Source organism: Pseudomonas sp. Mn2068 (assembly GCF_049319725.1).
Lineage (GTDB): Bacteria > Pseudomonadota > Gammaproteobacteria > Pseudomonadales > Pseudomonadaceae > Aquipseudomonas > Aquipseudomonas gingeri.
In genome coordinates this window covers 1-55,103 of the sequence record NZ_JBMOUG010000017.1, presented here as the reverse complement: position 1 = coordinate 55,103, position 55,103 = coordinate 1, and the positions used below count along the sequence as shown (strand labels likewise).

59 protein-coding genes and 1 tRNA gene (1 of these 60 running past the window's edge) are annotated in these 55,103 nt (G+C 62.3%); 37 read left to right on the top strand and 23 right to left on the bottom strand.

Features of this window, described 5'->3' with window-relative positions; all coding sequences use genetic code 11:
• Together rlmD and cysM are read right to left on the bottom strand one after the other, a co-directional pair.
• Positions 1-450 carry the 5' end (the start) of a 23S rRNA (uracil(1939)-C(5))-methyltransferase RlmD gene (gene rlmD / locus ACL9RJ_RS28240; protein WP_177118248.1) on the bottom strand. Its footprint begins 903 nt before the window's first position, so the window shows 450 of its 1,353 coding nt (coding positions 1-450); its start codon is at positions 448-450; the stop codon falls past the left edge of the window.
• A complete protein-coding gene (cysM, locus tag ACL9RJ_RS28235; RefSeq protein ID WP_017127748.1) occupies positions 450-1,352 on the bottom strand; it encodes a cysteine synthase CysM in 903 nt (300 codons plus the stop codon). The genes rlmD and cysM overlap by 1 nt, the downstream gene beginning before the upstream one ends.
• 233 nt (positions 1,353-1,585) lie before the next feature.
• Here cysM and ACL9RJ_RS28230 point away from each other — a divergent pair, with 233 nt between their 5' ends.
• The 4 genes from ACL9RJ_RS28230 (at position 1,586) to ACL9RJ_RS28215 (ending at position 6,333) form a co-directional block, all read left to right on the top strand.
• Complete coding sequence (locus ACL9RJ_RS28230) at positions 1,586-4,339, top strand: response regulator (RefSeq protein ID WP_017127747.1); 2,754 nt, start codon at positions 1,586-1,588, stop codon at positions 4,337-4,339.
• A 69-nt stretch (positions 4,340-4,408) separates the two neighbouring features.
• Entirely contained in the window at positions 4,409-5,398 is a 990-nt protein-coding gene (locus ACL9RJ_RS28225) for a 2-hydroxyacid dehydrogenase (RefSeq protein WP_017127746.1), read from the top strand.
• A 96-nt stretch (positions 5,399-5,494) separates the two neighbouring features.
• Complete coding sequence (locus tag ACL9RJ_RS28220; protein ID WP_017127745.1) at positions 5,495-5,929, top strand: hypothetical protein; 435 nt, start codon at positions 5,495-5,497, stop codon at positions 5,927-5,929.
• The gene (locus ACL9RJ_RS28215) at positions 5,929-6,333 is read left to right on the top strand and encodes an META domain-containing protein (protein WP_017127744.1); all 405 of its coding nucleotides are present in this window, start codon (positions 5,929-5,931) and stop codon (positions 6,331-6,333) included. The genes ACL9RJ_RS28220 and ACL9RJ_RS28215 overlap by 1 nt, the downstream gene beginning before the upstream one ends.
• A 62-nt stretch (positions 6,334-6,395) precedes the next feature.
• Here the strand turns inward: ACL9RJ_RS28215 and ACL9RJ_RS28210 are convergent, their stop codons facing one another.
• On the bottom strand, positions 6,396-7,277 hold the full coding sequence (locus tag ACL9RJ_RS28210) for a LysR family transcriptional regulator (protein ID WP_017127743.1): 882 nt from the start codon (positions 7,275-7,277) through the stop codon (positions 6,396-6,398).
• Positions 7,278-7,430: 153 nt separating this feature from the next.
• Between ACL9RJ_RS28210 and lldD the strand changes: the two genes are divergently transcribed.
• Together lldD and ACL9RJ_RS28200 are read left to right on the top strand one after the other, a co-directional pair.
• Positions 7,431-8,576 carry an FMN-dependent L-lactate dehydrogenase LldD gene (gene lldD / locus ACL9RJ_RS28205; RefSeq protein WP_017127742.1) on the top strand — a complete coding sequence of 382 codons (1,146 nt, stop codon included), beginning with the start codon at positions 7,431-7,433 and terminating at the stop codon, positions 8,574-8,576.
• 7 nt (positions 8,577-8,583) lie between these two features.
• On the top strand, positions 8,584-9,672 hold the full coding sequence (locus tag ACL9RJ_RS28200; protein ID WP_177118251.1) for an FUSC family protein: 1,089 nt from the start codon (positions 8,584-8,586) through the stop codon (positions 9,670-9,672).
• An 8-nt stretch (positions 9,673-9,680) separates the two neighbouring features.
• Here the strand turns inward: ACL9RJ_RS28200 and ACL9RJ_RS28195 are convergent, their stop codons facing one another.
• Positions 9,681-10,142, bottom strand: a complete 462-nt coding sequence (locus ACL9RJ_RS28195) for a TlpA family protein disulfide reductase (RefSeq protein ID WP_042936244.1) — start codon at positions 10,140-10,142, stop codon at positions 9,681-9,683.
• A 115-nt stretch (positions 10,143-10,257) separates the two neighbouring features.
• Between ACL9RJ_RS28195 and arsC the strand changes: the two genes are divergently transcribed.
• From arsC to ACL9RJ_RS28180, 3 genes are read left to right on the top strand one after another with little or no spacing between them, the layout of a single operon-like run.
• A complete protein-coding gene (gene arsC, locus ACL9RJ_RS28190) occupies positions 10,258-10,611 on the top strand; it encodes an arsenate reductase (glutaredoxin) (RefSeq protein WP_177109046.1) in 354 nt (117 codons plus the stop codon).
• The gene (wrbA, locus tag ACL9RJ_RS28185; protein ID WP_017127738.1) at positions 10,608-11,213 is read left to right on the top strand and encodes an NAD(P)H:quinone oxidoreductase; all 606 of its coding nucleotides are present in this window, start codon (positions 10,608-10,610) and stop codon (positions 11,211-11,213) included. Before arsC ends, wrbA begins: the two co-directional genes overlap by 4 nt.
• Positions 11,206-11,631 carry a DUF2069 domain-containing protein gene (locus tag ACL9RJ_RS28180; protein ID WP_177118252.1) on the top strand — a complete coding sequence of 142 codons (426 nt, stop codon included), beginning with the start codon at positions 11,206-11,208 and terminating at the stop codon, positions 11,629-11,631. The genes wrbA and ACL9RJ_RS28180 overlap by 8 nt, the downstream gene beginning before the upstream one ends.
• A gap of 191 nt (positions 11,632-11,822) precedes the next feature.
• On the opposite strand, the gene ACL9RJ_RS28175 is transcribed toward ACL9RJ_RS28180, so the two are convergent.
• Together ACL9RJ_RS28175 and ACL9RJ_RS28170 are read right to left on the bottom strand one after the other, a co-directional pair.
• Entirely contained in the window at positions 11,823-12,437 is a 615-nt protein-coding gene (locus ACL9RJ_RS28175; RefSeq protein WP_177109048.1) for an NAD(P)-dependent oxidoreductase, read from the bottom strand.
• 48 nt (positions 12,438-12,485) lie between these two features.
• Complete coding sequence (locus ACL9RJ_RS28170) at positions 12,486-13,382, bottom strand: MBL fold metallo-hydrolase (RefSeq protein ID WP_017127735.1); 897 nt, start codon at positions 13,380-13,382, stop codon at positions 12,486-12,488.
• Between the two features lie 113 nt (positions 13,383-13,495).
• On the opposite strand from ACL9RJ_RS28170, the gene ACL9RJ_RS28165 reads away from it, so the two are divergent.
• Positions 13,496-14,401 carry a LysR family transcriptional regulator gene (locus ACL9RJ_RS28165; RefSeq protein WP_103032632.1) on the top strand — a complete coding sequence of 302 codons (906 nt, stop codon included), beginning with the start codon at positions 13,496-13,498 and terminating at the stop codon, positions 14,399-14,401.
• Positions 14,402-14,536: 135 nt separating this feature from the next.
• Positions 14,537-14,713: a hypothetical protein gene (locus ACL9RJ_RS28160; protein ID WP_167331649.1), complete on the top strand. Its 177-nt coding sequence runs from the start codon at positions 14,537-14,539 to the stop codon at positions 14,711-14,713.
• On the opposite strand, the gene ACL9RJ_RS28155 is transcribed toward ACL9RJ_RS28160, so the two are convergent.
• Entirely contained in the window at positions 14,705-15,586 is an 882-nt protein-coding gene (locus ACL9RJ_RS28155) for a helix-turn-helix domain-containing protein (RefSeq protein WP_017127733.1), read from the bottom strand. The two genes, ACL9RJ_RS28160 and ACL9RJ_RS28155, sit on opposite strands and share 9 nt — an antisense overlap.
• Positions 15,587-15,760: 174 nt before the next feature.
• On the opposite strand from ACL9RJ_RS28155, the gene pobA reads away from it, so the two are divergent.
• Both pobA and ACL9RJ_RS28145 read left to right on the top strand, forming a co-directional pair.
• Positions 15,761-16,945: a 4-hydroxybenzoate 3-monooxygenase gene (gene pobA, locus ACL9RJ_RS28150; RefSeq protein WP_177085362.1), complete on the top strand. Its 1,185-nt coding sequence runs from the start codon at positions 15,761-15,763 to the stop codon at positions 16,943-16,945.
• Positions 16,946-17,148: 203 nt separating this feature from the next.
• Positions 17,149-18,666, top strand: a complete 1,518-nt coding sequence (locus ACL9RJ_RS28145; protein ID WP_017127731.1) for an MDR family MFS transporter — start codon at positions 17,149-17,151, stop codon at positions 18,664-18,666.
• A gap of 48 nt (positions 18,667-18,714) precedes the next feature.
• Here ACL9RJ_RS28145 and ACL9RJ_RS28140 read toward each other — a convergent pair whose 3' ends face one another.
• On the bottom strand, positions 18,715-19,563 hold the full coding sequence (locus tag ACL9RJ_RS28140; protein WP_042936064.1) for a cache domain-containing protein: 849 nt from the start codon (positions 19,561-19,563) through the stop codon (positions 18,715-18,717).
• Positions 19,564-19,728: 165 nt separating this feature from the next.
• Between ACL9RJ_RS28140 and ACL9RJ_RS28135 the strand changes: the two genes are divergently transcribed.
• The 6 genes from ACL9RJ_RS28135 to ACL9RJ_RS28110 all read left to right on the top strand — a co-directional run bounded on the left by ACL9RJ_RS28135 (position 19,729) and on the right by ACL9RJ_RS28110 (position 24,089).
• On the top strand, positions 19,729-21,219 hold the full coding sequence (locus tag ACL9RJ_RS28135; RefSeq protein ID WP_017127729.1) for a sensor domain-containing diguanylate cyclase: 1,491 nt from the start codon (positions 19,729-19,731) through the stop codon (positions 21,217-21,219).
• Positions 21,212-21,430: a cysteine-rich CWC family protein gene (locus ACL9RJ_RS28130; protein ID WP_017127728.1), complete on the top strand. Its 219-nt coding sequence runs from the start codon at positions 21,212-21,214 to the stop codon at positions 21,428-21,430. The genes ACL9RJ_RS28135 and ACL9RJ_RS28130 overlap by 8 nt, the downstream gene beginning before the upstream one ends.
• 38 nt (positions 21,431-21,468) lie before the next feature.
• Positions 21,469-22,161, top strand: coding sequence for a pseudouridine synthase (locus tag ACL9RJ_RS28125; protein WP_017127727.1), 693 nt, complete (start codon positions 21,469-21,471; stop codon positions 22,159-22,161).
• A 311-nt stretch (positions 22,162-22,472) separates the two neighbouring features.
• Positions 22,473-23,360, top strand: a complete 888-nt coding sequence (locus ACL9RJ_RS28120; RefSeq protein WP_422765872.1) for an alpha/beta fold hydrolase — start codon at positions 22,473-22,475, stop codon at positions 23,358-23,360.
• Positions 23,361-23,527: 167 nt separating this feature from the next.
• Positions 23,528-23,601: transfer RNA gene (locus tag ACL9RJ_RS28115), tRNA-Gly, on the top strand.
• 155 nt (positions 23,602-23,756) lie between these two features.
• Positions 23,757-24,089, top strand: coding sequence for a type II toxin-antitoxin system HicB family antitoxin (locus tag ACL9RJ_RS28110; protein WP_177085371.1), 333 nt, complete (start codon positions 23,757-23,759; stop codon positions 24,087-24,089).
• Between the two features lie 101 nt (positions 24,090-24,190).
• Here ACL9RJ_RS28110 and ACL9RJ_RS28105 read toward each other — a convergent pair whose 3' ends face one another.
• The gene (locus tag ACL9RJ_RS28105) at positions 24,191-25,702 is read right to left on the bottom strand and encodes a hypothetical protein (RefSeq protein ID WP_422765871.1); all 1,512 of its coding nucleotides are present in this window, start codon (positions 25,700-25,702) and stop codon (positions 24,191-24,193) included.
• A gap of 226 nt (positions 25,703-25,928) precedes the next feature.
• On the opposite strand from ACL9RJ_RS28105, the gene ACL9RJ_RS28100 reads away from it, so the two are divergent.
• Complete coding sequence (locus ACL9RJ_RS28100) at positions 25,929-26,753, top strand: 2OG-Fe(II) oxygenase (protein ID WP_177118257.1); 825 nt, start codon at positions 25,929-25,931, stop codon at positions 26,751-26,753.
• A gap of 125 nt (positions 26,754-26,878) precedes the next feature.
• Here ACL9RJ_RS28100 and ACL9RJ_RS28095 read toward each other — a convergent pair whose 3' ends face one another.
• Positions 26,879-27,964 (bottom strand): type I restriction endonuclease, encoded by a 1,086-nt coding sequence (locus ACL9RJ_RS28095; RefSeq protein WP_017127723.1) that lies wholly within the window; start codon positions 27,962-27,964, stop codon positions 26,879-26,881.
• Between the two features lie 509 nt (positions 27,965-28,473).
• Here ACL9RJ_RS28095 and ACL9RJ_RS28090 point away from each other — a divergent pair.
• Positions 28,474-28,821 (top strand): DUF6124 family protein, encoded by a 348-nt coding sequence (locus ACL9RJ_RS28090; RefSeq protein WP_422765870.1) that lies wholly within the window; start codon positions 28,474-28,476, stop codon positions 28,819-28,821.
• Between the two features lie 87 nt (positions 28,822-28,908).
• Here ACL9RJ_RS28090 and ACL9RJ_RS28085 read toward each other — a convergent pair whose 3' ends face one another.
• The 10 genes from ACL9RJ_RS28085 to ACL9RJ_RS28040 all read right to left on the bottom strand — a co-directional run bounded on the left by ACL9RJ_RS28085 (position 28,909) and on the right by ACL9RJ_RS28040 (position 36,341).
• Complete coding sequence (locus tag ACL9RJ_RS28085; protein WP_103032631.1) at positions 28,909-29,406, bottom strand: hypothetical protein; 498 nt, start codon at positions 29,404-29,406, stop codon at positions 28,909-28,911.
• 111 nt (positions 29,407-29,517) lie between these two features.
• Positions 29,518-29,667, bottom strand: a complete 150-nt coding sequence (locus tag ACL9RJ_RS28080; protein ID WP_158683253.1) for a hypothetical protein — start codon at positions 29,665-29,667, stop codon at positions 29,518-29,520.
• A complete protein-coding gene (locus ACL9RJ_RS28075; RefSeq protein ID WP_017127720.1) occupies positions 29,660-29,914 on the bottom strand; it encodes a helix-turn-helix transcriptional regulator in 255 nt (84 codons plus the stop codon). Before ACL9RJ_RS28075 ends, ACL9RJ_RS28080 begins: the two co-directional genes overlap by 8 nt.
• A gap of 147 nt (positions 29,915-30,061) precedes the next feature.
• Positions 30,062-31,339: a GGDEF domain-containing protein gene (locus ACL9RJ_RS28070; protein ID WP_017127719.1), complete on the bottom strand. Its 1,278-nt coding sequence runs from the start codon at positions 31,337-31,339 to the stop codon at positions 30,062-30,064.
• Positions 31,340-31,419: 80 nt separating this feature from the next.
• Positions 31,420-32,058, bottom strand: coding sequence for a LysE family translocator (locus tag ACL9RJ_RS28065; RefSeq protein WP_042936061.1), 639 nt, complete (start codon positions 32,056-32,058; stop codon positions 31,420-31,422).
• Positions 32,059-32,158: 100 nt separating this feature from the next.
• Positions 32,159-33,316 carry a phospholipase D-like domain-containing protein gene (locus ACL9RJ_RS28060; protein ID WP_177085377.1) on the bottom strand — a complete coding sequence of 386 codons (1,158 nt, stop codon included), beginning with the start codon at positions 33,314-33,316 and terminating at the stop codon, positions 32,159-32,161.
• A gap of 1 nt (position 33,317) precedes the next feature.
• Positions 33,318-33,896 (bottom strand): YceI family protein, encoded by a 579-nt coding sequence (locus ACL9RJ_RS28055; protein WP_017127717.1) that lies wholly within the window; start codon positions 33,894-33,896, stop codon positions 33,318-33,320.
• Between the two features lie 64 nt (positions 33,897-33,960).
• Complete coding sequence (locus ACL9RJ_RS28050; RefSeq protein WP_422765869.1) at positions 33,961-34,290, bottom strand: amidase; 330 nt, start codon at positions 34,288-34,290, stop codon at positions 33,961-33,963.
• Complete coding sequence (locus ACL9RJ_RS28045) at positions 34,287-35,387, bottom strand: serine hydrolase domain-containing protein (protein WP_017127715.1); 1,101 nt, start codon at positions 35,385-35,387, stop codon at positions 34,287-34,289. The genes ACL9RJ_RS28050 and ACL9RJ_RS28045 overlap by 4 nt, the downstream gene beginning before the upstream one ends.
• Before the next feature lie 75 nt (positions 35,388-35,462).
• Positions 35,463-36,341 (bottom strand): acyl-CoA dehydrogenase family protein, encoded by an 879-nt coding sequence (locus ACL9RJ_RS28040; protein WP_017127714.1) that lies wholly within the window; start codon positions 36,339-36,341, stop codon positions 35,463-35,465.
• Between the two features lie 130 nt (positions 36,342-36,471).
• Between ACL9RJ_RS28040 and olsB the strand changes: the two genes are divergently transcribed.
• Positions 36,472-37,227 (top strand): L-ornithine N(alpha)-acyltransferase, encoded by a 756-nt coding sequence (gene olsB, locus ACL9RJ_RS28035; protein WP_017127713.1) that lies wholly within the window; start codon positions 36,472-36,474, stop codon positions 37,225-37,227.
• Positions 37,227-38,027, top strand: coding sequence for a lysophospholipid acyltransferase family protein (locus ACL9RJ_RS28030; RefSeq protein ID WP_422765868.1), 801 nt, complete (start codon positions 37,227-37,229; stop codon positions 38,025-38,027). Before olsB ends, ACL9RJ_RS28030 begins: the two co-directional genes overlap by 1 nt.
• A gap of 98 nt (positions 38,028-38,125) precedes the next feature.
• Here ACL9RJ_RS28030 and ACL9RJ_RS28025 read toward each other — a convergent pair whose 3' ends face one another.
• Positions 38,126-38,707, bottom strand: a complete 582-nt coding sequence (locus tag ACL9RJ_RS28025) for an ACP phosphodiesterase (protein WP_103032629.1) — start codon at positions 38,705-38,707, stop codon at positions 38,126-38,128.
• Positions 38,708-38,862: 155 nt separating this feature from the next.
• On the opposite strand from ACL9RJ_RS28025, the gene ACL9RJ_RS28020 reads away from it, so the two are divergent.
• From ACL9RJ_RS28020 to ACL9RJ_RS27975, 10 genes are all read left to right on the top strand, one after another.
• Positions 38,863-39,165: an ArsR/SmtB family transcription factor gene (locus tag ACL9RJ_RS28020; protein WP_017127709.1), complete on the top strand. Its 303-nt coding sequence runs from the start codon at positions 38,863-38,865 to the stop codon at positions 39,163-39,165.
• Positions 39,166-39,179: 14 nt separating this feature from the next.
• Positions 39,180-40,346 (top strand): MFS transporter, encoded by a 1,167-nt coding sequence (locus ACL9RJ_RS28015; protein ID WP_017127708.1) that lies wholly within the window; start codon positions 39,180-39,182, stop codon positions 40,344-40,346.
• A gap of 21 nt (positions 40,347-40,367) precedes the next feature.
• Positions 40,368-41,417 carry an alkene reductase gene (locus tag ACL9RJ_RS28010; RefSeq protein WP_177085385.1) on the top strand — a complete coding sequence of 350 codons (1,050 nt, stop codon included), beginning with the start codon at positions 40,368-40,370 and terminating at the stop codon, positions 41,415-41,417.
• 245 nt (positions 41,418-41,662) lie between these two features.
• A complete protein-coding gene (locus ACL9RJ_RS28005) occupies positions 41,663-42,112 on the top strand; it encodes a hypothetical protein (protein ID WP_017127706.1) in 450 nt (149 codons plus the stop codon).
• A gap of 180 nt (positions 42,113-42,292) precedes the next feature.
• The gene (locus ACL9RJ_RS28000; RefSeq protein WP_017127705.1) at positions 42,293-43,498 is read left to right on the top strand and encodes an ABC transporter permease; all 1,206 of its coding nucleotides are present in this window, start codon (positions 42,293-42,295) and stop codon (positions 43,496-43,498) included.
• A gap of 143 nt (positions 43,499-43,641) precedes the next feature.
• Positions 43,642-44,082, top strand: a complete 441-nt coding sequence (locus ACL9RJ_RS27995) for a hypothetical protein (RefSeq protein WP_177118262.1) — start codon at positions 43,642-43,644, stop codon at positions 44,080-44,082.
• Between the two features lie 62 nt (positions 44,083-44,144).
• Positions 44,145-45,011 (top strand): hypothetical protein, encoded by an 867-nt coding sequence (locus tag ACL9RJ_RS27990; protein ID WP_422765867.1) that lies wholly within the window; start codon positions 44,145-44,147, stop codon positions 45,009-45,011.
• On the top strand, positions 44,956-45,438 hold the full coding sequence (locus ACL9RJ_RS27985; protein ID WP_177116410.1) for a hypothetical protein: 483 nt from the start codon (positions 44,956-44,958) through the stop codon (positions 45,436-45,438). Before ACL9RJ_RS27990 ends, ACL9RJ_RS27985 begins: the two co-directional genes overlap by 56 nt.
• On the top strand, positions 45,435-45,875 hold the full coding sequence (locus ACL9RJ_RS27980; RefSeq protein ID WP_103032626.1) for a hypothetical protein: 441 nt from the start codon (positions 45,435-45,437) through the stop codon (positions 45,873-45,875). Before ACL9RJ_RS27985 ends, ACL9RJ_RS27980 begins: the two co-directional genes overlap by 4 nt.
• A 62-nt stretch (positions 45,876-45,937) precedes the next feature.
• A complete protein-coding gene (locus ACL9RJ_RS27975) occupies positions 45,938-46,804 on the top strand; it encodes a hypothetical protein (protein WP_422765866.1) in 867 nt (288 codons plus the stop codon).
• A 14-nt stretch (positions 46,805-46,818) separates the two neighbouring features.
• Here ACL9RJ_RS27975 and ACL9RJ_RS27970 read toward each other — a convergent pair whose 3' ends face one another.
• Together ACL9RJ_RS27970 and emhR are read right to left on the bottom strand one after the other, a co-directional pair.
• Positions 46,819-47,706 carry a DMT family transporter gene (locus tag ACL9RJ_RS27970; protein ID WP_017127702.1) on the bottom strand — a complete coding sequence of 296 codons (888 nt, stop codon included), beginning with the start codon at positions 47,704-47,706 and terminating at the stop codon, positions 46,819-46,821.
• Positions 47,707-47,863: 157 nt separating this feature from the next.
• A complete protein-coding gene (gene emhR / locus ACL9RJ_RS27965; protein WP_017127701.1) occupies positions 47,864-48,496 on the bottom strand; it encodes an efflux system transcriptional repressor EmhR in 633 nt (210 codons plus the stop codon).
• A 254-nt stretch (positions 48,497-48,750) separates the two neighbouring features.
• Here emhR and ACL9RJ_RS27960 point away from each other — a divergent pair, with 254 nt between their 5' ends.
• From ACL9RJ_RS27960 to ACL9RJ_RS27945, 4 genes are all read left to right on the top strand, one after another.
• The gene (locus ACL9RJ_RS27960) at positions 48,751-49,911 is read left to right on the top strand and encodes an efflux RND transporter periplasmic adaptor subunit (RefSeq protein ID WP_017127700.1); all 1,161 of its coding nucleotides are present in this window, start codon (positions 48,751-48,753) and stop codon (positions 49,909-49,911) included.
• A gap of 3 nt (positions 49,912-49,914) precedes the next feature.
• Positions 49,915-53,067 carry an efflux RND transporter permease subunit gene (locus ACL9RJ_RS27955; RefSeq protein WP_017127699.1) on the top strand — a complete coding sequence of 1,051 codons (3,153 nt, stop codon included), beginning with the start codon at positions 49,915-49,917 and terminating at the stop codon, positions 53,065-53,067.
• Entirely contained in the window at positions 53,064-54,515 is a 1,452-nt protein-coding gene (gene adeC / locus ACL9RJ_RS27950; RefSeq protein WP_103032624.1) for an AdeC/AdeK/OprM family multidrug efflux complex outer membrane factor, read from the top strand. The genes ACL9RJ_RS27955 and adeC overlap by 4 nt, the downstream gene beginning before the upstream one ends.
• A 292-nt stretch (positions 54,516-54,807) precedes the next feature.
• A partial coding sequence (locus ACL9RJ_RS27945) for an OprD family outer membrane porin (RefSeq protein ID WP_422765865.1) occupies positions 54,808-55,103 on the top strand: 296 nt, incomplete at its 3' end.

The window sequence follows — 55,103 nt, the reverse complement described above, 5'->3', positions numbered from 1 at the left end:
CACCCGCGCCCGGCGGCGATAGCCGAACTCCGGACCGGTCAGGGGCGCCGCCCACGCCTCGGGCTCGACACCGGCCACCCGCGACAGCTGCTCGGCGAGCATGCGCTGTTTCAGGGCCAGTTGGTCATCATGGGGCATATGTTGCACGCTGCAGCCACCGCAACGCCCCGCATGGGCGCAAGGGGCCGGGCGCCGCCGCTCGCTGGCGAGCAATACCCGTTCGGTACGAGCCTCGACCACCTTGCCATGGGCCCCCAGAACACGGGCCTCGACCTCTTCACCGGCGAGGGCGCCGGCGACAAACCAGGTACGGCCTTCGATAAACGCGATCCCGCGGCCATCGTTGGCCAGCCGCTCGATCGTCAGGCGTTGCTTCTTGCCCACAGGCACTTGCGGGGCCCGGCTGCCGCCACTCGGTTGGAAGCGCAGGCCTCTCTCATGCTTGGCCATCAGTTGGGCGCGTCGTAGATGCCGGTCGACAGGTAGCGGTCGCCGCGGTCACAGATGATCGCGACCATCACCGCGTTCTCGACTTCCCGGGACAGGCGCAACATCGCCGCCACCGCACCGCCCGAAGACACACCGCAGAAAATCCCTTCCTCGCGGGCCAGGCGACGCATCACGTCCTCGGCTTCCTCCTGGCCCATGTCGACGATGCGGTCGACCCGTTCGGCCTGGAAAATCTTCGGCAGGTATTCGTGGGGCCAGCGGCGGATGCCGGGAATCGACGCGCCTTCCATCGGTTGCAGGCCGACGATCTGCACGTCCGGGCTCTGCTCCTTGAGATAGCGCGACACGCCCATGATGGTCCCGGTGGTGCCCATGGAACTGACGAAATGAGTGATGGTGCCCTGGGTCTGCCGCCAGATTTCCGGGCCGGTGCTGGTGTAGTGCGCCTCGGGGTTGTCACCGTTGGCGAACTGGTCGAGCACCTTGCCACGGCCTTCGGCCTGCATCCGCTCGGCCAGGTCACGGGCCCCTTCCATGCCTTCTTCGCGGCTGACCAGGATCAGCTCGGCGCCATAGGCGGTCATCGCCGCCTTGCGTTCGGCGGTGGAGTTGTCGGGCATGATCAGGATCATCCTGTAGCCCTTGATCGCCGCGGCCATGGCCAGGGCGATCCCGGTATTGCCCGAAGTCGCTTCGATCAGCGTGTCGCCGGCCTGGATCTGCCCGCGCAACTCGGCACGGGTGATCATCGACAGTGCCGGACGATCCTTCACGGACCCCGCAGGATTGTTCCCTTCAAGCTTGAGCAGCAGGGTGTTGCTGGTCGCTCCGGGCAAGCGTTGCAGGCGAACCAGGGGCGTGTTGCCGATGCAATCGGCGATAGTAGGGTACTGCAAGGTCATGGCGTATTCGCAATCCAGACTGCGGGGGCGACTATCATACCGGCAAACGCCTGCGGCCCATATCACGCAAAGTGCGGATGTTATTCGCTTCAGCTATAAGCTTAACGTGCCGGCCTGTGGCTTGTGGTTTGAGGCTCCCCTACACTGCGCAGGTGGAGCGGGCGCAGGAAGCGCGCGCCAAGAATCGAAGATCGCCGTGTCTGCCGGACGCCGTATCTGATGGAGAGAATTGCGTGCTTAAAAACCTGGGCATCAAAGGCCGCGTCCTGCTGCTCACCCTGTTGCCGACCACACTGATGGCCCTGGTGCTGGGCGGCTATTTCACCTGGCTGCAACAATCGGACCTGCAAACCCAGTTGCTGCAACGCGGGGAAATGATCGCCGAACAACTGGCCCCGCTGGTGGCTCCGGCGCTGGGCCGCAATGACAGCGAGCAACTGGAGCGCGTCGCCACCCAGGCGCTGGAACAGACCGACGTACGCGCCGTATCGTTCCTCGGTGCCAACCGCGAACAGCTGGCCCATGCCGGCCCCAGCATGCTCAACCAGCCGCCCACCGGCAACAGCAGCCATATGCTGCAACGCAGCGGCAATGACGCGACCCGCTACCTGCTGCCGGTCTTCGGCCGGCACCGCAACATGGCCGGCGAACCGCTCCCCGACGAAGCAGACCGGCTGCTCGGTTGGGTCGAGCTGGAGCTGTCCCACAATGGCATGTTGCTGCGCGGCTATCGCAGCCTGTTCGCCAGCCTGCTGCTGATCGCCACGGGCCTGCTCGGCACCGCGCTGCTGGCCGTGCGCATGAGCCGCACCATCAATACGCCGATCAGCAAGATCAAGCTGGCCGTGGCCCAGCTCAAGGACGGCAACCTGGAAACCCGCCTGCCGCCCCTCGGCAGCCAGGAGCTGGACGAACTGGCCTCGGGCATCAACCGCATGGCCGAAACCCTGCAGAACGCCCAGGAAGAATTGCAGCACAGCATCGACCAGGCCACCGAGGACGTCCGGCAGAACCTGGAGACCATCGAGATCCAGAACATCGAGCTGGACCTGGCCCGCAAGGAAGCGCTGGAAGCCAGCCGGATCAAGTCCGAATTCCTCGCCAACATGAGCCACGAAATCCGTACGCCGCTCAATGGCATCCTCGGTTTCACCCACCTGTTGCAGAAAAGCGAGCTGACCCCGCGCCAGCTGGACTACCTGGGCACCATCGAGAAATCCGCCGACAGCCTGTTGGGGATAATCAACGAGATCCTCGACTTCTCGAAAATCGAAGCCGGCAAGCTGGTCCTCGACAGTATCCCGTTCAACCTGCGCGACCTGTTGCAGGATACCCTGACCATCCTCGCCCCGGCCGCCCACGCCAAGCAGCTGGAACTGGTCAGCCTGGTCTACCGCGATACGCCGCTGTCGTTGATCGGCGATCCGCTGCGACTCAAGCAGATCCTCACCAACCTGGTGAGCAACGCGATCAAGTTCACCCGCGAAGGCACCATCGTCGCCCGGGCCATGCTCGAGGAAGAACACGAGGACAGCGTGCAATTGCGCATCAGCGTGCAGGACACCGGCATCGGCCTGTCGAGCCAGGACGTGCGGGCGCTGTTCCAGGCCTTCAGCCAGGCCGACAACTCGCTGTCGCGGCAACCCGGCGGCACCGGCCTGGGCCTGGTGATCTCCAAGCGCCTGATCGAACAGATGGGCGGCGAAATCGGCGTGGACAGCACGCCGGGCGAAGGCTCCGAGTTCTGGATCAGCCTGAGCCTGCCCAAGACCCGCGACGATATCGAAGACCTGCCCGCCGCGCCGCTGCTCGGCCGGCGCGTCGCCGTGCTGGAAAACCACGAACTGGCGCGCCAGGCCCTGCAGCACCAGCTGGAGGATTGCGGGCTGGAAGTGATTCCGTTCAACACCCTGCAGAACCTCGCCAATGGCGTGACCGGCGCGCACCAGACCGAGCAGGCCATCGATCTGGCGGTCCTCGGGGTCACCGCCCAGGACATGCCGCCCGAGCGCCTGAACCAGCATATCTGGGACCTGGAACACCTCGGCTGCCATGTGATGGTGCTCTGCCCGACCACCGAACAGACGCTGTTCCACCTGTCGGTGCCCAATCCCCACAGCCAGCTCCAGGCCAAGCCGGCCTGCACCCGCAAGTTGCGCCGTGCCCTCTCGGACCTGATCACGCCGCGGCCGATGCGCATCGAGCCCATCGAACCCTTGAGCAGCCGTGCGCCCCAGGTGCTGTGCGTGGATGACAACCCGGCCAACCTGCTGCTGGTGCAGACCCTGCTCGAAGACATGGGAGCCGAGGTCGTGGCGGTGGAAAGCGGTTACTCGGCGATCGATGCCGTGCAACAGGCCCGTTTCGACCTGGTGCTGATGGACGTGCAGATGCCCGGCATGGACGGCCGGCAGACCACCGAAGCGATTCGCCAGTGGGAAAACGAACGGCAGAGCACGCCGCTGCCGATCGTCGCCCTCACGGCCCATGCCATGGCCAACGAGAAACGTGCCCTGCTGCAAAGCGGCATGGATGACTACCTGACCAAACCCATCAGCGAACGCCAGTTGGCCCAGGTGGTGCTGAAGTGGACCGGCCTGGCCCTGCGCAACCAGGGCCAGGAGCGCAGCAGCGAAGTCTGGAACAGCGGCAGCGACCTGCTGGTCCTCGATCCGGACGAAGGCCTGCGCCTGGCCGCCGGCAAGGCCGACCTCGCCGCCGATATGCTGGCGATGCTGCTGGCCTCGCTGGATGCCGACCGCGAAGCGATTCGCGCAGCCCGTGAAGCCCATGACAACAACGGGCTGATCGAGCGGGTCCATCGCCTCCATGGCGCCACCCGCTACTGTGGCGTACCGCAATTGCGCGCGGCCTGCCAACGCAGCGAGACCCTGCTCAAGCAGGACGATCCCAACGCCCAGAAGGCCCTCGACGAACTGGACATGGCCATCGCACGTCTCGCCATCGAGGCCCGCGTCAGCGCCTGATCCACGACAACACGCCCCCAGGAGACCGGTGCCAGACTGCCGGTCTGTCTTAAAACAAGGAAGTCCGATATGCGTGGAATTCTATTCAGCAGCCAGACCTACGATCGCGACAGCTTCCTGGCCGTCGCCCCGATGGCCGATCTCGAGCTGCACTTCCAGCCCGCCCGCCTGAGTCTGGACACCGCCGCACTGGCCGAACGACATGAAGTGGTCTGCGCCTTTATCAACGATGACCTGAGTGCCCCGGTACTGGAGCAACTGGCTGCCGGCGGCACCCGCCTGATCGCCCTGCGGTCGGCCGGCTACAACCATGTCGACCTGAACGCCGCCAGCCGCCTGGGGCTCAGCGTGGTGCGCGTGCCGGCCTACTCGCCCCACGCCGTGGCCGAACATGCCGTGGCCTTGATCCTCGCCCTCAACCGTCGCCTGCACCGCGCCTACAACCGGACCCGCGAGGGCGACTTCAGCCTGCACGGTCTGACCGGCTTCGACCTGGTGGGGAAAACCGTCGGCGTGGTCGGCACCGGCCAGATCGGCGCGACCTTCGCCCGCATCATGGCCGGGTTCGGCTGCCAACTGCTGGCGTACGACCCCTGCCCCAATCCCGAGGTCGAGGCCCTCGGCGCCAGCTACCTGGAACTGCCGGAGTTGCTCGGCCAGTCGCGGATCATCAGCCTGCATTGCCCGCTGAACAGCCATACCCGACACCTGATCAACCGCGACACCCTCGCCCACCTGCAACCCGGCGCCATGCTGATCAACACCGGACGCGGCGGCCTGGTGGATACCCCGGCGCTGATCGACGCCCTCAAGGAGGGCCAACTCGGCTATCTCGGCCTGGATGTCTACGAGGAAGAGGCACAACTGTTCTTCGAGGACCGCTCCGACCTGCCGTTGCAGGACGATGTCCTGGCACGGTTGCTGACCTTTCCCAACGTGATCGTCACCGCCCACCAGGCGTTCCTCACCCACGAGGCACTGGCGGCGATCGCCACCACCACCCTGGACAACATCGCCGCCTGGAAATCCGGCCACGCCCGCAACCTGGTGCAGCCCTGAGCCGACAGAAACGCCGTGAACCGGATCGAAGGTCGCATCCCGGCGCTATCCGGTTCGCATCTGCGTGCTAGCATACCGGCCATATTTGGAGGACCCATGGTCGAACACGATTTCCGCTACAGCCTGATGAACCCGCAACACACCCTGACCGAATGCCGCGCCCTGGTGCCGGGTCGTTATCAGGTCACCGGCAACGGTGGCTCGATCCGCATCGACGACGTGCTGCTGGTCACCCTCAAGGGCAGCAAGGACCTGTCCATGCGCCTGACCGTCGAAACCGTGCGGCACCTGATCAACCCGCCGGGCCAGTGGACCGCCATGGCCCGCGGTCCGGTGTTCGGTGAGTTGGCGATTCACCAGTGGCAGGTCAACTGCGACAGCTGCGCCAAAGAGCTGAACTTCGAATTCGCGGTGGATGCCAAGCTCGGCGTCCCCGCCCAGAAACCCGCAGCCACGGCCCGCATCGCCGAGCTGGGTTGGACCACACAGGGCGAGAAGCACCTCTGCCCGAAATGCCAGGAGGCAACATAATGAAACAAGCAGTGATTCTGGGGATGCTGGCGACCAGCCTGTTGGGCTGTGCCGGCGACCGTGTGCAGTTGCAGCAGGATCACAGCTACGTGCTGGAGTGGATCGGCGAACGTCCGCTGATCGACAACAGCCATCTGACCATCACCCTCGGCGATGACGGTCGGGCCTACGGCACCGGCGGCTGCAACCACTGGTTCGCGCCCTACACCCTGGACGGCGACACCCTGAGCTTCGGCAAGGTCGGCAGCACCCGCAAGCTCTGTGCCCCAGCGTTGATGGAGCAGGAAAAACGCTTCCTGCAGGCCCTGGAAACTGTCCAGCGCTGGGATATTTCCCCGGTGGAACAGGTGCGTTTCTGGCCGGCGCAAGGCCAACCCCTGCGCCTGTGGTCGGAAGAAGGCTGAAGCGCTTTCAACCGCACAGCCCAGGCGCCGTGGCCTGAAACGCACGGCGCCCGCATGGCCTTTCACTCCTCCTTCATTTCCTCCGCCAGCTCCAGCCAGGCGCGTGCCGCCGGCGGCAGGTGCGCACTACGGCGCCAGGCCAGGGCGATATGCCAATCGGTCTGCGGCTCATCCAGCGCAATCTGCGCGATCCCTTCATGCCGATGCTTCTGCGCCAGCATGCGCGGCAGGAACGCCACGCCCAACCCTGCCGCCACCAGATCGACGATAAAGTCGACCTGGGCACTGCGGGCGGTGATCCGCGGCACCACGCCGCGACGCTCACAGGCGGTGAGAATGATCCGGTTGAGGGCGAATCCGGCCTCGAACAGAATGAACGGCGATGGCGCCAGCTGGGCGAAGTCCACCGTCTTGTTCCCGGCCAGCGGATGGCTGCGAGGCATCAGGACCATCAGCGGCTCCGAGCGCACCTCCTGATATTCGAATTCCTCATCGATGGGCACCAGCAACGCCGCCAGATCGACCTCCCCCGCCTGCAGGCATTCGTTCAACTTCTTGCTGCCATGCTCGACCAGCTCGATGTCGATAGCCGGGTAACGGCTGCGATAGGCGGCAAACATCGCGGCGAACAGGGCACCGCTGCCCACCGGCGGCAAGCCGATGCGCAACACCCCACGCTTGAGCCCGCGCAGCTCGTCGAGCTCGGCGATCAGGTCGTTGCGCTCGGCCAACAGCACCAGCGCCCGGCGATAGGCGATCTCCCCGGCGGCGGTCAGCTCGCTGCGATGGCCGATGCGATTGAGCAACGGCGTACCCAGCTCATCCTCCAGGGTCTTGACCGCCTTGCTGACGGTCGACTGGGTCAACGACACCACTTCCGCTGCCTGGGAAAACCCACCCTGACGTACCACTTCGACAAATGCGCGCAATGTCCGCAGGTTCATGACTATTCCCTTTGCGACTTAATTCAAGTTGAAAAAGTTGTTTTTATCATACACGGGTTTTCCCTACTCTGACCCCGTCGGCCACCCCGCGGCGATATCCCCCCGGATCAGCGCTCAGGCACGCCAGCCCCGTCACTCAGAGGAATTGCTCCCATGATCATTTCATCGGCCACCGACTACCGCGAAGCCGCACGCCGCAAGTTGCCCCGTTTTCTCTTCGACTACATCGACGGCGGTGCCTACGCCGAACATACCCTCAGGAAAAACGGTTCGGACCTGGCGGACGTCAGCCTGCGCCAGCGGATCCTGAAAAACGTCGACAGCCTCAGCCTGAAGACCAGCCTGTTCGACCAGCCGATGGCGATGCCCATCACCCTGAGCCCGGTGGGGCTGACCGGCATGTATGCCCGTCGTGGCGAAGTCCAGGCGGCCAAGGCGGCCGCAAACAAGGGCATCCCCTACTGCCTGTCGACGGTCTCCGTGTGCTCTATCGAGGAAGTCGCTTCGCAAAGCCCGCAGGCCATCTGGTTCCAGCTCTATGTGCTCAAGGACCGTGGTTTCATGCGCAACGCCCTGGAACGGGCGCAGGCCGCCGGCGTCAAGACCCTGGTATTCACCGTGGACATGCCGACCCCCGGGGCACGTTATCGTGATGCGCATTCGGGCATGTCCGGCCCCTATGCCGCGACCCGCCGGATCCTCCAGGCGACGATGAAACCGGACTGGGCACTCAATGTCGGCGTCCTCGGACGCCCTCACGACCTGGGCAATATCTCCCGCTACCTGGGCAAGGCCACCACCCTGGAAGACTACGTCGGCTGGCTGGGCAACAACTTCGATCCGTCCATCAGCTGGAAGGACCTGGAATGGATCCGCGAATTCTGGAAGGGTCCGATGATCATCAAGGGCATCCTCGACCCGCAGGACGCCAAGGATGCCGTCAGCTTCGGCGCCGACGGGATAGTGGTCTCCAACCATGGCGGCCGGCAGCTCGACGGCGTGCTCTCCACCGCCCGGGCCCTGCCACCGATTGCCCAGGCCGTGGGCAGCGACCTGAGCGTGCTGGTCGACTCGGGCATCCGCTCGGGGCTGGATGTGGTGCGGATGCTGGCCCTGGGGGCGAAAAGCGTGCTGCTCGGACGCTCGACGGTGTACGCCCTGGCGGCGGAAGGGCAACACGGCGTGGAAAACATGCTGGATATCTTCGCCCAGGAAATGCGCGTGGCCATGACCCTGACCGGCGTGACGTCGATCGACCAGATCAACGAATCCATCCTCGCCCGCGCTCCAGCCTGTTGAGTCCATCATGCCACAGCCCATGACCTCGAAAGTGGCGGCGATCCTGCGTCGGTTGGCAGACACCGGATCGCCCCACCGGATCCCTCTGGCCGACCTCGCCCGCGGCGGGGTCGTATGCGCGGCCCCGGCGATCCTCGCCGCGTACTGTCACAATCCGCTGCTCGGCTGGTCGGCCATCGCCGCGTTCTGGACCCACATCAGCCTGCCCGACGGGCCCCTGGGCAAGCGCTGCCGGTTCGCCCTGGTATTTGGCCTGGCGGGCGCGTTCGCTTCGGGTCTGGGTGTCTGGAGCACCGCCTGCGCGCCACTGATGATCGTCCTCGCGGCGCTGATCGGTTTCTGTGGCGCCTTCGCCAGCGTGGCGGGCAAGCGCATCGGCTTCCCGGCGTTGCTGGTTGCCACGGCCTTCGCGGTATCGACGGCCTTTGCCGGAAACAACCTCGAGCATGCCCTCGGCTATGCCCGTTACTTTCTCTCCGGCAGCCTCTGGGCAAGCGCTATCACCCTGCTGTCGTGGCGTCCCCGTGAGCAGGCGCTGGTCCCGGGCGAGCTGCCCGCAGTTCTTTCCAGCACGCTGCGACAACACTTCAACCCGGGCTCACAGGGTTTTCTGCACGGCGTGTGTGTGGCCCTGGCCACGGCGATTGCAGTGGCCACCGTGCACTACTGTGAACTGGATCACGGCTACTGGATGATCCTGACGGTGCTGCTGATCAGCCAGCCCGGTTTTGCCGCCACCTTGAAAGTGTCTGTCGAACGGGTGGCGGGCACCTTGCTCGGCGCGTTGATCGCCATGCTGCTGGGCCATTTCGTCCACGCGCCGTTGCTGATGGCGTGGCTGATCCTGCCCATCTCGATCGGAACGCTGGCCTGCCGCAACATCAGCTACCTGGCCTATATGCTGTTTCTGACACCGCACTTCATCCTGGTTGCCCAGTTGGGCCGACCCGACGAAGGCGAAATCGGCCTCACCTACCTGCGCGTGTTCAACAGCCTCGCCGCCGCGCTACTGGTGATCATGATCGCCCTGGTCGCCCGACCGCTCTGGAGAAAGCCACAGTCGAGCGGAGCCGTCGGCAGGCTCGGGGACTCGTAGTCAGCCCTTCAGCCCTTGAGCGCCTTCAGCCGCTCCAGCACACCGGCCGCGGTCTGCTCGCCCATCAGTTGCTCGCGGACCTTGCCCTTGTCGTCGATGATGTAGGTCACCGGCAAGGCCTCGCTCCGTGGCAGGTCGAAGAAATCCGCCGGATCCTGTGCAAGTACGGTGAACCTGATCCCCAGCGCCTCGCTGGCCTTGACCAGGTCATCGCCCTGCAAGCCATCGAAGTTCACCCCGAACACTCCCACCGACTGGCCCTTGAGCTGTTCGGACAAGGCATTCAACTCGGGAATTTCAGTACGGCACGGACCGCACCATTCAGCCCAGTAGTTGACCACTTTCCACTGCTTGTCCAGCCGCTCGGACGCGACCTTCTGGCCGTGCTGGTCAACCCCGTAATCGTTGCCGCAGCCGCTCAGCAGCAGCGCGCCCATCATCGCCAATGCGGCGGCCAATCGCCTCGCCATGTGCACCATCCCCCGTCAATTGAGTCATCGACTGCGACCATTTACCTCGTACGGTTCAGGAGCGCTCGCCAGGCAGGTAGAATACCCGCCACCTTACGCAAGATGCGACCCGCACATGACCGATCTGACGCTTTATCACAACCCGCGCTGCTCGAAATCCCGCGGTGCGCTGGAACTGCTCGAAGCCCGTGGCCTGGCCCCGACCGTGGTGCGCTACCTGGAAACCCCGCTCGATGCCGCCCAATTGCGCGCCTTGCTCGACAAGCTCGGCCTCAGCGCCCGGCAACTGCTGCGCAGCGGCGAAGACGAATACAAGAGCCTGAACCTGGCCGACGACCAGCTCGGTGAAGCACAACTGATCGCCGCCATCGTCGCCCATCCGAAACTCATGGAGCGACCGATCCTGGTGGCCGGGGACAAGGCCATCATCGGCCGTCCGCCGGAAAAAGTGCTGGAGATCCTGCCGTGAGCGAACCGTACGTCCTGGTGCTGTTCTACAGCCGCAACGGTTCCACCCGAGAAATGGCCCGCCAGATTGCCCGGGGTGTCGAGCAGGCCGGCATGGAGGCGCGCCTGCGCACCGTGCCGGCGATCTCCAGCGAATGCGAGGCCGTGGCCCCGGCCATTCCCGACGAAGGCGCGCTGTATGCCAGCCTCGACGACCTGAAGCACTGTTCGGCCCTGGCCCTCGGTAGCCCGACCCGCTTTGGCAACATGGCCGCGCCGTTGAAGTACTTCATCGACGGCACCAGTAACCTCTGGCTGACCGGCGCCCTGGTGGGCAAGCCAGGTGCGGTCTTCACCTCGACCTCCAGCCTGCACGGAGGCCAGGAAAGCACCCTGCTGTCGATGCTGCTGCCCTTGCTGCACCACGGCATGCTGGTCACCGGCCTGCCCTACAGCGAATCGGCCCTGCTCGACACCCGCGGTGGCGGCACGCCCTACGGCGCCAGCCATCACACCGGCAGCGACGGCAAGCGCGCCCTGGACGAACACGAGATCGCCCTGTGCCGCGCCCTCGGCCTGCGCCTGGCGAACACCGCGCTGAAACTGGAGAACGGCCGTGGCTAGGAAGCCCAAGGTTCTACCCAGCCAGGACTGGCTGGAGCCACGGGTAAGGCTCGGCCGGGTGCTGGCCCTGGTGTGCTTTCTCGGGCTGATCGGCCTGCTTTGCGTGTATTACCTGATGTTTGCCGAGCTGCACGGCGCCCGACCGTGGGTGATCCTGCTGGTCGAACTGGTGCCCTTGTTGCCGCTGCTGCCGGGGATGTTGCTGGGTAGCGCGCGGGGCCATTCGTTCACCTGCTATGTGGTGAACCTGTATTTCCTCAAGGGCGCGCTGGCGGCCTTCGACCCCAACCGGCAACTGTTCGGGGTACTGGAAATGGGCGCGAGCCTGGCGGTGTTCTGCAGCGCCATGCTGTATGTGCGCTGGCGTCATCAACTGAACCGGCGACTGGCGGGAGAAGGCCAGGCCCAACCGGCCTGACCCCATCTGCAGGTTGTGACTGGCAGCCCCCGTGGGAGCCGGCTTGCCGGCGATGGCATTGACGCGGGGTGTCTGCTGGAACGCGGTGCCTGCATCGCCAGCAAGCCGGCTCCTACAAGGTCTGCGGGTACGACCGACAGCCCCATTGTGAAGACCGGCTTGCCAGCGAAAAGGCCCTGGTCCTGCGACGATCAGTAGCCGACCGCGAACCGCTGGCGCGAGTGAGCAGGCTGTTCGACCTCATCCAGCAGGGCAATCGCATAGTCGGCGAAGGTGATCCAGCTGCGGCCTTCGGCGCTCACCAGCAGGTCATCCTTGCCCAGGCGGAATTTGCCGGTGCGCTCGCCTTCGACGAACTCCGCCGAAGGCGACAGGAAGCTCCAGTCCAGCTCCTTTTCCTGACGCAGGCTTTCGAGGAAGGCCGCCCCGGCACTGGCCTCGGCCTTGTATTCCGCCGGGAAACCCGGACTGTCGATCACCCGCCCGCCACCGGGCAGCAACAACGAGCCGGCCCCACCGACCACCAGCAGGCGCTTGACTCCGGCCTTCTTCACCGGACCGATCACCGCCGCGGCCGGCAGGGTGGCGAAATGCGCGGCGCTGATCACCACATCGTGACCGGCCACGGCTGCTTCCAGCGCAGCCGCATCGAGGGCATCGACCGCCTTGCTGACGACACCGGGGCGTGCCTCGATCTTCGCCGGATTGCGGGCGATGGCGGTGACGCTGTGGCCGCGACGCAGGGCTTCTTCCAGCAACTGGCTACCGGCACGACCGGTGGCACCAATGATTGCAATCTTGCTCATGACGCTCTCCAAGTGGATTGTTGACGATCAATCAGGCGGTGAACGGACTCACCATTTCATTTCGCCCTTGGCGACCTTGGCGCTGAGTTCCAGGGAGGACTCCTCGCCCAGGTCCGGGTAACGCTGTTTCATGGCGGCGATCAGTTGGGCGGAATCCCTGGCCTTGGCGGTCTCTTCGTCGAAGGCCTTGATGTAGTCCGCCGTGAACTGCGCCGCCGCCACGGAATGCGCTGCATCGCCGAGGTAATGGCCGGGTACCAGGATCTGCGGTTGCAGTGCCTGGATACGTTGCAGCGTAGCCAGCCAATCCTTGTGGGACTGGGCGGACTGGGTGTCGGCCATCCACACATGGATATTGCCTGCGACCACCACGCCGCCCACCACCGCCTTGAGCGACGGGATCCAGACAAAGCTGCGATCCGGCTGCGCGCCATCCAGGCCGATAATGTCCAGCTCGCGTCCCTCAAGGATCAGTCGATGGCCCTTGAGCACCTGCGGCACGACGGTCCGGGCGGGAACATCGGCACCCATTTTCGGGCCCCAGAACGCCAGCTTGCCGTCGACGGTGGCCCTGATATGCGCCACGGTCGGTGCCGAGGCCAGTACCTTGGCCTTGGGGAACGCGCGGGTGAGGGTGTCCAGGCCGAAGTAGTAGTCCGGGTCACCGTGACTGATATAGATGGTGGTCAGTTGCTTGCCGCTGGCCCGGATCTTTTCCACCACCTGCTCGGCCTGGGACTTGCCGAACTGGGCATCCACCAGGATCGCCTCCTTCTCGCCACTGACCAGCACCGAAGTCACCGGAAAAATCGCCGCCGTTCCCGGGTTGTAGACGTCCAGGGTCAGGGCCGGCTGGGCCGCCGCCTGGCCGGCAAAACCGAGGGCCGCAACGCCAAGGGTCGCGCCAGCGAGCAAGAGGCGACGAAATGAAGAGAGTCCGATCATGTACAGCTCCAGGGTCTGTTTGCCGTGATTGGCAGTGAACAGAGCTTAGTTGCCCGATCCGATACAAAAAATGCGATGCTGGGACATAGTTTGTTTCTGAAATCGGGCAAATCATGGATCGTCTTACAGCAATGCGGGTGTTCGTGACGGTGGTGGACCTGGGCAGCCAATCGGCGGCGGCCGACCACCTGGAGCTGTCGCGACCGGTGGTGTCGCGTTATCTGGCGGAACTGGAAGACTGGGTCGGCGCGCGCCTGATGCACCGCACCACGCGCAAGCTGAGCCTGACCGCGGCGGGCAGCGAAACCCTGCCGCGTTGCCGGCAGTTGCTGGAGCTGTCCGGCGACCTGCAGGCCGCCGTCAGTACCCCGGACGAAGCACCGCGAGGCCTGCTGCGGATCAGCGTCAGCACCTCCTTCGGCCAGGCCCAGTTGGCCGATGCCATGGCGGAGTACGTCCGGCGCTTCCCCGGCGTCAGCATCGACCTGCAGATGCTCGACCGCACCGTGAACCTGGTGGACGAACGCATCGACCTGGCGATCCGCACCAGCAACGACCTCGACCCGAACCTGATCGCCCGGCGGCTGACGGTCTGTCGCTCGGTGATCTGCGCGTCACCGGCCTACCTGCGCGAACACCCGGCGCCGCGGCGGGTCGAGGAACTGAGCCAGCACAACTGCCTGACGCACTCCTACTTCGGCAAGAGCCTCTGGCATTTCGAGCAGGATGGCGAACAGGTTTCGGTGCCGGTCCAGGGCAATATCAGTGCGAACGAAGCCAGCACCCTGCTGCGCGCGGTCATGGCCGGGGCCGGTATCTCGATGCTGCCCACCTACCAGGCCGGGGTGCATATCCACCGCGGCGAACTGGTGCGCCTGCTGCCCCACGCCGAACCTCGGCTGATGAACATCTATGCGGTCTACGCCTCGCGCAAGCACATGCCGGCGACCTTGCGCAGCATGCTGGACTTCCTGGTGCAGCGCTTTCCCGAGACGCCGGCCTGGGACAGGGGCCTCTGACTTCATGGATCGCTAAGGGGCGCCGCGCGTCCACGCTGGTGGCGCTCGAAAAGCTGGCAAGTCGGCGCAACTGACCTAATCTTCAACTCAGTACCTGCTAGCGAACCCGGTTCGACTGAGTCAGAGGTCTGCACCATGAATATCCTCAAAACAAGAAAATGTGCCGCCGTTCTTGCTGTCTGCGCCGTTGTCGCGCTGTATGCCACCGCCGCCTGGCGGGTCGAGCAGCTCAGGCAGACACCGCGCAACCTCTCCACCTGCAACCTTGAGCATTGCGTGCCGCACACGGCCAGCCTGAGCGCGCTACGTTAGGCCGGTATCGGCGCGAAAGGCACTCGGCGACAGTCCGGTCAGGCGCCGGAAGAACCGCGAAAAATAGGCCGGGTCCGCGAATCCCAGGTCGTCCGCGACCTGGCTGATGGTCATGCGCGTGTAGATCAGGTTGCGCTTGGCCTCCAGCAAAAGGCGCTGGTGAATAATCTGCAGCGCCGACTGCCCCGCCCATTCCCGGCAGATACTGTTCAGGTGGGCGACGGAGATGCCGACCTTGTGAGCCAACTGCTCGACACTCGGCTGTTGGCGAAAATGCGCCTCCACCAACCCGTTGAAACGACTCAGGTACTCCCGGCCGCGCTCGGGTAGCTGTCCGGCTGCCTGACGGCGGATCACCTGGCGGCTGACCCATACCAGCAATACGCTGACCAGCGAACGCAGGAGCATGTCCCGCGCCGGCTGGTTCGCCGCGTACTCACTCTGCAAGGCGCTGAACAAGCGGTTGAGATAGACGCGGTCCCTGCCCGCCGGATAACTCGCGGCAAGCGCCAGGGCATCCGGCGAACTGCCCAGTTGCTGCTGAAGCTGCGCCACCAGCGGCGCGGCCAGGGTCAGCACGTAGCCATCGATGTTCTCGGAAAAATGAAAGCCGTGCACACACAGGGGCGGCACCACCTGGATCGCCGACTCGCGCAAGGTGGTGCGTTGCCCTTCGATATCGACCTGGGCCTGGCCCTTGTTGAGGAACAGCAACTGGCACAGGTCGGCGTGCCGGTGCGGCTGGATCTCCCAGTGATGCAGGCGGCTGCGCTTGGGAATGGTCTCGCAGTGCAGCAGGTCGGGGGTGATCCAGTCCTGGTTTTCACCATAGAGCTTGAAGACCGGAATCGACGCGGTGGCGGGCTTGTTCATCGACGTGGCGGACCTGGGCGATAATCGCCCGCATTGTTGAAAAGTACCGGCAAAGGCGCATTTTTCACCTTCTAAAGCCACTACTGCAAGCGAAAAATGCAGGCACTCGATACCAGAGTCCTTATAAGAACCGACTCACCGGCACGCCGCGTGAAGCTTGCAGAGAGAACAACAATGAAAACTCAAGTCGCTATTATCGGTGCCGGCCCCTCCGGCCTGCTGCTCGGCCAACTGCTGCACAACGCCGGGATCGACACGGTGATCATCGAACGCCAGGCACCGGACTACGTGCTCGGGCGGATCCGCGCCGGCGTCCTGGAACAGGGCATGGTCGAGTTGTTGCGCCAGGCCGGGGTCAGCGCGCGCATGGATGCCGAAGGACTGGTGCATGACGGCTTCGAACTCGCCTTCAACGACCGGCGGGTGCATATCGACCTGAAGACCCTGACCGGCGGCAAGAGCGTGATGATCTACGGCCAGACCGAGGTCACCCGCGACCTGATGGCCGCCCGCGAGGCCGCCGGGGCGCCGACGATCTACAGCGCCGGCAACGTCCAGCCCCACGGCATGAAAACCGACGCGCCCTGGCTAACCTTCGAGAAGGACGGCCAGACCCACCGCCTGGACTGCGACTACATCGCCGGCTGTGACGGTTTCCACGGGGTCGCCCGACAGTCGATTCCGGCCGACGCACTGCAGACCTTCGAACGGGTCTACCCCTTCGGCTGGCTGGGCATTCTTGCCGACACGCCGCCGGTCAGCGAAGAACTGGTGTATGCCAGCCACGAACGCGGTTTTGCCCTGTGCAGCATGCGCTCGCCCACACGCACCCGTTACTACGTGCAGGTGCCGGCGCAGGAAAAGGTCGAGGACTGGTCCGACGCGCGCTTCTGGCAGGAACTCAAGGCGCGCCTGCCGGCCAGCCTGGCCGAGCGCCTGATCACCGGACCGTCCATCGAGAAGAGCATCGCGCCGCTGCGCAGCTTCGTGGTCGAACCGATGCAGTACGGGCGGATGTTCCTGGTCGGCGACGCCGCCCATATCGTCCCGCCCACCGGCGCCAAGGGCCTGAACCTGGCGGCCAGCGATGTCAGCACCCTGTTCGACATCCTGCTCAAGGTCTACCGCGAGGGCCGTCACGAACTGCTGGAGCAATACTCGTCGATCTGCCTGCGCCGGGTCTGGAAAGCCGAGCGCTTTTCCTGGTGGATGACCTCGATCCTCCATCGTTTTCCCGACAGCGATGCCTTCAGCCAACGCCTGCAACAGACCGAACTGGACTACTTCGTCGGCTCCGAAGCCGGGCGCAAGACCATCGCGGAAAATTACGTCGGCCTCCCTTATGAGACTATCCAATAGCAAGCTATCTAGTACACTGGCAGGCACTCCCGTGCTTGTCCCGATAACCGTCGGTCCGCAACTGATGCCTATCTGTGGTAGCCGGGCTTGGCCGCGAAGCGTTCAGAGGTCCTGAGGGGCACTTCGCGGGCAAGCCCGGCATCTGCTGAGGACTGCGGCGCTCAAGACAGATCACGGGTCAACCTCTGTGTGCAGGTTCTAACGTGACCAATCTTCATCAGCCCGGCCAGACGAAGCCGGCGATTCGCAGCATATTGATCGCCCTGATGCTGGCGATCTTCCTCGGCGCCCTGGACCAGACCATTGTCGCCGTCTCGATCCCAGCCATTTCCGCCCAGTTCAAGGATGTCGGCCTGCTGGCCTGGGTGATTTCCGGCTACATGGTCGCCATGACGGTGGCGGTGCCGATCTACGGCAAGCTGGGCGACCTCTACGGTCGACGCAAGCTGATGCTGTTCGGCATGGGTCTGTTCACCCTGGCCTCGCTGTTCTGCGGCATGGCCCAGAGCATGGAACAACTGGTGATTGCGCGAATCATCCAGGGCATCGGTGCCGGCGGGATGATTTCGGTCAGCCAGGCGATCATCGGCGACATCATCCCGCCGCGCGAACGCGGTCGTTACCAGGGTTATTTCAGCAGCATGTACGCGGTGGCAAGCGTCGCCGGGCCGGTACTCGGCGGCTACATGACCGAATACCTGTCGTGGCGCTGGGTGTTCCTGATCAACCTGCCGCTGGGAGTGGGTGCCTGGTGGGTGGCGCACCGGACGCTGGTGGGCCTGCCGGTACCACAGCGCAAACCGGTCATCGATTACCTCGGTACGCTACTGATGATCGTCGGCCTGACCGCCCTGCTGCTGGGCATCACCCAGATCGGCCAGGGCCATCGCTGGAATGACAGCGATGTACTGGGACTGCTGGCCACGGCAGTGATCGCCCTGGCGCTGTTCGTATTGCATGAACGGCGCACCGCCGAACCGCTGCTGCCGATGCACCTGTTCCTCAACCACAATGCCCTGCTGTGCTGGTGCACGATCTTCTTCACCAGTTTCCAGGCGATTTCGCTGACCGTGCTGATGCCGCTGCGCTTCCAGAGCGTGACCGGAGCCGGGGCCGACAGCGCGGCGCTGCACCTGTTGCCGCTGGCGATGGGCCTGCCCATGGGGGCCTACTTCGCCGGGCGCATGACTTCGGTGACCGGCTACTACAAACCGATGATTCTCAGCGGTGCGCTGCTGATGCCCCTGGCCATTGTCGGCATGGCCTTCACCGCGCCCCAGGCGGTGGTCTTGAGCAGCCTGCTCATGCTGCTGTGCGGGATCGCCGGCGGCCTGCAGTTCCCGACCTCGCTGGTGGGCACGCAGAACTCGGTGGAGCAACGGGATATCGGCGTCGCCACCAGTACCACCAACCTGTTCCGCTCCCTCGGCGGGGCGGTGGGTGTCGCCTTGATGTCGGCCCTGTTGCTGGCGTTGTTGCAGGACTCGAGCCTGACCCACCTGGCCGGCACCGCGGTGATCGCCGAAGGCAGTTCGGGCAACGCCCTGCTCGACGGCCTCAACGCCGCCCCGGGCCCGGCACAGGAGGCCCTGCGGGCGGAGTTGCTGCTGACCTTCCGGCATCTGCTGCTGATCAGCGCCGGCGTCGCCCTGCTGGGGTTGGCCGCGGCCATCGCCATGCCGAACAGGGTGCTGCGCGGACGAGAGGACAAGGCCGGCTGATCCGGCTCACGCCATTCCCACACCCGCGTGGGAATGGCATGAACCCGGTCAGGGACTGTAGTAGCCGACCGCGACCAGAAGCGACCCGACCTTGCGCAAGTAGGCATGCTTGTCCTCGACCTTGCCGGTCACCGGGTTCTTCCAGCGATACGCGTACTCGCCCTGCTCCTGCTTGCCCATCATCGCCAGGATCGGCTCGCCCACCGGCTTGCCGTCAGGGTCCCTGACCTTGCCGAAATCGGTATTGACCATGCGCAGGTTGGTACCGTGGGCCAGGTAACGATGGCTCTTCAGGTCCACGACAAAGACATACAGGTCATCCTGCAGGAACCCGCCCCGCAGCCCGTTGATCGCGTCAAGCGTGCCCTTGCGATCCTTGCCCAGATCGGTCGCCGCCCTTGCCAGCAAAGCCCTGGCCTGATCAGCCGAAGCCCGTGGCAGGTAATAACCGACCGCCAGGATGCGCTCGCCGACCCGCTGGAAAAACACCCGCTTGCGCTCGACCTTGCCGTCGCTCCAGTTCTGCCAGCGATACTCGGCCTCCTGGATCCCACTGCCCTCGGGGGTCTTGAGCACGTCCTTGAAAGCCTTGCGCAAATCCGCACCGAGCACCTCGGACACGTCCCGCCCGATCAGCGCCGAAGACGGGCCGCCGCTGGCCAGCATCACCCCCCGGGTGTCGACCACGAATACATAACGGTCCTGATCGACGAACTCGCCCTGGCGACTGAACGCGGCGAACGCCTTGTCGCCCTGCTCGTGGTAATAGGCCAGGGCCTTTTCCAGCAACGCCCTGGCGGCCGGCGCCTCATCGCTGGGCGCAGCCGCCGCCAGCGCCATCCCCCCGCACAGCAACATCAGGCAACCGGCCAAGGCCCGTAGCAAGCCAGACTTCATGGTGCATCCCTCGTTCTTGTTGGTCTTCCAAGAGCGTAGACCGCCACGGCCTATACGGAATCATTCAGCAAGCCTCGGTGGTGGACCGTCCCCCTGCAAAATGTGCAGGCATTTTTCAGCCGCGCCACTAGAATGCGTCCATCGGGAACCGCCTACGGAATCGTCATGCCGCTTCGCTCTGTGCTCTATTCACAACGTTCGCTGGTGGTGACGCTGGTCGCCCTGCTCGGCTGCGGTTTCCTTGCCACGTCCCTGCTCAGCTACTACGCCTCGCGCGCCTCGATCCGCGACGGCATCATCAATACCGAACTGCCTCTGACGTCCGACACGGTCTATTCGGAAATCCAGAAGGACCTGGTGCGACCGATCCTGATTTCCTCGATGATGGCCCGCGATACCTTCATGCGCGACTGGGTGGTGGCCGGCGAACGCGATCCGGACCAGATGACCCGCTACCTCAACGAGGTCATGACCCACTATGGCGCCTACACCGCCTTCTTCGTCTCCAACAGCAACCTGACCTACTACCAGGCCAAGGGCGTGCTGAAGAAAGTCCGCATCGATGAACCCAACGATCTCTGGTACTTCCGCGTGCGGGACATGCAGCCCCCCTACGAGATCAACGTCGACCCGGACACCGCCAACAACAACCGCCTGACCTTCTTCATCAACTACAAGGTCTTCGACTACGACGAACACTTCATCGGCGCGGCCGGGGTCGGCCTCACCGTGGATGCGGTGATCAAGCTGATCGACAAGTACCAGCAGCGCTACCAGCGCAGCGTGTACTTCGTCGACACCTTCGGCCGCCTGGTCCTGACCGGTGCCGACGGTGGCCCTGAAGGCGCCCGGGCCGGCACGTCGCTCAACGACCTGGCGAGCATGAAGAACCTGCTGGCCAAGCTGCCCAAGCCCCACGATGGCAGCTACGACTATGCGGAGACGGACGGCCAGCGGCACTTCCTCAACGTACGCTTCATTCCGGAACTGAACTGGTACCTGTTCGTCGACAAGCGCGAAGACAGCGCCCTCAGCGGGATCCGCCAGTCGCTGTACCTGAACCTGCTGATCTGCCTGGTGGTGACCCTGATCGTACTGGCCCTGCTCAACCGCGTGGTCCACCGCTACCAGCGCAAGATCCAGGCCCTGGCGACCCTCGACAGCCTGACCGACCTGCCCAACCGCCGGGGCTTCGACCTGCTGGCGGCCCAGGCCCTGCACGAAGCCCAGCGCGAACCCAAGCCGCTGACCGCGCTGCTGCTGGACCTGGATCACTTCAAGCAACTCAACGACAGCCATGGTCACCTCGCGGGCGATGTCGTGCTGAGCGGTTTTGCCCGGGACCTGGAAAGCTGCCTGCGCCAGTCGGAAATCATCTGCCGCTGGGGTGGCGAGGAATTCATCGTGCTGCTCAAGGACACCGACAGCAGCAATGCCCTGCTGGTGGCCGAGAAGATCCGCCAGCACATCGAGCAACAGCGCTACAGCTATAACGGCAAGAGCCTGCAACTGACTGTCAGTATCGGTCTGACCTCACTGCAACAGGACGACACCCTGCATAGCCTGCTGGCCCGTGCCGACCACGCGCTGTACCGCGCCAAGCAGAGCGGGCGCAACCGCGTGTGCAGCGACCTGGCGAAGTCCGCCCATGAATGATCCCGGCCTCTGCCCGGCCTGTGGTGCCCGCAACGACTGCGCCCTGGCCGACCCGCGAACCGTCGACCGGCCCTGCTGGTGCTACAGCGTCAGCATCGACCCGGCGGTACTCGAAGCCCTGCCCGCCGAACTGCGCAACGCCGCCTGCCTGTGTCCGCGTTGCGCGCGGGTGGACGAACAATTGAAGCAGGCCCCATCTTCGACGCCATGACGTAAAATGCCCACCCGCTTCCCCATGAACATCCCGCCATGCGCCTCGACCGTTTCCTCAGCAACCTGCCCCGCTTCAACCGCCAGCAGGTACGCCTGTTGCTGGTGGAAAAACGGGTCAGGGTCGACGGCCTGATCGCCACCGATCCGCACCATGAAGTGCGTGAGTTCAGCCAGGTCGAAGTCGACGACGAAGTGCTGCAGGCAGGTCGCCCGCCGCGCTACTTCATGCTGCACAAACCCCAGGGCTGCGTCAGCGCCACGCGCGACCCGCAGCACCGGACCGTCCTCGACCTGCTCGAGGAACCGGACGTCCACGAACTGCATATCGCCGGGCGCCTGGACTTCAACACCACAGGCCTGATGCTGCTGACCAACGACGGGCAGTGGTCGCGGCGCCTGACGCAACCGCTGACCAGGCTGCCCAAGGTCTACTACGTGGAGACCGAACAGGTGATCGGCGCCGACTATGCCGCGACCTTTGCCGAAGGCCTGTACTTCGCCTTCGAAGACCTCACCACCCAACCGGCCGAACTGGAACTGCTGGGCCCACGCAGCGCCCGGTTGAGCATCGTCGAGGGTCGATATCACCAGGTCAAACGCATGTTCGGCCACTTCGACAACAAGGTCCTGCGCCTGCATCGCGAACGCATGGGCCCGCTGGTGCTCGACGAACGCCTCGCGCCCGGGCAATACCGACCGCTGACGGACGAAGAAATCCGCCAGATCTGAGCGGATGACCGTTGGGCAGAAGTGATCGGCTTATGCCAAATCGCTCCTTGCACAATCACCGCGTGCCTGCTTGAATCAAACCGTCAGCCAGATTGTGACTGACAAGTCACCCCACAACTCCAAGAAACTCTTTGTCGGCTGCAGGGCTTGCCAGCTCTCGCTCTCCGGCAGATTGCCCGCCTATAAAAACACCCGTCGGCCAGGCTTTTACCGGACCGGCATGGGCTTCAAATTCCAGGCGAATGCCTACCTGTCATATAGCTCGTGCACAGTCAGTTGCGCGCATACCCGCTTGCCAGGAGTCTTTTGACATGAGGCCAGAAATCGCTGTGTTGGATATACAGGGTCAATATCGGGTTTACACGGAGTTCTATCGCGCAGATGCCGCAGAAAAGACCATTATCCTGGTCAACGGCTCGATGGCCACCACTGCGTCATTTGCACAGACCGTGAAAAACCTGCATCCGCAGTACAACGTCGTGTGCTACGACCAGCCTTACGCGGGCAGGTCCAAGGCCCACAACCGTCACGAGAAAATGCTGACCAAGGAAGTCGAGGGGCAGATCCTCCTGGAACTGATCGACCACTTCGCCGCCGAGCATGTGATGTCGTTTTCCTGGGGCGGCGCCGCAGCGCTGGTCGCCCTGGCCAAGCGTCCGCGGCGGGTAGAAAAGGTGGTGATCAGTTCGTTCTCGCCGGTGATCAACGAACCGATGCGGGACTACCTGGAGCGCGGCGTCGACTATCTCGGTGCCTGCGACCGCGACCGTGTCGGCAACCTGGTCAACAGCACCATCGGCAAGCACCTGCCGTCATTGTTCAAGCGCTTCAACTACCGGCATGTCAGCAGCCTGGCGGAGCATGAATACGGGCAGATGCATTTCCATATCAGCGAAATACTCGCCAGCGATCGCCTGTGCTACCTGAAGGCCGCGGACAGGATCGACGTACCGGTGCTGTTCATGAATGGCGAATGGGACGAATACACCGCCGCCGAGGACGCGCAGAAGTTCGGCAATCACGTCCGCCATAGCCACTTCAGCACCATTCGCAGCACCGGGCACTTCCTCGACATGGAACACAAGTCCGCTTGCCGGGACAGTCGTCACGCCTTGCTCGACTTCCTCAAACCCACCCACCAGGAAAGCCGGGCACGTTATTACCGACACGTCCAGGAACACCATGCGCAAGCCATGTGATCGACCGTCGTCGCGGGCAACGGCATTCTCGGGGAGCCCCTGGCCGATGCTTGAATGCCCGCGATGACGCCTGGCGAAAATCCGCTCTGCGATCTGCGCTAAAATACAGATTCCCAAAGAAAAACTTCAAATCCGCGACAACATCTGGTACAAAGTCAGCCGTTCGAGCGGGTATAGTTTAGTGGCAAAACGAAAGCTTCCCAAGCTTTAGTTGAGGGTTCGATTCCCTCTACCCGCTCCAGATCGAACCCGCTCCGCCGCTGCTCAAGGTAGCGACGAAGACAAGAAACCGGCTCTCAGAGGCCGGTTTTTTATGGGTGGAATTTGGGTGATCGCGCCTACGTGATCAGGAATCGAAGAAGCTCGCGAATTTCTCCAGCGAGCAGGAGTTGAGCTATGAACAGCATGACCTACAAGGGCTATACCGCCCGAGTCGAGTTTGACGATCGAGATGATATTTTCGTCGGTCGGGTACTGGGCGTGCGCGACATCATCAGCTTTCATGCCGATTCAGTGACGCAGCTGCGCGCCGAGTTCGCCGGCGCTATCGAGGATTATCTGGCGGATTGTGCCGAGCAAGGCGTCAGCCCCGAGAAGCCCGCCTCCGGGAAAGTGATGCTGCGCATTCGTCCTGAAGTTCATGCCGCCGCGACCATTGCCGCCAAAGCCGCCGGCAAGAGCCTGAACCAATGGGCTGACGAAGTATTCGAGCGTGCTGCGCACGCGTGATCGTAGATGGCAGCCTGCCTCACCCCGCATTGAAGACAAGAAACCGGCGCTCAGAGGCCGGTTTTTTCATGGGTGGGATTTGGCTGATGCTCCAGCCGCTCTCACGCTCTGAGGGACGCCCTCAACAGGGTGCTGACGTTCAGGTTGTGATCGACCGCAGGACGCGAGTTTGCCGCCATGACCCGGGGCGGTTCGAACGACTTGCGAAAGTCGCGCATTGAATGGCCGGCCATCACGTCAAACTCGATCAGGTCCACGCCACGCCTGCCCGCCTGCTCCAACCGGTGCCGAGTATCGCGCTGCTGCTTGTCGATCTGCTGCTGAACGCTGTGTTCGAGGAAGCTCATGTCGCTCGGGACCGCTTCGAACTTGTCGAACACATAACGTGTTGTCTCTGGCGAGCGCGCCTGCACCACCTCGGGCAGGAACCGCTGAAACATCGGCGAGACCGCGATGGAGGCCATCAGGTCCTGCCTGGACCTGAACTCCTTGAGCCCCCACCCCGGCAGATAAAGCACGAAGAGACTGCCATCGCCTTCCCCGGAAGAAGGCTGATCAGTGGCAGGCCTGACCATGACAAGCGGCCCCTGCAGCGTCAGAGAGGGGTAGCAATCGTTGTCATTGCCGTCGTGGGCAGCCTCCCGGACCGACAGGCTGTAGACCCTCGGGCGCCGGCTCTGATCGAGACAGACAGGTTCGAGATCGGTCGCGGAGGGAGTCTTCACGATCGATTCGACAAACGCCTTGCCTTCCTCGCTGAGAATGTCCTGGTCATCCTGCTGCTGCGCCTCAATCAGGATCTGCTCCCTGCGAATTTCCGCCAGTGCTTCGCGCGGCGTCTTGCCATCCACGCCAGGCGTGACGAAATGGCGAGCCTGCTGCCCGGCCACCTCCCTGGCTTTGTCCGCCGGGAGTTTGCCGATGAAGCCGAGGGCGTCTTGGGTGTTGACCGACCAGATTCTTCGTGGACTCTCGTGAGCGCTGCCATCGCCCAAGCAGTAAGCGTCGCCATGGCCATAGTACAAAATGCCAGGGAACGGGTAACGACCATAGGGCGTGGATACATCGCTGCCGTTGTAGTGCGCCACGATCAAATCGGCCAGGCTGGGCGAGGCCACCAGTGTATGTTCGGACATCTCGTCGCCAGGTGGGGAACCCGTCATCTGATAGATGTGCACCTGGATCCTGTGCAGGTCCACGGGTCGCGGCGCATGGGGAAACTGCCGTTCGAATGCCTGCTGCGCGTCTTGTAGAGGGCTCGACCGCGGCATTCCGTTGAACACCGCGCTGGCCTGTTTCCACGACGCCACGAATGCCTCGATCTTCTCCTCGCGGGTCGAAGGAGGAGCTTGCCTGCCCAAGACCGTGCTCGTGCCGCCGGGTGCCGAAAGCATCGCACGAAATCCCGAATGTTCGGTTCGGCCTGGTGCCGACGATAGGGCGGCAATCCTTTGCCCGGTCGAGTCTTCCTCCGTGGCCGTCGCCGGCATTTGCAACGGCTCGAATTCTGCTCCCGCCGGCTCCGGGCCATACACCGTCCGCGTGTCCTGGGTGGACGATCCGTTCCCCTGCAACAGCCTGGGTGCCAACGAGATACTGATACCTACATTCACATGATATTCCCGAACAAAATGCGCCAAAGGACATGTCAGGTCAGCTGTGCGGCGCCTGTCATGCCGGTCGGCAAGGTATCGATACGGGATCGCAGCGGCTATCGGATACATCCGATTGGCGAGGGAGAATCAGGCTGTTCGCACCCGATTCCACTTTGCCATTAACGTCAAATCTGTAAGAATTCTCATACAGCAAATACCTTTTTCTGAGTTTAGGATTCCCTGAATGGACGCCCCGCAAATTGCCGCCCTCATCGTTGAACGCCTGACCGCCCTCAGCGCTGACATCCAGAACCAGTGGAACAACCCGGAAGGTACACACACACGACACTTCATCATCGACGAGCTGCTCTCCAACGAGATGGCGCAACAGATTTATGATGCCTTCCCCCGAAATGCCGATGGGTTCTTCGACAGGCAATCGTTTCGTGAAAAGAAGAAAACCCTGGGCAACCTCGCCGATCATCCCGAGATCCTCAGCTCGATCACCTTCGCGATGCAGCATCCTTCGGTCGTAGGCAAAATTGCCGACCTGGTCGCTATCGAAGGCATCCTGCCGGATCCGACGCTCTACGCGGGGGGCTTGTCGATGATGTTCAAGGATGACTTCCTCAACCCTCATATCGACAACAGCCATGATGCTGCCCGAGCGCTCTATCGTCGGCTGAACCTGTTGTACTACGTCGCGCCAGACTGGCGCCTGGAAAACGGCGGAAACTTCGAGCTGTGGGACCCACAGGTCAAGACACAAAAAACCCTGGTTTCAAAATTCAACCGGCTGGTGGTGATGGAGACCAACAAGGACTCCTGGCACTCGGTGAGCAAGGTACGTGTTGAAGGCCCGCGCTGCTGCGTATCCAACTACTACTTTTCCGAAGAGTCTCCCGACGACGAAGACAAGTCCTACTTCCATGTAACGTCATTCAATGGCCGTCCGGAAGAGCCGGGGCGTCGTGCACTGGGTGTCGTCGACAACACCTTGCGCAACGCGGTCTCCAAACTGCTGCGTGTCGGCCGAGGAAAAGATCAGGCTGGAAAGCCAAAGTCTTAAGAAAATGTGAGTTCGAGAGCGACAAGCCTCACGCTTGAATCATCTCAATTGGAGAGTGCTCTCCCACTCTCCAATTATTTTAAAAATGAACTGAGCTCAAAATAATCTCATCGCCAGTCCGCAGCTCATTCGTAATAACCCACTGTTTTCTTCAGTCGATCCGAAAATTCATAAATGTCGTCGACGGAGTTTATCGGGTGTCGCGTTTCGTTTTTTCCTTCGTCAAAAATCCCGATATATTTCTGTGAGCGGTTGAAATGCAAGCGACAGATTGGCTTGCGGTTGTTGTCATCCAGCAGAATTCCGAAGTAACTCTGGGTATCCCGTTGCACGATTCTCTTCGCATCGACCACCGAACGCACTACGGCGCGAACGATGTGGTAACCCTCAAGTTCCTCCAGCGTCGTCAATATTTTATCGTCTGAGTCCTCACGTGTATCAAGGTTCTCTGTCTGCCCAGACGAAGGTGGAGGGGAACTGATCGTCGGCTGAAGTGCTCCGCTCATCGCAGATTTCAGTCGGTCATTGATCTGGTCATTGAGGAATTGCCCAAGGGCCTTTCGGGTCAACTCATAGAACTGCTCACGAACCTTTTGCGTAATCACCCCATCGTAGACTCTTGAGGCAAACACTTTGACGAAGTCATCGTCGGGCTTGCTGACCTGGGCGCCAATCACCTTCTTGATCTGGCTCACGTACTTCAACTCGCCAGCAGCGTTGATAATCGAATCGACATCAAAAGCGGACTTGGTGAGTTTGGTCAGTTCTGGAACCGAGTACTCATCGATATCGAGCAAATCAAGTTCAAGAAAAGGCTTTTCGTCCATTTTGTTGGGCGCATCCAGATCAGTAAAAAACTTGTAGACCTGCCCATTGGTGAGGATGGAAATCCTGGCACTCGTGACATGAAAATAGCGGAACAACTGCGAGGCATGATTAATATTGAGCGGTTCACCGATTTTCTTGCATTCGATCAGTATCTGAACTTCACCGTCTTTCATGATTGCGTAATCAATCTTTTCCCCTTTCTTCGTCCCTACATCGCAGACGAACTCTGGGGTTACCTCAAGCGGATCGAAAACATCGTAGCCGAGCACAGTGTTGATAAACGGCATGACAAACGCGTTTTTGGTGGCCTCCTCCGTTTGAATCGCAGCCCCTTGCAGGCGAACCTTTGCGGCGAGGCTGGCAAGCTTTTCAAAGAACTCCATAAACGACTCCTTATCTGTTCAAGTCCGTGCATCGGCATACTGGCAAAATGACTGCCCTTGAGCGTAGACACAAAATTGAACAAAGGAAGGAAGAGCTGCAAAGCGTCCAGAAGCAGCTGTGGCTAGACAGATCGAACAGTCCCGACGACTGTCACAACTCGCTACCATCAGTCAGTGATTTTGCCGAGCAGGCAAGACAAGTCCCTTTCCTTTGACTGAAACTTCCTAGAAAATCCTGAGCGCTTGTGCCTGCCAATCCAGGTGGCTATCTTTAATCCATCACTGCACATCAGTGATCGGGTTTGGTAGCCCGGTATAGATTGGCGCACAGCGCCTCCTTGGATTCAGGCGTTTTTTATTGCCTGCAATTTACGGTGGCTGTGCGCAGGGCACCCTCGGGTGCGCCGGTTTTTCCAATCTTCCGGTCTACCAACCTGTGTACAGCCGCCACCCAGAATCGTTTGGTAGCGATGGCGTGACGGCTCCAACCATTGGATTGGAGATTTGCCATGTTCAAGGTCACACCGAACCCGCCAGGTTCACCGAATCTCGAAACGATTGACCCCAAGGTCGCTGATCGCGCCCTGGCGCACTACAACCTACCGCCGCCCCATAGGCGAAAACATCTCGGCGCTGTACCAACACCCGAGCCCTTGCCCGACTTCCAGAGCACCGAAGAAACCTTGGTAAGTGCCAGCTCTGTCCTGGAATCCGCAGCCGCCACGGCCTACGAAAACGCCGACAACCTCACAGGCCCCAATCGCAAGGTAGCGATGGGCGTGGTGCATCTGATTGAACTGGCGCAGAGGATGGTGGATTCAGTGCTGGAGCGTGAACCGGTGATCGCGACAAGCTAAAAGAAGCAGCGACGAAAGGGAGGGGAGCAAAGCCAATAAAGGAAAAGCCGCCCCTCCCGGCTTATCCCTCCGCGAACAACGAGGTTGTCAGCCCTCCAGCGGCGCCATTTCAGCCGGAGCATCGTCCGACTTCACCGTCGCCGTCACCGGGATCGGTTCGGTCGAAAGCGCCGGCGTCGGTTTCTGTTTCATCAGGTTGAACAGGGTCGCGGTGGCGCTGGTCAGGGACGCGCTGAGGGTCGCCATTTCGGTGTTCAAGGCCTCGACCTTGCTGGCCTTCTCCGCATCGCTCGACTGGCTGTTGGCAACCGCCTGGATCTGCGCCTGCTTCTCGGCGATCTGCTTTTGCAGCTCGGCCATCATCTTGCGCAGTTTTTCGATCTGCTGGGCCTGGGCGGTCGCCGGACTCTTGGCCGTCGGCTTGGCAGCATTCGATGCCGCCAGTCCTTCGGCCGAAATCTTTACCTGAATCCCTTCGACCGGCTGGGTCGAAGCGGTGGCAGGCTTGTCTTTCGACGCGGCAGCAGTGCCCTGGGTGGCCGGCAAGGCCGGGTTGTGGATGGTGACACTGCTGATGGAAACCATGGTCGATGCTCGCTCAAGCGCTACAGAAGTCCTTGTATCGACTTATCGGCACCCGCCGGGCGGACTTGAGCACAGAGTAAGCAAATGGATACACAGCCCACTCCGTTGCACTCAAGCAAAACTGCTTTCGAACTGATTCAATGGTTGCCTGAATGCCTGTCGGTCGTAACGGAATACGTAGTGCTTTGCAGGGTCGGAAAAAAAAAGATCGCCGGCAAAGCCGGAAGGCGTCACCACTTCAAGAGACAAAGGGTTATTCATTGAAGATGCCCTGCAGCTCTTCCAGCGTCGGGCGCGTCGCCGGCTTGATTTCAACCGTGCACCCCAAGGCGGCGATGACCTTGCTATAGAACTCGAAAGACACGCTGCCCAAGCCTTTCTCGACCAGGATCACCTGCTTGCGGTCAATCATCGCCAGTGCGGCAACCTGCGCCTGGGTCAGGCCGCGACGTTTACGCAAGGCCCGAAGCTGTTGGGCGAATTGATCTTGAACCAGAAGATCGTTCATGTCGGCTATAAATCACTTTTCAAAGAGTAAGTGACTTATAGAGCACTTTTTAAGCAACGTCAAAACCCATAAAGTGATCTATAAATCACACAGCAATAGAAATGTGACTTATAGATCACTTTATCAAGACATCTCCCGATTCTTGCCTCAATGGGTCACCAGCACTCCGCGCTTCACCCCATACATCGCCTCATCCGCATGCTTGAACAACTGGTGCGCCTCCTCGCCGTTTTCCGGATACAGGGCGATCCCGATGCTGGGCATGATGCTCAGCTCGCAATCCTCCCAGATCATCGGTTCGTTAAGCAGGCGACGGATCTTGTCGGCGACCTGGACGGCATGTTCACGCAGGTGCAGTTGCTCCAGCAGAATGACGAATTCGTCCCCGCCGATACGGGCCACGGTATCGGTTTCGCGCACGCATTGCTGCAGGCGCCGGGCCACTTCCTGCAGGAGCAGGTCGCCCACGCCATGGCCGAAGTTGTCGTTGACCTGCTTGAATTTGTCCAGGTCGACATACAGCAGCGCCAACTGCCCACGCTCCCGTCGTGCCCTGGCCAGCGCCGCCTTCAGGCGCTCCTGCAGAAACACCCGGTTGGGCAGGTGGGTCAACTGGTCATAACGCGCCATGTATTGCAGGCGCGCGTGCAGTTGCTTGCGCTCGATGGCCGCCGCGACCTGGGCCGAGACGAACTGCAACAGATCCTGGTCGTGCTCGGTGTAGCGCTCGCCATCCGAACTCTTTGCCAGCAACGCGCCAATGATGCCGTTCTGCGAGGTCAGGGGCACGCCCAGACAAGGCGCTTCCTCGTCGTTCAGCAGCAACGGCAGGCCACTGCGCACGATCTGCGCACAATGGCCGTCGGCGTTGCACCGGGCCCGGTGGTCGTCGATGTGATAGGGGAAACTCAACTGGTCCCGTGGCGCGTCATACAACGCCACGCAGAAGTTCTGCGCCGGCAGCCACTCGCCGATGATCCGGTGTACCCGCTGAAACAGGGTCAGCAGGTCTTCAGTCGCGTGGGCCGCTTCGGAAATCGCGTAGAGCGCCGTCTGTTTCGCCTCGGCAAGCTTGCGCTCGGTAATGTCACGGGCCACGGCGATACGCAGTTGATCGGCCTCGGACCAGCGCGCCGACCACATGATATGGACCACCTGGCCGTCCTTGCGCACATAGCGGTTTTCGAAATGCGGCTTGGGCTCGCCGGCCATGATTTCACTGGCGGCCTTGAGGGTCCGCTCGCGGTCGGCGGGCAGGACCAGGTCGATCATCGAGGTGCCGATCAGTTCGTCCGGCGTATAACCGAAGATGCGCTCGCAGGCGGCACTGACAAAAACAAAACGTCCTTCGACATCAACGGCACACACCGCATCAAGCAGCAGGTCGATATAGCTGGCCAGCGGTGTGACAGTCTTCGTTTCCATCAGAAAGAGATCGCCCGAAAAATTAAGCGTCAGTATCGATCCATGGAAAACAGCGGCTCCCTGCCCCCCTCGCCGTCGACTCAAGCCTTGTTCGGCAACAACCCCGGCAGCGCATGAGTCAGCGCATTTATGGCAAAGCCGATGAACATCACACCGCACAAACGCGTAATCATCAATTCGTGGCGCTGATACAGCACCCGCACCCGCTGGGCGCCGACAACACCGATGAGAATAGCGTATGCCAGCACGCCGCCAAGGAAACTGAGAAAAATCAGCGCCGGCAGCATCGACCAGCTCAACAGCTCGGCACGGCTGGAGAGCAAGGCGGTAAAGGTCGCGACCGCCACCGGGTAGGCCTTGGGGTTGGTCAGGCCGAACAGGATGCCGTGCCAGAACGGTTGCCGGGCCGCGCCCTGGGGTGATTCACCGTTGGCGCGACGGCTGCGCAGTGCCCGCCAGCCCAGCCAGAACAGGTAGAGGCCACTGATGACGCCCAGTACATCGAAGGCGGTGCTGCCGATTTCCCGCGCGCCGACAATCGCGATCAGCGCGGTACTGCACCAGATCACATCCCCCAGCAGGTGACCGCAGAGAAACCCCGCGCCTGCCCGTCGTCCGCGCGCCGCGCCGATGCCGAACACCGCCAGCACACCGGGGCCGGGGGTGATGCCATAGATAAAGCCTGACGCAAGGACAGCCATAAGCAACGATGGAGTCATGGGGGGTTCCCGGACATAGGACGAATTGACGGGAGTCTATCCCAGGCTAACAGGTCGCAATACCCTGAATGCGACCTGCGGGACACTGTTGCGCAATGAATCAGTTCCGGCGGTCCAGCAGGTTCACCACCAGGCGGTCGACCCAGCCCCACAGCCGCTGCTTCACCCGGCGCCACAACGGCCGTGCCTTCCAGGCTTCGAGGCTGACCGGCTGGCTGAGGGCGAAGTCGGCGATAAAGCTGGCCGTCACCGCCTCGGTCAACGACGGATCAAGCGCCTCGAGGTTGGCTTCCAGGTTGAAGCGCAGGTTCCAGTGATCGAAATTGCACGAGCCGATGCTGACCCAATCGTCCACCAGCACCATCTTCAAGTGCAGGAAACACGGCTGGTATTCGAAGATCTGCACACCCGCCCTGAGCAGGCGCGGGTAATAGCGATGGCCGGCATAACGGACCGAAGGATGATCGGTACGCGGCCCGGTCAGCAGGAGCCGCACGTCCACCCCGCGCTGGGCGGCCCGACGCAGCGAGCGTCGGACTTTCCAGGTCGGCAGGAAGTACGGGGTCGCCAGCCAGATCCGTTGCTTGCCGCTGCTCAACGCGCGAACCAGCGATTGCAGGATATCGCGATGTTGCCGGGCGTCGGCGTAGGCCACCCGGCCCATGCCCTGCCCCGCCACCGGCAGCCGTGGCAGGCGCGGCAGGCCGAAATGGGCGACGGGCTTCCAAGCGGTGCGCTGTTCGTTGGCCAGCCATTGGCGGTCGAACAGCAACTGCCAGTCGAGCACCAGCGGACCGCGGATCTGCACCATGACCTCGTGCCATTCGAAACGGTCGTTGCCGGGGGTCCAGAACTCGTCGGTGACGCCCGTGCCCCCGACCACCGCCATGGACTTGTCCACCAGCAGCAGCTTGCGGTGATCGCGGTACAGGTTGCGCATGCCGCGCCGCCAGCGCAGGCGGTTATAGAAACGCAGCTCGACCCCGGCCTCGGTCAGTTGCCGGCGCAGCCCCAGGGTAAAGGCCAGGCTGCCATAGTCATCGAACAGGCAACGTACCCGCACCCCGCGCTCGGCCGCCTGGACCAGCGCCTGGACCATGGCTTCGGCGCACTCGCCGGCCTCCACCAGATAAAGCTCCAACTCGACCTGGCATTCGGCGCGGGCGATCGCCACCAGCATCCGCGGAAAGAAATCCGGGCCGTCGATCAGCAGCTCGAAGGCATTGTCGCTGCGCCAGGGAAAGACCGCGCCGGCCATCTCAGCGCGCCGTGAAAATCAGCACCGCGCCCACCGGTACCGAAAGACTGATCGCCGACAGGCCGGCCACCTTGCGCAACGTCGTGAGGCCCGGCAGCAGGTCGAAATCCTCGGCATGCACCACCAGCGGTTCCAGGGTCACGACCTGGAAGCGCCGGTCATCCAGACGGGTCGCCAACAGCTCGGCGTTGTAGCTGTGCTCCTGGCCATGCAGCCTGACCACCAGGGGCAGGCGCAGTTCGAGCTGGGCACCGGGCGCAAGGTCGTTGATCGGCTGGACATTGATCTGCGCGGTGACCCGCGCCTCGGGGTAGGTCTTGATCTCGAACAGATCACGACGCAGGCGCTCATCGCGCAAGGGAATGCCGGTATTGACCGACTCCAGCTCGACTTCGAGGGTCGCCACCCCCTGGCTATCGACCTTGCCATGCAGGGTCAGGAAGCGGTGGACTTCGGAGATATCGGCGTTCTTGGTGGTGACAAACGACAGGCGCGAAGACTCGTTGTCCAGGTACCAGTTGGCCTGGGCCGGCAGGGCCAGCACCCCGAGCAGGGCCAGAAGAAGGCGGGATCGGTGCATGCAAGCTCCTGATTGAACGTAGGCGTCACCTTAACCGGCGGCGGTTGAGGTGGCAAACGACGTCTCAGGGCTCCAGCCGACAGCCTTCCCGCTCACCGACCCAGACCGCCGTGCTGCTGCGCCCCAGGCCCTCGGCGCTGACCCGGCGCTGGTTCGGATCGTCGACAAAACGACTGGTCGGCACCGACTGCTTCACATACCCGAGGCAATAGTCGGCGGCGTTGTGCATGACATACCGGCAGGAGCAGTACTCCTTGGCGGTATAGGCGCTGATGATCTGCGGGAAGGCCCGCAGGGCGACGCGCTCATGCCAGACCCAGGCGAACAGCGCCAACAGCAGCAACGCCAGCAGGCTGATGATCGAGTGGCGACGCACAAGACTGGCGGACTTCATGGCAGCACCTTCGGCGCGAAGGCCACCAGGGCACGCTTGAGCAGTTCGTTGTGACGATAGCTGCCGTCGCGGTCATCGCCGTAGCGCACGATCACCAGGCCGGCACTGGGGACCACATACAACACCTGTCCCCAGTGCCCCAGGGCGGCGAAGGTGTCTGACGGTGCATCGGGCCATGGCTTGGGCGCCCCGTCGATGGAGCGATTGAGCCACCACTGGCCGCCCGCCACGGCTTCATCCTGCCCCGGCTTGTACCCGGAAAACGGGCGTCGGTTGAAATCGACCCAGGCCTTGGGCAGCAACTGCCGATCCTGCCAGCGACCGTTGCGCTCCATCAGCAGGCCGATCCGGGCCAGGTCGCGGGCGGTCATGTAGGCATAGGACGAAGCCACGAAGGTGCCGCTGCCATCGCGTTCCCAGACCGCGCCACGAATGCCCAGCGGGTCGAACAGCGCCGTCCAGGGGAAGTCCGGGTAACGCTGGGCACCGACGATCTGGCGCAGCGCCGCCGCCAGGACGTTGCTGTCCCCGCTGGAGTAACGGAAGGCCCGGCCGGCCGGGCTGTATTCGCCATGGCCGGCGGTGTAGCCGGCCATGTCGGCGTGGCCGAGGGTGTAGAGCATCGCCACCACCGAGGATTTCAATGGCGCATATTCATAGTCTTCCTGCCAGTCGATGCCCGACGACCAGTTCAGCAGGTGCTCCAGGGTGACCTTGGGGTGTGCCTGGAAAGGCGGGTAGAACTTCGCCACCGGATCGTGCAGTTGAAACAGGCCTTCGCCATAAGCCACGCCCAGGACCGTCGCCATGATGCTCTTGCTGATCGACCAGGTGAGATGTGGGGTATCGACGCGGGTCGGGCCGGCATACTGCTCGTAGACGATCCGGCCCTGGTGGATCACCAACAGGGCATCGGTGCGCACACCCTTGCGGGTTTCGTCGTCGCGCGGTGGAAAGGCATAGGCCTGCAGGGCTTCGACGGCAGGACCGGCGACCTTTGGACCTTCGGCCCATTCGGCACCGGGCCAGCTTTCGGCATGGACGGTGGAGGTGACCAGCAGCAGGAAAACCGCGAAAAAAGTCGAACCCTTGGGCATGGGGCAAGCTCGGAGAAATAGCTTCGAACGAGTGTAACGAGATTTGATGACAGTTCTGCTCAACGCCCTGCCTGCTCAGGGTTGGGCCAGGGCCTTTGCCAGGCGCCTGGCCCGTGCACCGGCGGCGATATCCAGCACTGCGCGATCACGCAGCCACATATCCCGCCACGCCACCGGGCCCTGGGCGAATGCCGCTTCCAGCTCGGCCTTGAGGGCCTCGAACTGGGCAAACAGGCCACCCAGCACGACATGCGCCGCCACTGAAGACGGGTTTTGTCGACTGGCCTCCGCGCATCCGGCCAACAGGCCCAGCAGGCGCAATTGCAGCGCTTGCGGCCAGTCGCTGTGCTGGCCGATCCCCTGCAGCCAGGCCGTCAGGGCGCTGAGGACATAAATGTCTTCCAGGGTGCGGAACGGCTTGATATAGGCATCCCAGCCATCACCGGCCAGGCGCTCACAGGCGGCGTTATCGAAGGATGCCTGGCCATGGCCGATATCCGGTATCAGCGGCAATGGCGGCAGGCGCTCCAGGCGGATACCCGGCTCCCCCGGATAGACGATCACCAGGCTCAGGCGCGGCGCATCGCCTTCTTCTTCACTGCGCGCGGCCACCAGCAGCCAGTCGGCGGCATCGCCTCCGGTGACGAAATCCTTGTGCCCGGTCAGGCGCAGGTCGACGAGGCGGGTCCGCATATCGGCCGGGCGCAGGCTGCGCTGCTCGGTCGCGCATAACGCGCCGAGACTGGCCGGGGCGCTGGGCCAGAGCATGCGCAAGGCCGCCTGATAACCCACCAGGAAGGCCAGCCCCGGCGAGGCCATGAGCCGTCCCCCGCGCACCGCCAGTTCGAACGGCGTCACCGCCCCCAGCGTTTCGAGCAGAACCGCATAGCCCTCCGCCAGATCGGTCGACGCAGGCAGGCGTTGGGGCGGGTCGAGCAGGAATGACCAGGGCATGGCGGGCTCCTTGGGGGCTGTCATATAAGCATCACCAAAGCTTCATGGCGATGACACCGGGGCTACATAGCCTGACTTTGCACAACAAAGTCGACTGGCCGCAACCCTGGCCGGCAACCGGAGACGCGTCATGACTCAGATCGCCCGCATCAGCGACACCGGCAATGAACGCCGCCTGCAAGCCGAACGCCTGTTGGGCGCCGCGGCCTTGCAAGAAGCCCAGGCCTTGCGCTTCAACGTTTTCAGCGGCGAGTTCAATGCCAAGCTGAAAGGCGCTGAGCTCGGCCTGGATATGGATGATTATGATGTGCACTGCAGCCACATCGGCGTGCGCGACCTGAACAGCGGCCGCCTGGTGGCGACCACCCGCCTGCTCGACCACAAGGCCGCCAACACCCTGGGCCGTTTCTACAGCGAAGAAGAATTCAGCCTGCATGGCCTGCGCCACCTGCAAGGCCCGATCCTGGAAATCGGCCGCACCTGCGTCGACCCGGCCTACCGCAACGGCGGCACCATCGCCGTGCTCTGGGGCGAACTGGCCGAAGTGCTCAACGAAGGCGGCTACAGCTACCTGATGGGCTGCGCGAGCATCCCGATGCAGGATGGCGGGATCCAGGCCCAGGCGATCATGCAGCGTCTGCGTGAACGCTACCTGAGCACCGAACACCTGCGCGCCGAACCGAAGAATCCGCTGCCGTCGCTGGATATCCCCGGCAACGTCATCGCCGAGATGCCGCCGCTGCTCAAGGCCTACATGCGCCTGGGCGCGAAGATCTGCGGCGAACCGTGCTGGGACGAAGACTTCCAGGTGGCCGATGTGTTCATCCTGCTCAAGCGCGACGAGCTGTGCCCGCGTTACGCCCGCCACTTCAAGGCGGCCGTGTAATGAGCCGGCTGCGGGTGTATGCGCGGATAGCGCGGGTGCTGGTGGTGGTCGCCCTGGGCTTGAGCATGGCCAGTGTGTTCGGCGTGTTCGAACGCCTGGGTGTCGCCAACTCGATGGTCCGACGCCAGCGCTGGTCGCGTTTCTTCATGGCCCGGTTGAGCAATGCCCTGCCCTTTCGCGTAACGGTCCGTGGCACCTTGCCGACCCGGCCGATGCTGTGGGTCAGCAATCACGTGTCCTGGACCGATATCGCACTGCTGGGGGCTCTGACGCCACTGTCCTTCCTGTCCAAGGCCGAAGTGCGTACCTGGCCGGTGGCCGGCTGGCTGGCGGCCAAGGCCGGCAGCCTGTTTATCCGCCGTGGCTCGGGTGACAGCCAGTTGATCCGCAAGCAGATGACCCGTCACCTGGAGCAACAGCATCCCTTGCTGATGTTCCCCGAAGGCACCACCACAGATGGCCGTTCGCTGCGCACCTTCCACGGTCGCCTGCTGTCGGCGGCCATCGATGCGGACGTCTCCTTGCAACCGGTGGCGATCCGTTACCTGCGCGACGGACAGCCGGACATGCTCGCGCCCTTCATTGGCGACGACGATCTGCTCTCGCACCTGATGCGGCTGTTTTCCAACGATCAGGCCGAGGTGGAAATCCAGGTACTGGCGCCGATTGCCTGCAACGGCCAGGAACGCGCGGCCCTGGCCTTCCAGGCCCAGCAGGCGGTGCACATGGCCCTGTTTGGCGAAGTCGCCGAACCGAAGCGCACCACGCCCCGCCAGATCGCCGAAGCCGAAGCGGCATAAACCCCTGTAGGAGCCGGCTTGCCGGCGATAGCGATCGTACGGATATCGCCGGACCGCAGCGCATGACCGCCTGCGGCGGATCGCCGGCAAGCCGGCTCCTACAGGACCTGCAACTGCTCCCGGGAAAACGCCTGCAACTCGGGATAGAAACGCCGGAAATCCTCACCCAGGGGCTCATACAGCAGCTCCAGCTCGTGCATCGCATGGGCCAGTTCCTCGGGCCGCGACAGGCGCCGGGAAATCCCCCGCAAGACCTGCCGCAACACGTCGAACTGCCGGTACGAACCCAACCAGTCATCCGCCGCCATATAGGGCGCGACCTGCGCCAGGCGCCCCGGCAGCCGCGGTTCGCTCGCCAGGAGCCGGTAGACCCCGGCGGTAAAGCTGTCCAGCGAACCCTCGGCGTACAAGCCCCAGTCCCGCGCCAGGCAATGATCGAAGAACACATCCAGGACGATCCCGGCATAACGCCGGCGGGTCAGGCTGAAACGCGAGAGCGCCTGGTCCACCAGGGGATGTCGGTCGGTGAATACATCGATCCGCCGATGCAGCTGGATCGCCGCCTCGATGGACGGGGTGAATTGCCCGTCCACACGCCCCTTGACGAAATCGCCGTAGAGGCTGCCGAGCAGTTGTTCCGGGCGCTGGCCGCCCAGATGGAGATGTGCGAGATAGTTCATGCCACGCAGCTTAGCACCTTCGCTACCTATATCGTTATAACCCGATATAGCGATTTACGCTGAGGTCAGATCGAAATCATATTGGTATATCGCGAAATAGCGATTTATATTTCGCCCCATCGCGATATACCGTTTTACCACCCTGAGACACTGCCATGACCATTGACCTCGACGAAATAATAAAAGCGCTGGCACACCCAGTACGCCGAGACATCCTCAACTGGCTGAAAGATCCGGAAACCCAGTTCCCGGACCAGCAGCACCACCATGAATACGGCATCTGCGCCGGACAGATCGACCAACGCTGCGGCTTGTCGCAGTCGACCGTGTCCGCCCACCTGGCGACGCTGCAACGGGCTGGCCTGATCAGCAGCCAGAAAGCAGGCCAGTGGCACTTCTTCAAACGCAACGAGGAAACCATCCAGGAATTCCTCCGCATCATGAGCCAAGAGCTCTAAAAGGACCGTACCCGATGCCCCTCTCGCTACTTATCCTGGCCCTGAGCGCCTTCGCCATCGGCACGACCGAGTTCGTCATCATGGGCCTGTTGCCCGATGTCGCGGCGGACCTCGGGGTCTCGATCCCCGGCGCCGGCTGGCTGGTGACCGGCTACGCCCTGGGCGTGGCCATCGGCGCGCCATTCATGGCCATGGCCACTGCCCGGCTGCCACGCAAGGCGGCCCTGGTGGCCCTGATGGGCATCTTTATCATCGGCAACCTGCTCTGCGCGGTGGCCAGCGACTACAACGTGCTGATGCTCGCGCGCATCGTCACCGCCCTGTGCCATGGCGCCTTCTTCGGCATCGGTTCGGTGGTGGCGGCCAACCTGGTCAGCCCGGACAAGCGTGCCTCGGCCGTGGCCCTGATGTTCACCGGCCTGACCCTGGCCAACGTGCTCGGCGTGCCCCTGGGCACCGCCCTGGGCCAGCAGGCCGGCTGGCGCTCGACCTTCTGGGCGGTGACCGTCATCGGCGTGATCGCGCTGATCGGCCTGATCCGCTTCCTGCCGGCCAAGCGCGATGAAGAAAAACTCGACATGCGTGCCGAACTCGCGGCCCTCAAGGGTGCCGGCCTGTGGCTGTCCCTGAGCATGACCGCGCTGTTCTCCGCTTCGGTATTCGCCCTGTTCACCTACATCGCGCCGTTGCTCGGCGAAGTCACCGGCGTTTCGCCGCGGGGCGTGACCTGGACCCTGGTACTGATGGGCCTGGGCCTGACCGTCGGCAATATCATCGGCGGCAAGCTGGCGGACAAGAGCCTGTCGGCGACGCTGATCGGGGTGTTCATCGCCATGGCCGTGCTGGCCACCGTACTGACCTGGACCAGCCTGATTGTCGTTCCGGCTGAAATCACCCTGTTCCTCTGGGCCACCGCCTGTTTCGCCGCCGTCCCCGCGTTGCAGGTCAACGTGGTGACCTATGGCCAGGCCGCGCCGAACCTGGTCTCGACCCTGAATATCGGCGCCTTCAACATCGGCAACGCCCTCGGTGCCTGGATCGGCGGCAGCGTCATCGCCCACGGTTTCGGCCTGACCAGCGTGCCCCTGGCCGCTGCGGCACTGGCAGTGCTCGCACTGCTGGTGACCCTGATCACCTTTCGCCAGGGCGGCAATGCCGACCTGGCTCCCGCTACCCACTAATCAGCAAAAAGGTTTGTGCACATGACTACTATTTTCGATCCGATCAAGCTGGGCGACCTCGAACTGCCGAACCGCATCATCATGGCGCCGCTGACCCGCTGCCGTGCCGATGAAGGCCGGGTACCGAACGCCCTGATGGCCGAGTACTACGTCCAGCGCGCCTCCGCCGGCCTGATCCTCAGCGAAGCGACCTCGGTCACCCCGATGGGCGTCGGCTACCCGGACACCCCGGGCATCTGGTCCAACGACCAGGTGCGCGGCTGGAGCAACGTCACCAAGGCCGTCCACGCCGCCGGTGGCCGGATCTTCCTGCAACTGTGGCACGTCGGCCGGGTTTCCCACACGTCGTACCTGAACGGCGAACTGCCGGTCGCACCGAGCGCCATCCAGCCCAAGGGCCACGTCAGCCTGGTCCGTCCGCTGTCCGACTACCCGACACCACGGGCACTGGAAACCGCTGAAATCGCCGATATCGTCGAGGCCTACCGCGTCGGCGCGGAAAACGCCAAGGCTGCCGGTTTCGACGGCGTGGAAATCCACGGGGCCAACGGCTACCTGCTCGACCAGTTCCTGCAAAGCAGCACCAACCAGCGCACCGACAACTACGGCGGTTCCCTGGAAAACCGTGCCCGCCTGTTGCTCGAAGTCACCGACGCCGTGGTGGAAATCTGGGGCGCCGGCCGTGTCGGCATGCACCTGGCGCCACGTGCCGACTCCCACGACATGGGCGACGAGAACCTCTCGGAGACCTTCACCTACGTCGCCCGCGAGCTGGGCAAGCGCGGTATCGCCTTCATCTGCTCCCGCGAGAAGGAAGCCGCTGACAGCCTCGGTCCACAGTTGAAAGCCGCTTTCGGCGGTCCCTACATCGCCAACGAACGCTTCACCAAGGACAGCGCCAATGCCTGGCTGTCCAGCGGCAAGGCCGACGCAGTGGCCTTCGGTGTACCGTTCATTGCCAACCCGGACCTGCCGGCCCGCCTGAAGGCCGACGCCCCGTTGAACGATCCCCACCCTGAAACCTTCTACGGCAAGGGCCCGGTCGGCTACATCGACTACCCGACGCTCTGAGCCGCCAGTGACGCACTGAAGGCCGCAAGAAAAAGCCCCGGTTCGCCAGAGCCGGGGCTTTTTTGTCTCTACCGAATTCAACTACATCACTATCGGAAAACACTCACAGGACAAAGGGGGCTTTGTCGCGGGTATTCCTCGCCACAGTCCGCATACTTACCCGGCGCTTTTCCTCCCCTCTTCGGAAAAGCGTGCAACGCCACGGAATGGCGTTGCTTCCAAGATCCGACCTAAAAGGAATTAACATGACTCTCCTGCTGCAATCCTTCAGCATCGCGCTGTTCTGCGGTGCCCTGTCCGCCCTGCTTTCATTTGCCGCCTATGCCTCAGGCATCGTCACCGCGGTGGAAATCCACAACGACTCCTCCCAACCCCTGGAGTTGCTGGGCACCGGCATCGACCTGAATGGCGCCTCGCCTTCGAGCTTTTCCATTGCCGGCGGCGAGCGGCGGGAACTGAAGCTCGCCGGACCACGGGCCTGGTTCATCTATGGCTCGGGGCCCCGCAAATGCCGCTTCGTGGCCCAGCATTCCCTGCAACAGCGTTTCGCCCAGGCACCCCGCCACAGCTACCTGCCGGTGTGGACACGGGAAGCCGAGTCGATCGGCGAACGCCGGGCATCCTGCAAGGCCCGACTGAACAAGACGCTCAAGGCCCCGCCCTACAGCTATAGCGTGAAATTCAGCATGAGCTGAGTCACCGGGCATCCGCTGAAACCCGCTTCAGCGGATGCCCGATGTCGCTCAACTCGCTGCCGGCAATAGAAAATTCCCACACAACAAGCGGAAACCATTCCTATTTAGCCCCCCTTCCAACGGCCGACTCTTATGAGGCATCTGCGCTACGCAGTGATCGGTCCAAAGGAGGAGTGCGGCATGATCCATCTCGAACATTACGGCCCCCTCCCGCGCCAGGTACTCGCCGAGGCTATCGCCAACCTGTGGCTGGCCGGCCGACGCACCTGGCTGAGCCTGTTGGGCCTGGTGGTCGGCAGCGGCTCGATCGTTGCCCTGCTGAACATCGGCAACAGTGCGCAAGCCGAAGCCTTGCGTTCGTTCCAGGCCATGGGGACGGACATGCTGGTCGTCAGCTTCCCGCCGAGCGGCAAAACCTCCCGGACACCCACCACGACGTTCGATCCGGCCACCTTGCGCAACGCCCTGCCCCATCTGATCGATATTGCCCCCGTCAGCCTGCATTCCACGCGTTTGCGCCGCTCTGCAATCGAAGTCGACAGCGCCCTGCTCGGCACCACCAGCGATCTGGCGGCGGCCCTGGGCCTGCAGATGCGCGATGGTCGCTTCCTGAGCGTATTCGACCGCCGGGAAACCTTTGTCGTGGTCGGCGCAGAGGTCGCACGACAATTATCGGAACAGGGCCATCCCCTGCGCCCGGGTGACCAATTGCCTGTCGAAGGCTATCTGTTCGATGTCATCGGCATCGCGGCTCGCCAGCCCAACAACCCATTGCTGCCACTGGATATCAATCACTCGATCGTGATCCCCGTGCACAGTCTGCGACGCTTGTTTACCGAGCCGAAAATCGACGGCCTGATTATCAGGATCGCGCCGGATGCCGACCCGCACGCCATGGCGCAAGCACTGAAGGTCCATTTGCGGGCCCTGCTCCAGGGCCGGGACGTCGAGGTGCGGATACCGCAGCAACTGCTCGACGGTCTGAAGCGCCAGGCCGCCACCTTCTCCCGACTGCTGGGCGGACTCGGCGGCATTGTCCTGCTGGTGGCGGGCGTCGGGGTGATGAACGTGATGCTGATGAACCTCGCCGAACGTCGACGGGAAATCGGCCTGCGCCTGGCACTCGGTGCCCGCCCCCGGGATATCCGCGATGCCTTTCTCTGCGAGGCGCTGTGCATGTCGCTGCTCGGTGCCCTGCTGGGAGCGGTCCTGGGAAGCCTGGTCGCGCTGATCTTCAGTCATCTTGCCGGCTGGTCCCTGCATCTGGCCCCCGAAGCGTTGCTGCTCGGGATCGGCAGTTCGCTGTTGACCGGACTGTTCTTTGGCCTGCATCCGGCGCTGAAAGCCTCTCGCCTGCAACCGGTGGAGGCACTTCGTGATGACTGATCCGATAGCGCTCTCCTGCAGCTCCCTTCCGGGTCCTGGCCTCCCTCAGTACAGCCACGCGCCCCGGGGACCGCCCACGGAAACCCGGAGCCGGCATGCCCCATAAAACATAAACAACACTCTCTTTTTTCAGGAATACCCTCATGAAAAAGCTGCTTTCGCTCGCCTTGCTTTTGGCAAGTACCCCAACTTTCGCCACCGATGCGAGTATTACCAAATCGGCAAAACCGCCGAGCATGTTCAGTTATATCAATACGGCTACTTCAATACATCGAACGTCGTTCGCCGACTTCACTCACCCGATAAACCTTACGATGAAGCTCAAAAGCATTCGCTGGAGCACGACACTCTTTCCCGACGCAATTAACGAAAGAATACAGCTTTGTTATTTCGAGCCTTACTCCACAACGGCAATAGACTGCCAAGCGATCACCCCCAACTCGGCGGGCACAACCAATAAATTTAATGAAAAGCGATTCGGACACGGAGTGAAAGTCTACCTCACCCACATATCAGACGATCTTAAAAATCCCGCCCATCCTGTAGGAGAGGACTCCATTACCTTTGAGTATAGCTATCAATAACAAGCGCCTCCGCCAGCAACCATTTGTTGGCGGAGCTCTAAAGCCCCCTACGGATTGTCAACATGAAAATCACCTCCTTAGAAAAACCATATCTCCATTCCCCCAAAAAAAACGAAAAAACCGAAAAGCCGTTACCCTCAACAAGCACTACAACAACCGACACCCCATCGTCGATATCTATTAGTGGTCAAGCGCTACTGCTCACCCACTTATACAGCGGACAAGCCAACCCGCCTTTCGAAACAGTTCTTGACCCAATCAAGAGTGAAAAATATTATCTGACTCAAGCCGATAGGGATCTACTGGCTTCCATCTATGAATTTGCTCAAGAACAGGGCGCCGCGCCAAGATATGTCACAGCCCTCGCCAGAGATCTGGCCAACTACCGAAAATTTCAAAATGGCACCATGCTGGGCAGCTTGAACAGCGGTCATATGTACGACATTGAAGGACACCAGCTAAGCTACAGTTTCATCGACAAAGATGCTGCAACGGTCGCGCGCATTCTCGACGGCGACGTTATAAAAGGCAGTGCCCTGGATCAGGATTTCCTCCGTTACATGCTCGACCCTGGACATGGCGCCTACCATATCTGCGACTTCGACTTCCTGGAAAAGGTCATCACCCGCTTTTCCACTACAGGCGACCCGGATGTGACGCTGCCTCCCCAATTCCAGACTTATCAGTCGCATCAAGGCTATATCGAGCATAAATCCAGGGAGATTCTGGAGCCAGTGACATTGGAACGCCTGGCAAGACAGAAGCAGGAGGCCACGGGGCAAAATCCTGCGGCGCCTACTCCGGCACCGAGCGCGGAAAAAGCCGAAACCCTGCAGGACATCTGGCGCAGAAGCCTGCTCCAGATGGTCCGCAATGGCGGCTGGCAATCATCGCTGGCGACCTTTCTCAGCAGAAATCGCCCTGACTGAAAGGCGTGCAACGCCATGGAATGGCGTTGTTCCAAAGATCCGGCTTAAGCAATCCGTCAGTATCGCACTGCTCTGCGGGGCCCTGTCCGCCCTGCTTTCATTGGCCGCCTTTGCCTCGGGCATCGTGACAGCAGTGGAAATCCATAACGATTCCTCGCGCACCTTGGCACTGCTGGGCACCGGGATCGACCTGAATGGCGCCGCGCCTTCGAGTTTTGCCATTGCTGGCGGCGAGACGTACTCCAACGCAAATCCCGTGTCGCCCAACTCGCTGACGGCCATAGAAAATTCCCACAGATCAAACGGAAACCATTCCTATTTAGTCCCCCTTCCAACGGCCGACTCTTATAAGGCATCTGCGCTACGCAGTGATCGGTCCAAAGGAAAACATAAACAACACTCTCTTTTTTCAGGAATATCCTTATGAAAAAGCTGCTTTCGCTCTCCTTGCTTTTGGCAAGTACCTCAACTTTCGCCACCGACGCGAGCATTACCAAATCGGCAAAACCGCCGAGCATGTTCAGCTATATCAATACAGGCACCTCAACACATCGGATATTACTCGCCGATTTCGCTCATCCGACAAACGTTACGATGAAGCTGAAAAATATTCGCTGGAGCACGACGTTTTTTCCAGAAGCCATAAACGAAAGAGTAAAACTCTGCTATTTCGAACCCTATTCAAACACCGAAACGGACTGCGAGATCATCGCTCCAAATTCGACAGGGAGCACCAACCGGGCCAATGGAAAACGATTTGGACATGGAGCAAAAATCCATATCACCCATATATCGGAAGATCTGAAAAACCCCGCCCACGCGCAAGGGGAAGACAGCATTACCTTTGAGTACAACTACCAATGACAGGTGCCTCCGTCAGCCCTCCATACGCTGACGGAGCTTTGATATGGCCAGAGAATCGAAAGATGAAAATCACTCAATCAGAAACCCCGCTCAACTTTCCTCCTCCCCAGACAAAGGCAGCGCCAGCGCCTACAGTCGTGGAACACCCCCTAGCTTCCAGCCCACCGCCAGCTGTTTCCTTGAGCGGCCAGGCGTTACTGATCACTCATCTATATGGCGGGGAACCCAACCCTCGCTTCGAAACGGTTCTGGATTCCACCAAGAGTGAAAAGTATTACCTGACCAGCGCCGATAGAGACTTATTGGCACATATCTATGAGTTTGCTCAAGAACAGGGCGCTGCGCCAAGATATGTCACATCTCTGGCCAGGGACTTGGCCGAATATCGTCAATTCCAAAATGGCACCATGCTGGGAAACCTGAACAGCGGAAACAGGTACGATATTGAAGGGCATCAACTAAGCTATAGTTTCACTGACAAGGACGCTGCAACGGCCGCGCGCATTCTCGACGGCGACGTTATAAAAGGCAGTGCCCTGGATCAGGATTTCCTCCGTTACATGCTCGACCCTGGACATGGCGCCTACCATATCTGCGACTTCGACTTCCTGGAAAAGGTCGTCACCCGGTTTTCCACTACAGGCGACCCGGATGTGACGCTGCCTCCCCAGTTCCAGACTTATCAGTCGCACCAAGGGTATATCGAGCATAAATCCAGCGAGATTCTGGAGCCAGTGACATTGGAACGCCTGGCAAGACAGAAGCAGGAGGCCACGGGGCAGAATCCTGCGACGTCCCCCTCGGCACCGGACGCGGAAAAAGCCGAAACCCTGAGGGACATCTGGCGCAGAAGCCTGCTCCAGATGGTCCGCAATGGCGGCTGGCAATCATCGCTGGCGACCTTTCTCAGCCGAAATCGCAATGGCTGAATCCCGGCCAGGGGTCACGCGCGCTTGCGTTGCCCCCAGGCCACCGCCAGTCCGCTCAGGCAGATCACCGCGATCCCGGCCACGGCGAACATGTCCGGCGTGTGATCGAAAATCAGGTAGCCGTACATGCCCGCGAACAGGATCTGCCCGTAGCTGAACGGCGCCAGCATCGCCGGCGCGGCATGGCGGAAGGCCTGGGTCAGGAACATGTGGCCGAGCATGCCGCAGGTGCCCAGGCCGATCATGAACAGGCCATGGACCAGGGTCGGGGTGCTCCAGAAAAACGGCAGCAACGCACTCATGATCAGGCTGTTGAGGATGCCGGTGAGGAAGTTGCTGGTGGTCGGGCTGTCGACGCCACTGAGCATCCGGGTCAGCAACTGATAGAAGCCGAAACACAGCGCCGAACACAACGGCAGCAGGATCGCCGGGGTGAACAATGCCCCGCCCGGTCGCACCACGATCAGCACCCCGACAAAACCGGCGATCACCGCCGCCCATTGCCCGCGGCTCACCCGCTCGCCCAGCAGCGGCACCGACAAGGCGGTCACCAGCAAGGGCGCGAGAAAGTTGACCGAGGTGGCTTCCGCCAGCGGGATATAGCGCAAGCCGGTGGTGAAAAACAGGCTGGTGCCGATCAGGCACAAGGCACGCAGCAGCTGCAGGCCGGGACGCCGGGTGCGGACCACCGCCGAAAAGCCGCTGCGGGGCACGAAGACCACCAGCATCAACAGCGTGTGGACCACATAACGGGCCCAGACCACCATCACGATCGGGTAAAAACCCGACAGGTACTTGGACAGGGCATCATGGCTGGCGAACAACAGTACCGCCACGCCGATCAGGGCAATGCCCTTGAGTGGCTGCTCGGCGCTCTTGTGCAGCAGATTCGATACATTCATTCACACGCTCGCAACAAATTTGCTACAAAATACTTAGCACACTAACTACCAAGTTTCAGCCCACAGGTATATAAATGTGGCCCGCTGTCGGTAACCGCGCTGCTTTTGTTACTAGCGTTAAATGTTGACACAACTAGACTCAATTACGCATTTTGACTCAATTGCGCAGGCTGGGGCTCAGGAGCAGCATATCCAATCCTGTATCGACCCAGCGTTCGGCATCGTCAGCCAGGTTGAAGCTGTCGGGTGCCAGCAACCACTGATAGAGAATGCCATCAATCCAGGCATGGATGCTGATGGCCGCGCGGGCCGTATCGAGGTTTTCGGGAAGTTGTCCTCGGCTCACCGCATTACGCAAGGCCAGTTCGATGTGCACGTTGCAGTCCAGGCTGGCGGCACGTCGCTGGCGACGCAAATCACACATTTCATCGGTGAACTCGCACTTATGAAACAGAATTTCATTGATGCGTCGGACTTTCGGATCAAGGGCCACCTGCTGGAAGTAATGCACCAGCAGCTGGCGCATGCAGCCCAGCGGATCAAGTTCATCCTGGTCTTCACTGGCCTTGGCCATGTCATCCAGCGGCTCGCGCAGCGAGTCGAGCATCGCCTGCACCAGATCGGCCTTGTTGCTGAAATGCCAGTAGATGGCGCCCCGTGTCACCCCCGCCAGGGTCGCGATATCGGCCAGGGTCGTGCGCGCCACACCACGCTCGTAGAACGCCTTTTCGGCAGCTTCGAGTATCTGGCTCCGGGTTTCCTGAGCTTCCTCTTTGGTGCGACGGACCATGGCAGTACAACCTCAATCAGGGTGCCTCGGATGGCCCCTGGGCTTGATCCGAGATTAACGACGGGCGGCGATTCTTGTGCCTTTTCCCGAAATGAATTCAATGCTTTGTCACTACTTTCACGAAAAGTGCAAGTATTTACAAACAACCATGAATGTAAGTATATTCATTAGCAACCTATTTATCCAGTCGGATCACCTTTAATACCCTTCCACTTTTCTTGTGCGCATCGTGCGCGCCTGACCCGAGGATCTTCATGCAACTCAAGCCAGCTGTTACCGCTCTGGTCACCGCCGTCGCCCTGGCATCGCTGCTCAGCGGATGTAAAGAGGAAAAGGCCGCCCCGGCAGCCCCTCCCGCGCCTCAGGTCGGCGTCGTCACCCTGCAGCCCCAGACCTTTACCCTGACCTCCGATCTTCCGGGCCGGACCACGGCCTATCGCATCGCGGAAGTCCGTCCCCAGGTCAACGGCATCATTCTCAAGCGCCTGTTCAAGGAGGGCGGCGATGTCAAAGCCGGCCAGCAGCTCTATCAGATCGATCCGTCGGTCTATGAAGCGACCCTGAAGAGTGCCGAGGCGAACCTGCAATCGACCAAGTCGATCGCCGACCGCTACAAGCAGTTGGTCAACGAGCAGGCCGTCAGCCGCCAGGAATACGACACCGCCGTCGCCAACCGCCTGCAATCGGAAGCGGCCCTGCAAAGCGCCCAGATCAACGTGCGCTACACCAAGGTGTATGCCCCGCTGTCCGGACGTATCGGCCGTTCTTCGGTGACCGAGGGCGCGCTGGTCAGCTCCGGCCAGGCCGATGCCATGGCAACGATCTCGCAACTCGACCCGATCTACGTCGACGTCACGCAATCCACCGCGGAGCTGCTGCAACTGCGCCGCGACCTGGAAAGCGGTCGCCTGCAAAAGGCTGGCGACAACGCCGCGACGGTCAAGCTGACCCTCGAAGACGGCAGCCAGTACCAGCAGGACGGCAAGCTGGAGTTCTCGGAAGTCACCGTGGATGAAACCACCGGTTCCGTGACCCTGCGAGCGGTGTTCCCAAACCCCGATCACACCCTGCTGCCCGGCATGTTCGTGCACGCCCGGTTGCAGGCTGGTGTGAAGAGCGCGGCGATCCTCGCCCCGCAACAGGGCGTGACCCGCGACCTCAAGGGCGTGCCGACCGCGATGGTCGTCGGGCCTGACAACAAGGTCGAGCTGCGCCAGCTCAAGGCCACCCGTACCGTCGGCAGCCAATGGCTGATCGAAGACGGCCTGAACGCCGGCGATCGCGTGATCACCGAAGGTCTCCAGTTCGTGCGTCCTGGCATTGAAGTCAAGGCCACCGAAGCCACCAACGTGAAGGCAGCCAACCCGGCACCTGCCCCGGCCACAGAAAAAGCCGCAGGCAGCAAAGGGGAGTAAACCATGTCGAAATTTTTTATCGACCGTCCGATCTTCGCCTGGGTTATCGCCCTGGTGATCATGTTGGTCGGGGCTCTATCGATCCTCAAGTTGCCGATCAACCAGTACCCGGCCATTGCTCCACCGGCCATCGCGATCGCCGTGACCTACCCGGGCGCCTCGGCGCAGACCGTGCAGGACACCGTGGTCCAGGTGATCGAGCAGCAGCTCAACGGTATCGACAACCTGCGCTACATCGAGTCGTCGAGTAACTCCGACGGCAGCATGACCATCACCGCAACCTTCAACCAGGGCACCAGCCCCGATACCGCCCAGGTCCAGGTGCAGAACAAGCTGAACCTGGCTACCCCGCTGCTGCCACAGGAAGTGCAGCAACAGGGTATCCGCGTGACCAAGTCGGTGAAGAACTTCCTGCTGGTCATCGGTGTGGTGTCGACCGACGGCAGCATGGTCAAGGAAGACCTGGCGAACTACATCGTCTCCAACATGCAGGATCCGATCTCGCGGACCCCGGGTGTCGGTGACTTCCAGGTGTTCGGTGCCCAGTACGCGATGCGCATCTGGCTCGACCCGGCCAAGCTGAACAACTTCAAGCTGACCCCGGTTGACGTGAAGAACGCCATTGCCGCACAGAACGTCCAGGTGTCCTCCGGGCAACTGGGTGGCCTGCCGGCCATGCCCGGCCAGCAGTTGAACGCCACCATCATCGGCAAGACCCGCCTGCAGACCGCCGAGCAGTTCAAGGCGATCCTGCTCAAGGTCAACCAGGACGGCTCGCAAGTACGCCTGGGCGATGTCGCCGATGTCGGCCTCGGGGGCGAAAACTACAGCGTCAACGCCCAGTACAACGGCAAGCCGGCCTCCGGCCTGGCGGTGAAACTCGCGGCCGGTGCCAACGCCCTGGACACCGCCAAGGCCCTGCGCCAGACCATTGCCAAGTTGCAGCCGTTCTTCCCGCCTGGCATGGAAGTCGTGTTCCCGTACGACACCACGCCGGTGGTGACCGAATCGATCAAGGGCGTGGTTGAAACCCTGGTCGAGGCGATCGTGCTGGTGTTCCTGGTGATGTTCCTGTTCCTGCAGAACTTCCGCGCCACCATCATCACCACCATGACCGTACCGGTGGTATTGCTCGGGACCTTCGGGATCCTCGCGGCGGCCGGTTTCAGCATCAACACCCTGACCATGTTCGGCATGGTGCTCGCCATCGGCCTGCTGGTGGACGATGCCATCGTCGTGGTGGAAAACGTCGAGCGGGTGATGAGCGAGGAAGGCCTGTCACCCAAGGAGGCCACCAAGAAATCCATGGGGCAGATCCAGGGCGCACTGGTGGGTATCGCCCTCGTGCTCTCGGCGGTACTCCTGCCGATGGCGTTCTTCGGCGGCTCGACCGGGGTGATCTACAAGCAGTTCTCGATCACCATCGTCTCGGCCATGGCCCTGTCGGTGATGGTTGCCCTGATCTTCACCCCGGCGCTCTGCGCCACCATGCTCAAGCCGATTGCCAAGGGCGACCACGGCACCGCCAAGCGCGGCTTCTTCGGCTGGTTCAACCGCAACTTCGACCGCAGTGTGCGCGGCTACGAACGTACCGTGGGCAGCATCCTGCGTCACAAGGCGCCGTACCTGCTGGTCTACGTGATCATCTTTGCCGGCATGCTCTGGCTGTTCACCCGTATCCCCACCTCCTTCCTGCCGGAAGAAGACCAGGGTGTACTGTTCGCCCAGGTCCAGACGCCATCGGGCTCCAGCGCCGAGCGCACCCAGGTGGTGCTCGACGAGATGCGTTCGTACCTGCTGGAGCAGGAAGGCGACACCGTCAACTCGGTCTTCACCGTGAACGGTTTCAACTTCGCCGGTAACGGCCAGAGCTCGGGCCTGGCGTTCATCATGCTCAAGCCATGGCACGAACGCTCCACGGCCAACAACGTGTTCGCCCTGGCGGCCCGTGCGCAACAGCACTTCTTCTCGTTCCGCGACGCGATGGTGTTTGCCTTCGCCCCGCCCGCGGTACTGGAACTGGGTAACGCCATCGGTTTCGACGTCTACCTGCAGGACCAGGCCGGTATCGGTCACGAGAAGCTGATGGCCGCTCGTAACCAGTTCCTCGGCATGGCGGCACAGAGCAAGGTGCTCACCCAGGTGCGTCCGAACGGCCTGAACGATGAACCGCAGTACCAGCTGAGCATCGACGACGAGCGCGCCAGTGCCCTGGGCGTATCGCTCGCGGACATCAACAGCAGCCTGTCGATTGCGCTGGGCGGCAGCTACGTCAACGACTTCATCGACCGTGGTCGGGTGAAGAAGGTGTTCGTGCAGGGCAAGCCGAGTTCGCGGATGAGCCCTGAGGACCTGCAGAAATGGTACGTGCGCAACAGCGCCGGGATCATGGTGCCGTTCTCCGCGTTCGCCAAGGGCGAGTGGGTCTACGGTTCGCCGAAACTGTCGCGCTTCAACGGTGTTTCCGCCGTGGAAGTACTGGGTGCCCCGGCGCCTGGCTACAGTACCGGCCAGGCCCTGGCGGAAGTCGAGGCCCTCGCCGAGAAACTGCCGGCGGGCGTGGGGATTTCCTGGGTCGGCCTGTCGTATGAGGAAAAGCAGTCGGGTTCCCAGGCGCCGGCGCTGTTCGCCCTGTCGCTGCTGATGGTGTTCCTGTGTCTGGCCGCCCTGTACGAAAGCTGGTCGATTCCGATCGCGGTAGTACTGGTGGTGCCGCTGGGGATTATCGGTGCGCTGCTGGCAACCACCTTCCGCGGGCTGTCCAACGACGTGTACTTCCAGGTGGGCCTGTTGACCACCATCGGCCTGGCGGCGAAAAACGCCATCCTGATCGTGGAGTTCGCCAAGGAACTGCATGAACAGGGCCGCACCCTGGTCGAGGCCGCCGTCGAGGCTTGCCGCATGCGTCTGCGTCCGATCATCATGACGTCCCTGGCATTCATCCTCGGCGTAGTGCCGCTGGCGATTTCCACCGGCGCCGGCTCGGGCAGCCAACATGCCATCGGTACCGGCGTAATTGGCGGTATGATCACCGCAACGATCCTGGCGATCTTCTGGGTGCCGCTGTTCTTCGTATCGGTGTCGTCCATCGGCGGCGAGAAGCAGCACAAGAAGCCAGACACTACTGAAACTCCAAGCAACGAGGCTGGCCAATGAGCAAGTCCCTTCTCTCCGTAGCGGTCGCAGCCTTCGTGCTCAGCGGTTGCTCGTTGATTCCCGACTACCAGCGCCCGGAAGCGCCGGTAGCGGCACAGTACCCGCAAGGACCGGCCTACTCGCCGGCCCAGGCGGCGAATGTCGCGGCAGCCGAACAGGGCTGGCGCCAGTTCTTCAGCGACCCGGCCCTGCAACAGCTGATCCAGGTCGCGCTGGAAAACAACCGCGACCTGCGTGTCGCGGCGCTGAACATCGAAGCCTACCGCGCCCAGTACCAGATCCAGCGTGCCGACCTGTTCCCGGCGGTCAGCGCCGACGGCAGCGGCAGCCGCCAACGCCTGCCGGCCGACGCCTCGGCCAGCGGCAAGGCGGGGATCAGCAGCCAGTACTCGGCCACCCTCGGGGTCAGCTCCTATGAGCTGGACCTGTTCGGGCGGATCCGCAGCCTGAGCGAGCAGGCGCTGCAGACTTACTTCGCCAGCGAAGAAGCCCGCCGCACCACGCAGATCAGCCTGGTGGCCAGCGTCGCCAACGCCTACCTGACCTGGCAGGCCGACAAGGAACTGCTCAAGCTGACCCAGGACACCCTGGCGGCCTACGAGGAAAGCTACAAGCTGACCTCGCGCAGCAACGAAGTCGGCGTGGCGTCCGCCCTGGACCTGAGCCAGTCGCGGACCTCGGTGGAAGGCGCACGGGTCAAGCTGGCGCAGTTCACCCGCCAGGTCGCCGAAGACCAGAACAACCTGACGCTGCTGCTGGGCACCGGCCTGCCGGCCAACCTGCCGGCCGCTCAACCGCTGTCGGCCAAGCTGCTCAGCGACATGCCCGCCGGCCTGCCGTCGGACCTGCTGCAACGGCGCCCGGACATTCTCGGTGCCGAGCACCAGTTGATGGCGGCCAATGCCAATATCGGTGCCGCGCGCGCGGCGTTCTTCCCGAGCATCAGCCTGACCGCCAACGCCGGGACCTTGAGCCCGGACCTGGGCGGCCTGTTCAAGGGCGGTTCGGGGACCTGGTTGTTCGCGCCGAAGATCAGCATTCCGATCTTCAACGCCGGCAGCCTGAGGGCCAGCCTGGACTACTCGAAGATCCAGAAGGACATCAGCGTCGCCAACTACGAGAAAGCGATCCAGACCGGCTTCCAGGAAGTCTCCGATGGCCTGGCCGCACGCCAGACCTTCAACCAGCAGTTGCAGGCCCAGCGTGACCTGGTCGCCGCCAACCAGGACTACTACCGCCTGGCCGAGCGGCGCTACCGCATCGGTGTCGACAGCAACCTGACGTTCCTCGATGCCCAGCGCCAGCTGTTCACGGCCCAGCAATCGCTGATCAGCGATCGCCTGTCGCAGCTCACCAGCGAGGTCAACCTGTACAAGGCCCTCGGCGGTGGCTGGAACGAGCAGACCGGTCAGGCCCGCCCGATCGACGAAACACCACCGAAGGGCTGAGGCCTTTCACGCGACACAAAAAACCCGCCATCGGCGGGTTTTTTCATGCCTGCGCTGTTCCGTTCGGTAATCGCCCAGAACCGCCAAAGCGCGATTGAACCGGGCGGTGGGTCCAACGCAACATTCCTTCCCACAGACCCATACCAATAACAACAGGTTCATCCACCATGCCTCGACGCCCTGCCCTCAGCGGCTGATCGCACCCGCCCGTTTCCCTGTCCACGCCTTTTGTCTGCAACCCCTGGTTGCGGCTGCGCCCTGCTTCATCCCTAACAATTAGAGAGACCGATCCATGAAGCCACTGAACACGAGCAAGCTTCCCTCCCCCGCCCTGCTGGCCCTCGTCATGGCCGGTGCGACCCTGCCGGCCATGGCCGAGGAACATGGCTTCGTGGAGGATGCCCAGGCCAACCTGAACCTGCGTAACTTCTACATCAATCGCAATTTCACCAACCCCGCCTATCCCCAGGGCAAGGCCGAGGAATGGACGCAGAACTTCATCCTCGACGCAAAATCCGGCTTCACCCAGGGCACGGTCGGCTTCGGCCTCGACGTGCTCGGCAGCTTTTCCCAGAAGCTCGACGGCGG

Coding starts and splice junctions, on each gene's coding strand:
- cysM (WP_017127748.1), bottom strand. CDS start 1,352: ATGACCTTGCAGTACCCTACTATCGCCGATTGCATCGGCAACACGCCC.
- ACL9RJ_RS28225 (WP_017127746.1), top strand. CDS start 4,409: ATGCGTGGAATTCTATTCAGCAGCCAGACCTACGATCGCGACAGCTTC.
- ACL9RJ_RS28220 (WP_017127745.1), top strand. CDS start 5,495: ATGGTCGAACACGATTTCCGCTACAGCCTGATGAACCCGCAACACACC.
- ACL9RJ_RS28215 (WP_017127744.1), top strand. CDS start 5,929: ATGAAACAAGCAGTGATTCTGGGGATGCTGGCGACCAGCCTGTTGGGC.
- ACL9RJ_RS28210 (WP_017127743.1), bottom strand. CDS start 7,277: ATGAACCTGCGGACATTGCGCGCATTTGTCGAAGTGGTACGTCAGGGT.
- lldD (WP_017127742.1), top strand. CDS start 7,431: ATGATCATTTCATCGGCCACCGACTACCGCGAAGCCGCACGCCGCAAG.
- ACL9RJ_RS28200 (WP_177118251.1), top strand. CDS start 8,584: ATGCCACAGCCCATGACCTCGAAAGTGGCGGCGATCCTGCGTCGGTTG.
- ACL9RJ_RS28195 (WP_042936244.1), bottom strand. CDS start 10,142: ATGGCGAGGCGATTGGCCGCCGCATTGGCGATGATGGGCGCGCTGCTG.
- arsC (WP_177109046.1), top strand. CDS start 10,258: ATGACCGATCTGACGCTTTATCACAACCCGCGCTGCTCGAAATCCCGC.
- ACL9RJ_RS28175 (WP_177109048.1), bottom strand. CDS start 12,437: ATGAGCAAGATTGCAATCATTGGTGCCACCGGTCGTGCCGGTAGCCAG.
- ACL9RJ_RS28170 (WP_017127735.1), bottom strand. CDS start 13,382: ATGATCGGACTCTCTTCATTTCGTCGCCTCTTGCTCGCTGGCGCGACC.
- ACL9RJ_RS28165 (WP_103032632.1), top strand. CDS start 13,496: ATGGATCGTCTTACAGCAATGCGGGTGTTCGTGACGGTGGTGGACCTG.
- ACL9RJ_RS28160 (WP_167331649.1), top strand. CDS start 14,537: ATGAATATCCTCAAAACAAGAAAATGTGCCGCCGTTCTTGCTGTCTGC.
- ACL9RJ_RS28155 (WP_017127733.1), bottom strand. CDS start 15,586: ATGAACAAGCCCGCCACCGCGTCGATTCCGGTCTTCAAGCTCTATGGT.
- pobA (WP_177085362.1), top strand. CDS start 15,761: ATGAAAACTCAAGTCGCTATTATCGGTGCCGGCCCCTCCGGCCTGCTG.
- ACL9RJ_RS28140 (WP_042936064.1), bottom strand. CDS start 19,563: ATGAAGTCTGGCTTGCTACGGGCCTTGGCCGGTTGCCTGATGTTGCTG.
- ACL9RJ_RS28135 (WP_017127729.1), top strand. CDS start 19,729: ATGCCGCTTCGCTCTGTGCTCTATTCACAACGTTCGCTGGTGGTGACG.
- ACL9RJ_RS28130 (WP_017127728.1), top strand. CDS start 21,212: ATGAATGATCCCGGCCTCTGCCCGGCCTGTGGTGCCCGCAACGACTGC.
- ACL9RJ_RS28125 (WP_017127727.1), top strand. CDS start 21,469: ATGCGCCTCGACCGTTTCCTCAGCAACCTGCCCCGCTTCAACCGCCAG.
- ACL9RJ_RS28120 (WP_422765872.1), top strand. CDS start 22,473: ATGAGGCCAGAAATCGCTGTGTTGGATATACAGGGTCAATATCGGGTT.
- ACL9RJ_RS28110 (WP_177085371.1), top strand. CDS start 23,757: ATGAACAGCATGACCTACAAGGGCTATACCGCCCGAGTCGAGTTTGAC.
- ACL9RJ_RS28100 (WP_177118257.1), top strand. CDS start 25,929: ATGGACGCCCCGCAAATTGCCGCCCTCATCGTTGAACGCCTGACCGCC.
- ACL9RJ_RS28095 (WP_017127723.1), bottom strand. CDS start 27,964: ATGGAGTTCTTTGAAAAGCTTGCCAGCCTCGCCGCAAAGGTTCGCCTG.
- ACL9RJ_RS28090 (WP_422765870.1), top strand. CDS start 28,474: ATGTTCAAGGTCACACCGAACCCGCCAGGTTCACCGAATCTCGAAACG.
- ACL9RJ_RS28085 (WP_103032631.1), bottom strand. CDS start 29,406: ATGGTTTCCATCAGCAGTGTCACCATCCACAACCCGGCCTTGCCGGCC.
- ACL9RJ_RS28080 (WP_158683253.1), bottom strand. CDS start 29,667: ATGAATAACCCTTTGTCTCTTGAAGTGGTGACGCCTTCCGGCTTTGCC.
- ACL9RJ_RS28075 (WP_017127720.1), bottom strand. CDS start 29,914: ATGAACGATCTTCTGGTTCAAGATCAATTCGCCCAACAGCTTCGGGCC.
- ACL9RJ_RS28070 (WP_017127719.1), bottom strand. CDS start 31,339: ATGGAAACGAAGACTGTCACACCGCTGGCCAGCTATATCGACCTGCTG.
- ACL9RJ_RS28065 (WP_042936061.1), bottom strand. CDS start 32,058: ATGACTCCATCGTTGCTTATGGCTGTCCTTGCGTCAGGCTTTATCTAT.
- ACL9RJ_RS28060 (WP_177085377.1), bottom strand. CDS start 33,316: ATGGCCGGCGCGGTCTTTCCCTGGCGCAGCGACAATGCCTTCGAGCTG.
- ACL9RJ_RS28055 (WP_017127717.1), bottom strand. CDS start 33,896: ATGCACCGATCCCGCCTTCTTCTGGCCCTGCTCGGGGTGCTGGCCCTG.
- ACL9RJ_RS28050 (WP_422765869.1), bottom strand. CDS start 34,290: ATGAAGTCCGCCAGTCTTGTGCGTCGCCACTCGATCATCAGCCTGCTG.
- ACL9RJ_RS28045 (WP_017127715.1), bottom strand. CDS start 35,387: ATGCCCAAGGGTTCGACTTTTTTCGCGGTTTTCCTGCTGCTGGTCACC.
- ACL9RJ_RS28040 (WP_017127714.1), bottom strand. CDS start 36,341: ATGCCCTGGTCATTCCTGCTCGACCCGCCCCAACGCCTGCCTGCGTCG.
- olsB (WP_017127713.1), top strand. CDS start 36,472: ATGACTCAGATCGCCCGCATCAGCGACACCGGCAATGAACGCCGCCTG.
- ACL9RJ_RS28030 (WP_422765868.1), top strand. CDS start 37,227: ATGAGCCGGCTGCGGGTGTATGCGCGGATAGCGCGGGTGCTGGTGGTG.
- ACL9RJ_RS28025 (WP_103032629.1), bottom strand. CDS start 38,707: ATGAACTATCTCGCACATCTCCATCTGGGCGGCCAGCGCCCGGAACAA.
- ACL9RJ_RS28020 (WP_017127709.1), top strand. CDS start 38,863: ATGACCATTGACCTCGACGAAATAATAAAAGCGCTGGCACACCCAGTA.
- ACL9RJ_RS28015 (WP_017127708.1), top strand. CDS start 39,180: ATGCCCCTCTCGCTACTTATCCTGGCCCTGAGCGCCTTCGCCATCGGC.
- ACL9RJ_RS28010 (WP_177085385.1), top strand. CDS start 40,368: ATGACTACTATTTTCGATCCGATCAAGCTGGGCGACCTCGAACTGCCG.
- ACL9RJ_RS28005 (WP_017127706.1), top strand. CDS start 41,663: ATGACTCTCCTGCTGCAATCCTTCAGCATCGCGCTGTTCTGCGGTGCC.
- ACL9RJ_RS28000 (WP_017127705.1), top strand. CDS start 42,293: ATGATCCATCTCGAACATTACGGCCCCCTCCCGCGCCAGGTACTCGCC.
- ACL9RJ_RS27995 (WP_177118262.1), top strand. CDS start 43,642: ATGAAAAAGCTGCTTTCGCTCGCCTTGCTTTTGGCAAGTACCCCAACT.
- ACL9RJ_RS27990 (WP_422765867.1), top strand. CDS start 44,145: ATGAAAATCACCTCCTTAGAAAAACCATATCTCCATTCCCCCAAAAAA.
- ACL9RJ_RS27985 (WP_177116410.1), top strand. CDS start 44,956: ATGGCGGCTGGCAATCATCGCTGGCGACCTTTCTCAGCAGAAATCGCC.
- ACL9RJ_RS27980 (WP_103032626.1), top strand. CDS start 45,435: ATGAAAAAGCTGCTTTCGCTCTCCTTGCTTTTGGCAAGTACCTCAACT.
- ACL9RJ_RS27975 (WP_422765866.1), top strand. CDS start 45,938: ATGAAAATCACTCAATCAGAAACCCCGCTCAACTTTCCTCCTCCCCAG.
- ACL9RJ_RS27970 (WP_017127702.1), bottom strand. CDS start 47,706: ATGAATGTATCGAATCTGCTGCACAAGAGCGCCGAGCAGCCACTCAAG.
- emhR (WP_017127701.1), bottom strand. CDS start 48,496: ATGGTCCGTCGCACCAAAGAGGAAGCTCAGGAAACCCGGAGCCAGATA.
- ACL9RJ_RS27960 (WP_017127700.1), top strand. CDS start 48,751: ATGCAACTCAAGCCAGCTGTTACCGCTCTGGTCACCGCCGTCGCCCTG.
- ACL9RJ_RS27955 (WP_017127699.1), top strand. CDS start 49,915: ATGTCGAAATTTTTTATCGACCGTCCGATCTTCGCCTGGGTTATCGCC.
- adeC (WP_103032624.1), top strand. CDS start 53,064: ATGAGCAAGTCCCTTCTCTCCGTAGCGGTCGCAGCCTTCGTGCTCAGC.